Annotated in this window: 40 protein-coding genes, 8 tRNA genes and 1 riboswitch; of the genes, 23 read left to right on the top strand and 25 right to left on the bottom strand. The window is 71.5% G+C overall.

Features of this window, described 5'->3' with window-relative positions; translation table 11 throughout:
• Positions 1–464 precede the first annotated feature (464 nt).
• Complete coding sequence (locus tag IF04_RS0119250) at positions 465–1,025, bottom strand: MarR family winged helix-turn-helix transcriptional regulator (RefSeq protein WP_030258901.1); 561 nt, start codon at positions 1,023–1,025, stop codon at positions 465–467.
• 281 nt (positions 1,026–1,306) lie between these two features.
• Here IF04_RS0119250 and IF04_RS0119255 point away from each other — a divergent pair, with 281 nt between their 5' ends.
• Positions 1,307–2,593, top strand: a complete 1,287-nt coding sequence (locus tag IF04_RS0119255; RefSeq protein ID WP_051831379.1) for an MFS transporter — start codon at positions 1,307–1,309, stop codon at positions 2,591–2,593.
• A gap of 97 nt (positions 2,594–2,690) precedes the next feature.
• Here the strand turns inward: IF04_RS0119255 and IF04_RS0119260 are convergent, their stop codons facing one another.
• Both IF04_RS0119260 and IF04_RS0119265 read right to left on the bottom strand, forming a co-directional pair.
• Entirely contained in the window at positions 2,691–4,640 is a 1,950-nt protein-coding gene (locus IF04_RS0119260) for an ATP-binding SpoIIE family protein phosphatase (protein WP_030258906.1), read from the bottom strand.
• A gap of 408 nt (positions 4,641–5,048) precedes the next feature.
• Positions 5,049–6,404 carry an NAD(P)/FAD-dependent oxidoreductase gene (locus tag IF04_RS0119265; protein WP_030258910.1) on the bottom strand — a complete coding sequence of 452 codons (1,356 nt, stop codon included), beginning with the start codon at positions 6,402–6,404 and terminating at the stop codon, positions 5,049–5,051.
• A 444-nt stretch (positions 6,405–6,848) separates the two neighbouring features.
• Here IF04_RS0119265 and IF04_RS0119270 point away from each other — a divergent pair, with 444 nt between their 5' ends.
• Both IF04_RS0119270 and IF04_RS0119275 read left to right on the top strand, forming a co-directional pair.
• On the top strand, positions 6,849–7,661 hold the full coding sequence (locus tag IF04_RS0119270; RefSeq protein ID WP_030258913.1) for a TetR/AcrR family transcriptional regulator: 813 nt from the start codon (positions 6,849–6,851) through the stop codon (positions 7,659–7,661).
• A gap of 284 nt (positions 7,662–7,945) precedes the next feature.
• Positions 7,946–9,829, top strand: coding sequence for a sigma-70 family RNA polymerase sigma factor (locus tag IF04_RS0119275; RefSeq protein ID WP_078600492.1), 1,884 nt, complete (start codon positions 7,946–7,948; stop codon positions 9,827–9,829).
• Positions 9,830–9,909: 80 nt separating this feature from the next.
• Here IF04_RS0119275 and IF04_RS0119280 read toward each other — a convergent pair whose 3' ends face one another.
• Complete coding sequence (locus tag IF04_RS0119280) at positions 9,910–12,000, bottom strand: asparagine synthase-related protein (protein ID WP_030258920.1); 2,091 nt, start codon at positions 11,998–12,000, stop codon at positions 9,910–9,912.
• 788 nt (positions 12,001–12,788) lie between these two features.
• Between IF04_RS0119280 and IF04_RS0119285 the strand changes: the two genes are divergently transcribed.
• The 6 genes from IF04_RS0119285 (at position 12,789) to IF04_RS0119310 (ending at position 19,524) form a co-directional block, all read left to right on the top strand.
• Positions 12,789–14,390: an NsdA family TPR-like regulatory protein gene (locus IF04_RS0119285; RefSeq protein ID WP_030258923.1), complete on the top strand. Its 1,602-nt coding sequence runs from the start codon at positions 12,789–12,791 to the stop codon at positions 14,388–14,390.
• Between the two features lie 180 nt (positions 14,391–14,570).
• Positions 14,571–15,971, top strand: a complete 1,401-nt coding sequence (gene lhgO, locus IF04_RS0119290; protein WP_245654443.1) for an L-2-hydroxyglutarate oxidase — start codon at positions 14,571–14,573, stop codon at positions 15,969–15,971.
• 74 nt (positions 15,972–16,045) lie between these two features.
• Positions 16,046–16,909, top strand: coding sequence for a tRNA (guanosine(46)-N7)-methyltransferase TrmB (gene trmB, locus IF04_RS0119295; protein WP_030258930.1), 864 nt, complete (start codon positions 16,046–16,048; stop codon positions 16,907–16,909).
• Positions 16,910–17,133: 224 nt separating this feature from the next.
• Entirely contained in the window at positions 17,134–18,633 is a 1,500-nt protein-coding gene (locus IF04_RS0119300; RefSeq protein WP_281179667.1) for a PrsW family intramembrane metalloprotease, read from the top strand.
• Between the two features lie 25 nt (positions 18,634–18,658).
• Positions 18,659–19,093 carry a very short patch repair endonuclease gene (locus IF04_RS0119305; RefSeq protein WP_030258936.1) on the top strand — a complete coding sequence of 145 codons (435 nt, stop codon included), beginning with the start codon at positions 18,659–18,661 and terminating at the stop codon, positions 19,091–19,093.
• A gap of 131 nt (positions 19,094–19,224) precedes the next feature.
• The gene (locus tag IF04_RS0119310) at positions 19,225–19,524 is read left to right on the top strand and encodes a hypothetical protein (protein ID WP_030258940.1); all 300 of its coding nucleotides are present in this window, start codon (positions 19,225–19,227) and stop codon (positions 19,522–19,524) included.
• A gap of 118 nt (positions 19,525–19,642) precedes the next feature.
• Here IF04_RS0119310 and IF04_RS0119315 read toward each other — a convergent pair whose 3' ends face one another.
• From IF04_RS0119315 to IF04_RS0119330, 3 genes are all read right to left on the bottom strand, one after another.
• Positions 19,643–20,635: an aldo/keto reductase gene (locus tag IF04_RS0119315; protein WP_051831380.1), complete on the bottom strand. Its 993-nt coding sequence runs from the start codon at positions 20,633–20,635 to the stop codon at positions 19,643–19,645.
• Positions 20,636–20,765: 130 nt separating this feature from the next.
• Positions 20,766–21,197 carry a VOC family protein gene (locus tag IF04_RS0119320; protein WP_030258947.1) on the bottom strand — a complete coding sequence of 144 codons (432 nt, stop codon included), beginning with the start codon at positions 21,195–21,197 and terminating at the stop codon, positions 20,766–20,768.
• A gap of 351 nt (positions 21,198–21,548) precedes the next feature.
• A complete protein-coding gene (locus IF04_RS0119330; RefSeq protein WP_425428428.1) occupies positions 21,549–22,775 on the bottom strand; it encodes a M23 family metallopeptidase in 1,227 nt (408 codons plus the stop codon).
• Between the two features lie 11 nt (positions 22,776–22,786).
• Positions 22,787–22,929: riboswitch (cyclic di-AMP (ydaO/yuaA leader) on the bottom strand.
• A 275-nt stretch (positions 22,930–23,204) separates the two neighbouring features.
• On the opposite strand from IF04_RS0119330, the gene IF04_RS0119335 reads away from it, so the two are divergent.
• Positions 23,205–24,242 carry a DUF2332 domain-containing protein gene (locus IF04_RS0119335; protein ID WP_030258954.1) on the top strand — a complete coding sequence of 346 codons (1,038 nt, stop codon included), beginning with the start codon at positions 23,205–23,207 and terminating at the stop codon, positions 24,240–24,242.
• A gap of 69 nt (positions 24,243–24,311) precedes the next feature.
• On the opposite strand, the gene IF04_RS0119340 is transcribed toward IF04_RS0119335, so the two are convergent.
• From IF04_RS0119340 to IF04_RS0119360, 5 genes are all read right to left on the bottom strand, one after another.
• On the bottom strand, positions 24,312–25,448 hold the full coding sequence (locus IF04_RS0119340; RefSeq protein ID WP_030258956.1) for a PP2C family protein-serine/threonine phosphatase: 1,137 nt from the start codon (positions 25,446–25,448) through the stop codon (positions 24,312–24,314).
• A 379-nt stretch (positions 25,449–25,827) separates the two neighbouring features.
• A tRNA-Lys gene (locus IF04_RS0119345) sits at positions 25,828–25,900 on the bottom strand.
• 234 nt (positions 25,901–26,134) lie between these two features.
• Complete coding sequence (locus tag IF04_RS0119350; RefSeq protein WP_030258958.1) at positions 26,135–28,432, bottom strand: DEAD/DEAH box helicase; 2,298 nt, start codon at positions 28,430–28,432, stop codon at positions 26,135–26,137.
• Positions 28,433–28,724: 292 nt separating this feature from the next.
• On the bottom strand, positions 28,725–29,429 hold the full coding sequence (locus IF04_RS0119355; RefSeq protein ID WP_157847681.1) for a hypothetical protein: 705 nt from the start codon (positions 29,427–29,429) through the stop codon (positions 28,725–28,727).
• A gap of 172 nt (positions 29,430–29,601) precedes the next feature.
• Positions 29,602–29,952: a metallopeptidase family protein gene (locus IF04_RS0119360; protein ID WP_030258963.1), complete on the bottom strand. Its 351-nt coding sequence runs from the start codon at positions 29,950–29,952 to the stop codon at positions 29,602–29,604.
• Between the two features lie 248 nt (positions 29,953–30,200).
• Between IF04_RS0119360 and IF04_RS0119365 the strand changes: the two genes are divergently transcribed.
• From IF04_RS0119365 to IF04_RS0119380, 4 genes are all read left to right on the top strand, one after another.
• Entirely contained in the window at positions 30,201–31,817 is a 1,617-nt protein-coding gene (locus tag IF04_RS0119365) for a metallophosphoesterase family protein (protein WP_030258966.1), read from the top strand.
• A gap of 82 nt (positions 31,818–31,899) precedes the next feature.
• Positions 31,900–31,972: transfer RNA gene (locus IF04_RS0119370), tRNA-Glu, on the top strand.
• A gap of 38 nt (positions 31,973–32,010) precedes the next feature.
• Positions 32,011–32,085: transfer RNA gene (locus IF04_RS0119375), tRNA-Asp, on the top strand.
• 24 nt (positions 32,086–32,109) lie between these two features.
• Positions 32,110–32,183, top strand: a tRNA-Phe gene (locus tag IF04_RS0119380).
• A gap of 55 nt (positions 32,184–32,238) precedes the next feature.
• On the opposite strand, the gene IF04_RS0119385 is transcribed toward IF04_RS0119380, so the two are convergent.
• Entirely contained in the window at positions 32,239–33,309 is a 1,071-nt protein-coding gene (locus IF04_RS0119385; protein ID WP_030258969.1) for an ABC transporter permease, read from the bottom strand.
• A 166-nt stretch (positions 33,310–33,475) separates the two neighbouring features.
• Here IF04_RS0119385 and hrpA point away from each other — a divergent pair, with 166 nt between their 5' ends.
• From hrpA to IF04_RS39850, 3 genes are all read left to right on the top strand, one after another.
• Entirely contained in the window at positions 33,476–37,519 is a 4,044-nt protein-coding gene (hrpA, locus tag IF04_RS0119390) for an ATP-dependent RNA helicase HrpA (protein ID WP_030258973.1), read from the top strand.
• A 141-nt stretch (positions 37,520–37,660) separates the two neighbouring features.
• Positions 37,661–37,735: transfer RNA gene (locus tag IF04_RS0119395), tRNA-Asp, on the top strand.
• A 183-nt stretch (positions 37,736–37,918) separates the two neighbouring features.
• Positions 37,919–38,260 carry a DUF6274 family protein gene (locus tag IF04_RS39850; protein WP_078600494.1) on the top strand — a complete coding sequence of 114 codons (342 nt, stop codon included), beginning with the start codon at positions 37,919–37,921 and terminating at the stop codon, positions 38,258–38,260.
• A gap of 521 nt (positions 38,261–38,781) precedes the next feature.
• On the opposite strand, the gene bldC is transcribed toward IF04_RS39850, so the two are convergent.
• Both bldC and IF04_RS0119405 read right to left on the bottom strand, forming a co-directional pair.
• A complete protein-coding gene (gene bldC, locus IF04_RS0119400) occupies positions 38,782–38,988 on the bottom strand; it encodes a developmental transcriptional regulator BldC (RefSeq protein ID WP_003949541.1) in 207 nt (68 codons plus the stop codon).
• A gap of 626 nt (positions 38,989–39,614) precedes the next feature.
• A complete protein-coding gene (locus IF04_RS0119405; RefSeq protein WP_030258976.1) occupies positions 39,615–40,451 on the bottom strand; it encodes a DUF8083 family protein in 837 nt (278 codons plus the stop codon).
• Between the two features lie 273 nt (positions 40,452–40,724).
• Here IF04_RS0119405 and IF04_RS0119410 point away from each other — a divergent pair, with 273 nt between their 5' ends.
• Positions 40,725–41,867 carry a Leu/Phe/Val dehydrogenase gene (locus IF04_RS0119410; RefSeq protein WP_030258979.1) on the top strand — a complete coding sequence of 381 codons (1,143 nt, stop codon included), beginning with the start codon at positions 40,725–40,727 and terminating at the stop codon, positions 41,865–41,867.
• A 323-nt stretch (positions 41,868–42,190) separates the two neighbouring features.
• Entirely contained in the window at positions 42,191–42,448 is a 258-nt protein-coding gene (locus IF04_RS0119415; protein ID WP_030258983.1) for a DUF3073 domain-containing protein, read from the top strand.
• Between the two features lie 99 nt (positions 42,449–42,547).
• Here the strand turns inward: IF04_RS0119415 and purM are convergent, their stop codons facing one another.
• From purM to purS, 6 genes are all read right to left on the bottom strand, one after another.
• A complete protein-coding gene (gene purM / locus IF04_RS0119420) occupies positions 42,548–43,621 on the bottom strand; it encodes a phosphoribosylformylglycinamidine cyclo-ligase (RefSeq protein ID WP_030258987.1) in 1,074 nt (357 codons plus the stop codon).
• A 33-nt stretch (positions 43,622–43,654) separates the two neighbouring features.
• A complete protein-coding gene (gene purF, locus IF04_RS0119425) occupies positions 43,655–45,211 on the bottom strand; it encodes an amidophosphoribosyltransferase (RefSeq protein ID WP_030258990.1) in 1,557 nt (518 codons plus the stop codon).
• Between the two features lie 357 nt (positions 45,212–45,568).
• Positions 45,569–46,360 carry a maleylpyruvate isomerase family mycothiol-dependent enzyme gene (locus IF04_RS0119435; RefSeq protein WP_030258996.1) on the bottom strand — a complete coding sequence of 264 codons (792 nt, stop codon included), beginning with the start codon at positions 46,358–46,360 and terminating at the stop codon, positions 45,569–45,571.
• A gap of 79 nt (positions 46,361–46,439) precedes the next feature.
• Positions 46,440–48,689 (bottom strand): phosphoribosylformylglycinamidine synthase subunit PurL, encoded by a 2,250-nt coding sequence (gene purL / locus IF04_RS35840; protein WP_037959990.1) that lies wholly within the window; start codon positions 48,687–48,689, stop codon positions 46,440–46,442.
• A complete protein-coding gene (gene purQ / locus IF04_RS0119445) occupies positions 48,686–49,366 on the bottom strand; it encodes a phosphoribosylformylglycinamidine synthase subunit PurQ (RefSeq protein ID WP_030259000.1) in 681 nt (226 codons plus the stop codon). Before purQ ends, purL begins: the two co-directional genes overlap by 4 nt.
• Entirely contained in the window at positions 49,363–49,608 is a 246-nt protein-coding gene (gene purS, locus IF04_RS0119450; RefSeq protein WP_030259003.1) for a phosphoribosylformylglycinamidine synthase subunit PurS, read from the bottom strand. The genes purQ and purS overlap by 4 nt, the downstream gene beginning before the upstream one ends.
• Before the next feature lie 332 nt (positions 49,609–49,940).
• Between purS and IF04_RS0119455 the strand changes: the two genes are divergently transcribed.
• The 4 genes from IF04_RS0119455 (at position 49,941) to IF04_RS0119470 (ending at position 50,881) form a co-directional block, all read left to right on the top strand.
• Positions 49,941–50,261 (top strand): histone-like nucleoid-structuring protein Lsr2, encoded by a 321-nt coding sequence (locus IF04_RS0119455; RefSeq protein ID WP_030259007.1) that lies wholly within the window; start codon positions 49,941–49,943, stop codon positions 50,259–50,261.
• 118 nt (positions 50,262–50,379) lie between these two features.
• A tRNA-Gly gene (locus tag IF04_RS0119460) sits at positions 50,380–50,451 on the top strand.
• A 75-nt stretch (positions 50,452–50,526) separates the two neighbouring features.
• Positions 50,527–50,599, top strand: a tRNA-Gly gene (locus tag IF04_RS0119465).
• A gap of 209 nt (positions 50,600–50,808) precedes the next feature.
• A tRNA-Gly gene (locus IF04_RS0119470) sits at positions 50,809–50,881 on the top strand.
• Between the two features lie 61 nt (positions 50,882–50,942).
• Here the strand turns inward: IF04_RS0119470 and IF04_RS0119475 are convergent.
• The 4 genes from IF04_RS0119475 to purD form a co-directional block, all read right to left on the bottom strand.
• Positions 50,943–51,857 (bottom strand): phosphoribosylaminoimidazolesuccinocarboxamide synthase, encoded by a 915-nt coding sequence (locus IF04_RS0119475; protein ID WP_030259011.1) that lies wholly within the window; start codon positions 51,855–51,857, stop codon positions 50,943–50,945.
• A 162-nt stretch (positions 51,858–52,019) separates the two neighbouring features.
• Positions 52,020–53,498, bottom strand: a complete 1,479-nt coding sequence (locus IF04_RS0119480; RefSeq protein ID WP_030259014.1) for a N,N-dimethylformamidase beta subunit family domain-containing protein — start codon at positions 53,496–53,498, stop codon at positions 52,020–52,022.
• A gap of 359 nt (positions 53,499–53,857) precedes the next feature.
• On the bottom strand, positions 53,858–55,807 hold the full coding sequence (locus IF04_RS0119485; RefSeq protein WP_030259017.1) for a hypothetical protein: 1,950 nt from the start codon (positions 55,805–55,807) through the stop codon (positions 53,858–53,860).
• 391 nt (positions 55,808–56,198) lie between these two features.
• Positions 56,199–57,476: a phosphoribosylamine--glycine ligase gene (purD, locus tag IF04_RS0119490; protein WP_030259019.1), complete on the bottom strand. Its 1,278-nt coding sequence runs from the start codon at positions 57,474–57,476 to the stop codon at positions 56,199–56,201.
• Positions 57,477–57,671: the final 195 nt, after the last annotated feature.

A 57,671-nucleotide genomic window follows, 5' to 3' on the forward strand; every position in this document is an offset into this window, starting at 1 on the left:
CCGGTGCGTTTCGGCCTTTCGGCTTCTTCGCGGTTCCAACCTTACCAGATCCTTTTCAGTGATCCGGCCCCCTGTTGGAGCGGGGTTGCTTTCCGGTCCGGCCCTTTCAGGCTTTCCCTTTCGGCGGGTCCGACTCTATCAGATCCTTTTTCGTTTCCCGCTTCGTGAAGCGGTCTTTCGAATGAGGTTCCGATCCCTGTCGGGGCGGGTTTTCGCGCCTTCCGGCGTGTCCACTACTTTAGCGGTTTTCGCTGCCGGTTCATAATCGAGCCGGTTGGTTGAATTTCGGCATGCCGAAATTGTTCCCGAAGGAAGGCCGTGCAGTAGTGGTTTGCCGCCGGTGCGGCGTGAGTGGCTGCCGCAAAACCGTTACGGCTGTGTGGCAACTCGGAGAACACTACGGATCGGGGTGGGTCGTGTCAACCGACCCCTGGCCCCGTCCGGGGACGCCGTGACCGCCGGGGTCAGTCGAGGTCCGTGAGGCGGCCCTCCGCGTCGGGCTGGGCGTCCTCCACCCGGCGCAGCAGGCGCGTCAGTACGTCGCCGAGAAGCCCTCGTTCGCGTGAATCGAGGTCCTGTAGCAGGTCCTCTTCGAATACGGACGCGAGGCGCATGGCCTCCAGCCACTTCTCGCGGCCCTCGGTGGTGAGCTCGACGATGACACGGACGCGATTGTTCTCGTCGCGCTCGCGGTTGACGAGCCCCTCGCTCGCCATGCGGTCGATGCGGTGCGTCATGGCGGCCGGCGTGAGGCCCAGCCGCTTGGCGAGCTCGCCGGGGCCGAGGCGGTAGGGCGCTCCGGAGACGACGAGGGCCTTCAGTACTTCCCACTCGGCGTTGCTTATGCCCAGCGTGGCGGTCTGCCGGCCGTAGGCGACGTTCATCCGGCGGTTGAGGCGCTGCAGCGCGGAGACGACCTTCTCCACCTGGGGGTCGAGGTCCTGGAACTCGCGCTGGTAAGCCGCGATCTGTTCCTCGAGGCTCGGCTCGGCCGGGCGGGGGACCGCGTCTGAGGGCTCTGACATGCGGCGCAGTATGACACGTAACGCATTGGCGTTGAAGTCCTTGGTCATGTACTCTTTAGCTTCGAACTTTAGAGTTGAAGTCTTCAGCTTGAGACTGTCTGGTTTTGACCGGACACGTCGCAAAGCTCCTTATCTTCCTCTGGAGTCACAGTGCTGGGGGGGCACCAGGTCTGCTCCGGGGGTCGGGATTCCCGCGTGCGCCTCGCTCCGCCCTGCACACACGCGCAGCAATGCGCACGCAAGTACGTATCTGACGACCCTCTCGACCTAGGTAGGTGAGTGTGACCACCGCAATGGGCGCCGCGCTGCGCCGGATCCAGCTGGGCAACGCGCTGAGCGCGTTCGGCAACGGCTTCACGGTTCCGTATCTGTACGTCTACGTGGCGAAGGTGCGTGATCTTGGAGCGAGTACGGCAGGCATCGTGCTCGCGATGCTGGCCGCCGCCGCGCTCGTCGTCCTGCCCTTCACCGGTCGTGCCATCGACCGGCGGGGTCCGCTGCCGGTGGCCGTGGTGGGCACGCTCGCCGCCGCGCTCGGCTCGCTGGGCCTGGGCCTCTCCGACAGCGAGCCGATGGTCATCGCCTCGGCGGTGGCGCTCGGCGCGGGTATAGCGGTCATCCAGCCGGCGCTGGCGACGATGATCGTCTGGTGCTCGACGACCGTGACGCGGTCGCGCGCCTTCGCCACCCAGTTCTTCCTGAACAACCTGGGGCTGGGCATAGGCGGCCTCATCGGCGGCCTGCTCGTGAACGAGAACGACCCGGCGAGCTTTGTACGGCTTTTCGCCATCGAGGCCGTGATGTTCCTGGTGCTCGGCGCGGCCGTGGCGACCGTACGGCTGCCGAAGTCGCCCAAGGTCGAGGGTGAGGTGCCGGTCGAGGCGCGGGCCGAGGGCGCCTGGCGGGCGCTGCTCGCCGACCGGCGGATGATGTGGCTGTGCGCGCTCGGGTTCGTGCTGTTCTTCGCCTGCTACGGCCAGTTCGAGTCGGGCCTCGCCGCGTACGCCACCGAGGTCACCCACGTTCAGCCGTCGACGATGGGCATCGCGCTGGCCGCCAACACCGCCGCCATCGTGCTGGCGCAGTTCGTCGTGCTGAAGCTGGTCGAGCGGCGGCGCCGCAGCCGGGTCATCGCGGTCGTGGGGCTCATATGGACCGTGGCCTGGATCGCGGCGGGCCTGTCCGGTCTGGTGCACGGCGCGCAGGCGCTGGCCACGGGGCTGCTGATCTCCACGTACATGCTGTTCGGCGTGGGCGAGTCGCTGCTGTCGCCGACGGTGCAGCCGCTGGTGGCGGATCTGGCGCCGAGCCGGCTGATCGGTCAGTACAACTCGGTGTTCGCCCTGGTGAAGCAGCTGGCGCTGGCGGTCGGACCGGCCGTGGGCGCGCTGATGGTGGGGCACGGGGCGGCTGCCGCGTACATCGTGCTGCTGATCCTGTGCGCGCTCGGGGTCTCGGCGCTGGGGCTGCGGCTGGGCCGCTTGCTCACCGCGGCCCAGGACAACCCGCAGGCCGTGACCGCGCCGGCGGAGGCTCCGGTGCGCGAAGAGGTGGCCTGCGTGGCGTGAGCCGGGTGACCGGCCGAGGCCGGGTCCGTACATCCGTACGGGCCCGGCCTCTTTCTTGTACGCCGGGTCTCAGGCCTTCTTGTACGCGCGGCTCAGGTCAGCCACTCGGGGGCAGCGCGAACTCGCACCAGACCGCCTTGCCGCCGCCCGGTGTGCGGCGCGAGCCCCAGTTCGAGGCGATGGTGGCGATGATGGAGATGCCGCGGCCCGCCTCGTCGACCGGCTCGGCGCGGCGGCGGCGCGGCAGGTGGTCGTCGCCGTCGGTGACCTCGACGATCAGGCGGCGGTCCGTACGCCGCAGCCGCAGCCGCATGGGCGGCGTCCCGTGCTGGAGCGAGTTGGCAACCAGCTCGCTCGCGGCCAGGACGCCGAGGTCGTGCAGCTCCGGGGAGAAGCGCCAGGAGGCGAGCACACCGGAGGCGAAGGCGCGGGCACGCGGCGCCGCTTCCGTACCGCCGTGCAGTTCCAGTGCGGCGTTGTGGAAGAGCTCGGCCTCGGGGCCGGTGCGGTCCGGGTGCTGGAGGACCAGGACGGCGACGTCGTCGTCGTGGTCGTTGGAGATGCCGAGCGCGCGCAGCAGGCGGTCGCAGATGATGTCGGGCGCGCCGGTGGCGCCGGCGACGGCGTGCTCCAGTGCGGCGATGCCCTCGTCGATGTCCTTGTCGCGGCGCTCGACCAGACCGTCCGTATAGAGGACGGCGGTGGAGCCGGGTCCGAGCGTGACGCTGCCGGAGGTGTGCAGCCAGCCGCCGGTGCCGAGGGGCGGGCCGGTCGGTTCCTCCGCGCGGTGCACGGTGCCGTCCTGGTCGCGTACGAGGATGGGGAGGTGGCCCGCCGAGGCGTAGACCAGCCGGCCTTCGTTGGGGTCGTGCACGGCGTACACGCAGGTGGCGATCTGGCTCGCGTCGATCTCCGCGGCGAGGCCGTCCAGGAGCTGCAGGACCTCGTGCGGCGGGAGGTCGAGCCGGGCGTAGGCGCGGACGGCCGTACGGAGCTGGCCCATGACGGCGGCGGCGCGCACGCCGCGGCCCATCACGTCGCCGATGACCAGGGCGGTGCGCCCGGCGCCGAGGGTGATCACGTCGTACCAGTCGCCGCCGACCGCGGCGTCCGTGCCGCCGGGGTGGTAGATCGCGGCGACCCGGAGGTCGTCCGGCTGCTCCAGCTCCTGAGGGAGCAGGGAGCGCTGGAGGGTGACGGCGGCCTCGCGCTGGCGGCGTTCGGCGGCGCGCAGCCGCTCGGCGGCCTCGACCTGGTCGGTGACGTCGGCGGCGAAGACGAGGACGCCCTTGTGCGGCGCGACGCAGGCGATCTCGGGGTCCGGAGCCGGAGTGCTGGCGGCAGCGACCTCGATGGGCGTGCAGGTGAAGGTGTAATAGCCGTCGCGGCTGAGGTCGGAGCCGGCGCCGCCGGGGACCTTGCGCGCCTTGACCGTGCGCGGCTTGCGGCTGCGCAGTACCTGGTCCATCAGCGGCAGCAGCCCCAGTTCGGCCAGCTCCGGCAGGGCTTCCCGGGCGGTCCCTCCCGACGGGCGCTCACCGAAGACTTTGGCGTACGCGCCGTTGACGTACGCGATGCGGTGCTCGGGGCCGTAGACGACGGCGACCAGGGCGGGGATCGTGCCGAGGATCTCGTGGGCGGAGAGCACGTCGACGGTGGGCGGCTGCGCACCGGATGCGGTGACGGACGCTGTGCCCGAAGGAGGGATGTGCGCTTCGGGGCACTCGGCGCGTGCGGCGGGGACCGCACTTCCGGGGGCTGCGCTCCCGGGGGCCGCGCTTACGGAAGCTGCGCCCGGTGGCGCGCCCGTGGTGCCCGATGCGGTGCCTGCCGTGGTGGGCGCGGCTGGATCGGCCTCCGGCCGTTCCGCGTCGTCGACGGGCGGGGGTGCGGGGGCGCCGGAGGGCGCTGCGTGCTGCGCGGCTCCGGGGGCCGGGGATCTCCGCGGCGGCTTGGGGGAGGACGCGCCCGGCGCCGCACCGCGGTCGGACCGCGCGGCGCGGCGCTGTGTGCCGGGGAAACGGGCGCTCCAGCGAGTGAAGTTCACGGAGGTGTACCTCTTACTTCGCGTCGCGGCGCCGAGTCGGTCCGGCGGCCGGCAGGTACCTCCCGGCCGTTGGCTGGCGGAAGGTCGGGCGGGGGCGCGCCGAGCGCCCTCTGGCGTGATGCAGCAAACGTCCCAATTCCTCGCACTTGTCACTCTTTGCAGATACGAGCCCACCCATGGTCACACGTCCAGTGTGACCGACCGGACTGACATACGTCAGACGCCGGGGTGGCGGGTGGAGTTCCTGACCGCGTCCTTGACCGCCCGTTCGACTGAACGCAACGGTGAACGTATGACCGACAGGGGCATATGGTCCAGGGCTATGCCCGGCCGACACCGTATGTGCGGTGTCCCTGTTCCGCGCTCCGGGCCACCCGAAGGGGCGTCAACCCCGCGCCGGTACCGCCGTCAACTCGCCTCGTTGTGCCGTCCCGTGCCCGCCGCGAGTTCGAACTCGGCCCTCGGGTGCTCCAGGGAGCCGAGCGAGACGATCTCGCGTTTGAAGAAGGCGGCGAGCGTCCATTCGGCGAGCACGCGGGCCTTGCGGTTGAAGGTCGGGACGCGGCTGAGGTGGTAGGCGCGGTGCATGAACCACGCCGGATAGCCCTTCAGCTTCCGCCCGTACACGTGCGCCACACCCTTGTGCAGCCCCAGGGACGCGACCGAGCCGACGTACTTGTGGGCGTACTCCTCGACGGGCTCGCCCCGTATGGCCGCGGCGATGTTCTCCGCGAGCACCTTGGCCTGGCGGACGGCGTGCTGGGCGTTGGGCGCGCACTCCTTGCCCGGCTCGTCGGCGGTCACGTCCGGTACGGCGGCGGCGTCACCGGCGCCCCAGGCGTGCTCGACGCCCGCCACCTGGAGCGCGGCGGTGCACTTCAGGCGGCCGCGCTCATTGAGCGGGAGATCGGTCGCGGCCAGGATGGGATGCGGTTTGACGCCGGCCGTCCATACGAGGGTGCGGGTCGGGAAGCGTGACCCGTCGTCCAGTACGGCGACGCGGTTCTCGCACGTCTCCAGGCGCGTGTTCAGCCGCACATCGATATTGCGCCCGCGCAGCTCCCGTACCGCGTACTCGCCCATCTCCTCGCCGACCTCGGGCAGGATGCGGCCGGTCGCCTCGACGAGCAGCCACTTCATGTCCCCGGGACGGATGTTGTGGTAGTACCGCACCGCATAACGGGCCATGTCCTCCAGCTCGGCGAGCGCCTCGACGCCCGCGTAACCGCCGCCCACGAAGACGAACGTCAGTGCGGCGTCCCGGACCGCCGGGTCGCGGGTGGAGGAAGCGATGTCGAGTTGCTCCAGTACGTGGTTGCGCAGCCCGATGGCTTCCTCGACGGTCTTGAAGCCGATACCGAAATCGGCCAATCCCGGGACGGGCAGGGTGCGCGAGATCGAGCCGGGTGCCAGCACCAGCTCGTCGTACCGCGTCTCGACGGCGCCGGTGCCCTCCTCCTCGGTGGCCAGCGTCTTCACGGTGGCGGTGCGCTTGGCATGGTCGATGCCGGTCACCTCACCGATGACGACCTTGCACAGGGGCAGCACACGGCGCAGGGGGACGACGACGTGGCGGGGCGAGATGGAGCCGGCCGCCGCTTCCGGCAGGAACGGCTGGTAGGTCATGTACGGCTCCGGGTCGACCACCACGATCTCGACCGTGCCGCCCTGCAGTTCCTTCCTGAGCTTCCGCTGCAGGCGGAGGGCGGTGTACATGCCCACATAGCCGCCGCCGACCACGAGAATGCGCGCCGGGTGCTTCACAGAGGATCTCCTCGCGACGTCGCCCGTGGCCCGTGGAGTGCGTCCGGGGCCGTCGGTCCGGCCCCGGCGGAGCCACGATCAAGTGCACGTGTACCCGCTTCGGGACACAGCATTTCTCCATGACGCACCCCCGCCGTTTCTTTGTCCACAGAACAGGCGAAATACGGTCGGTGCCCCGAACCCCCCGTTGGAACCTCCCCTTCCGCCGGTGTGGAATGAGCACCGCAGGTCAGACGGGGGGTACGAGATGGCGGGAGTGTACGGAAACGGGATGGAACGGGCGCGTACTCCGTTCGAGGGGCGGACTGTACGGAACTGCCCCCTTCATTCTTGACCTGCGCTCAACTATGTTCGTACCTCGTCGGGGTGGAGCCAGTTGTCGGCTGCCCCGGCAGTCAGGGCGGGGAGTCTCCGGGGGGAGACGTCATTACCGGGGGATCATCTATGCACATGCAGAGTTCTCATTGGCCGGCGGCTGTGGCGTCCGTGCCGGGTGACCGGCCCGGCGGCGGGGGCGAGGCCGGCATGCCCGGCCGGACCACACCGCTCCGGGTGGACGCACAGCGCAACTTGGAACATGTTCTGCGAGCTGCCCGTGAAGTCTTCGGCGAGCTGGGATACGGCGCGCCCATGGAGGACGTGGCCCGCCGGGCCCGGGTCGGGGTGGGCACGGTCTACCGCCGCTTCCCGAGCAAGGACGTGCTGGTCCGCCGGATAGCGGAGGAGGAGACCGCGCGGCTCACGGACCAGGCGCGCACCGCACTCGGGCAGGAGGACGACCCGTGGTCGGCCCTCTCGCGCTTCCTGCGCACGTCCGTGGCGTCCGGGGCCGGACGCCTGCTGCCGCCGAGCATCCTTCGGGTGGGCAGCGGCGTGGACGGGGCCGACGGGCTCACGGGGGCGCGGGTGCCGCAGCAGCGGTCGCCCGAGCCGGCCGTCGCGCCCGGCGAACTGCGCATCGTCGCGCAGCGCACGGCGCCGGACGACGAGTCGGCCCAGCCGCACTCCAACGGGCAGTCCCCGGACGGGCCGACGGCGGACAGCGGGGGCGCCCAGGCGCTCCTGGACGTCGTCGGGCAGCTCGTGGAGCGGGCGCGCGAGGCCGGGGAGCTGCGCGCCGACGTCACGGTGTCGGACGTGCTGCTGGTGATAGCGACGGGCGCGCCCTCGCTTCCGGACGCGGCGCAGCAGCAGGCCGCCTCCGCGCGGCTGCTGGAGATCCTCCTGGAGGGTCTGCGGTCGCGGCCGGTGGCCTGACGACGGACGGCTTGCGGGGCCGGCGGGGGCAGTGGCCCCGGCCGGCCCTCTGCCTTGCCGGCCCTCTGCCTTGGGGTCCGCACACGCACGGCTGCTCTTGGGCCTTGCACGCGCGGCGTACCCCTAAGCCTGCAAGCATGCCCCGAAAGGACGATGACTAGAGCTGTTAGACGGTAAGTCAATCCGGACGAGTGATTGCGCCGCTCCCCCGTAAGGGTTCGGCCATCCTTGTGACACGCTTGCGCGATGTTCAGGTGCGGGAGCGTGGTCCGGGGGCCTCAGCGATGACATATGAGGGGCGTGACGAACGCGACGGCGGCGGCGTCGGCGCGGAATCCACCGCCTCCGGCAGCGGCAGCGCCCGGCCGGAAGCCGTGCCGCAGCAGCGTGTACCGAAGGGCAGCGGCGCCCACGCGGCCGGGCAGAGCCCGTCCGCAGCGGACCCCGGTGCGCCCGGCACACCCGGTACGCCCCCGTCCGATGCCGAGCTCGTCGCCCGTATGCGCGCCGGTGACGACGACAGCGCGTACGAGGAGCTGTACCGCCGGCACGCCGACGCCGTACGCCGCTACGCCCGCACCTGCTGCCGGGACGCGCACACCGCGGAGGACCTGACCGGCGAGGTCTTCGCGCGCACGCTGCAGGCGGTGCGCCACGGGGCCGGCCCGAAGACCGCGGTACGGGCGTACCTGCTCACCACCGTGCGCCGCGCGGCCGCCGACTGGGGCAAGACCGCCAAGCGCGAACACCTGGTCGAGGACTTCGCGGTCTTCGCGTCCTCGGCGGCCGGCTCCTCCATGGACGACGACACGCTCGACCTCGGGGCCGACGTGCGCGCCATGCACGAGGCCGAGCAGGACATGGCCGTCCAGGCGTTCCGCAGCCTCCCCGAGCGCTATCAGACGGTGCTGTGGCACACGACGGTCGAGGAGGAGTCCCCGAGCGAGGTCGCGCCGCTCCTCGGGCTGTCCGCCAACGCCACGGCCGTGCTCGCGCACCGGGCCCGTGAGGGCCTCAAGCAGGCGTACCTCCAGGCGCACGTCAGCCAGTCCCTGACGGCGGGCGGCGACTGCGCCCGGTACGCGGACCAGCTGGGCGCCTACGCGCGCGGCGGCCTCCGGGTGCGGGCCGAGCGCGGGCTGCGCAAGCACCTGGAGGAGTGCCCGCGCTGCCGGCTGGCGGCGCGCGAGGTCGCGGACGTCAACCAGCGCATCCGCGCGGTGCTGCCGGTCGCGGTCATCGGCTGGTTCGCCGCCGGGTACGCGCTCAAGGGCGCGGCCGCCGTCACCGGGATCGCCGGAGCGGGCGCTGCGGCCGGTGCCGGGGCCGCGGCGGCCGCCGGGGGCGCGGGGTCCTCCGCGGGGGCCGGAGCGGCCGCCGAAGGGCTCGGGACGCCCGCGAAGGTCGGTATCGGGGCCGGCCTCACGGTCGCCGCCGCCGGGCTGGCGCTGGCGCTGGCCGGTACGCAGGAGCCGCCGAAGCCGCAGGCAAAGCCGCCCGCCCCGGTCGCGTCGAGCCCGCTGCCCCGGAAGCCCGAGCCGTCGCCCACCCCGAAGCCGGCGCCCGAGCCCGCGCCGCCCGCTCCGAAGCCCGCGCCGCCGGCTCCGAAGCCGACCCCGACTCCCAAGCCGAAGCCCCCGCCGCCGAAGCCCGTATCCGAGCCGAAGCCGACCCCGAAGCCCACTCCGACGCCGACCCCGAAGCCACCGAAGCCGACGCCACCGCCGCCGGCCGACCCGTACCCCGTCAACACCCTGGCCTGGGACTTCACGGGCAACGGCAGCGACCCGGAGGTGCGCGCCACGGACAGCAGCTTCCTGTGGCAGCGCCAGGGGGGCGTCAGCATCGGAGGCAAGAAGTACGCCCACGGTGTGACGACGCACGCCCCGTCCTCGGTGACGATCGACCTCAACCGGGAGTGCACGGCCTTCGACGCCCTCGCGGGCGTGGACGACCTGGCCATGGGGCGCGGCGCGGTGCGCTTCTCGGTGTACGCGGACGGGGTACGGCAGTGGCGCTCCGGTGTGGTGCGGGGCGGCGACCAAGCCGTGCCGGTCCATGTCCCGCTGGCGGGCCGCAAGTCCATCCGGCTGGTCGCCGAGCCCCAGACGTCCGCTGACACCCTGACGTTCAGCGACTGGGCGGAGTCGCGGATCAGCTGCCGCTGAGCCGCTGAGGGGGCCGTGAGGCGCTTCTGGGGGCCTGCGAAGGCTTCTGGGAGCGGGGCGGCCCGGCGGCTTCGGCGGGGCTACAGCGCCAGGCGTTCGACGCCGGTCGAGACGGCGCGCTGGCGGGGTGCCGCCGTGCCCGTCCAGCAGGTGCCGCGCCGGGCGAGCAGCCGGCGCAGCCACAGCTCCGTGGAGACCAGCTCCGCCAGGCCGTCCAGGGGCAGCGGCGCGCCCTCGGCCGCGGCACGCAGCGCCTTGCGTACGACGCGGGCCTCCACCAGCCCCGCGTCGGCGAGCAGCGGCGCATCGAAGAGCCGCACGAGGTCCTCCATGGAGGCGCGCAGCCCGGCCCGTACCGCCGCGGCGTGCGTCACGTGCGAGGTCGCGCCCCAGCCCGGTGGCAGATCGCGGATGCCCGCCCCGGAGAGCACGGCGCGCAACACCGAGGCGCGTGCCCCCGGTTGCACCCTGAGCGTGTCCGGGAGCGCGCGGCAGGCGAGTACCACCTGGTTGTCCAGGAAGGGCGCGTGCAGCCGCTGGTTCCGTACCTCCGCGGCCTGTTCGAAGACGCGGTGGTCGGTGGCGTGCCGGGCGAGCGCCGCGCGTGCCCGGCGTTCTCCGGGGCGGCCGACGGCCGGGGACCGGAGTGCCGCGTCGCTCAGCCGAACCGATACTTCAGCGAGCGCTTCGCCCGTGAGCCAGCGCGCGGCAGGCCCGGGCCGGCACCACGTGAGGGCCGCCAGCGAGGCTTCCACGGCGCTGCCCGCCACCGTCTCGTCCGTGAACTCACGCCCCAGCAGCCGCGCGGCGGCCGCGGAGATCCCCGCCCCGTAGGGCGTGCGGGCCAGCTTCCGCGCGGCCCGGTAGACCGTGAACGGTATGAACACCGAGTGTGAGGCCGCGCCGTCGGCCTTCGCCAGCGCCGTAACCGGGCGCAGCAGGTGCCGGCGCCGCCGGTCGAGCAACAGGTCCGCCAGGCGCGCCGGATGGGCGTCCAGTACCTGCCGCGCGCCGTGCCCCACGAAGTGGTCGGCGCTCCCGGAGAGCAACCGCCTGCGGTGCCGTTCGGCGGCGACCATCGAGGGCCCCGGCTCGTCCGTCAGCGGCCCCTTCCCCAGGTCCGCGTATGGCAGCGCCTCCTCGCCCGCCGCGACCACCACGTGGTGCAGCCGCGGGTTGTCCGCGATGCTGCGGGCGCGTTCCAGCTCGGCCTCCCGGTACGGCTGCCCCCCGTTGCCGGCCCGGTCGTTGAAGGTCACCGCGAGCAGCCGCTCGCCCTGCCCGTTGAGCCGCCCCGGCTGCCCCGGCAGGCCGGCCGCGAGCAGCGCCAGCGTCCCGGACGCGCTGCCGCCGGACAGGTCGGCGCCGATGCCGGGCGCCGGTGCGCCGCGCGCGGCCCGTCGGTCCTCCGGGCCCATGCCGGGCACCGGACCGGGGTCCAGGCCGCCGGGAGCGCCCGGACCGCCGTGCGGGTCGGGCGCGTGCCGCGGGGCCGCCAGTCGGGCCCGTACGGCGTCCACAAGCGCCTCCCGCACGCCGTCCACGGCCTGTTCGGGTGCGAGCTGCGGCGCCGAGACGGCGAGCGAATGGGCCTGTTCGTACGAGGTGATCTCGCTGGAGCCGCCGCGCAGTACGAGGGCGTGGCCGGGCGGGACGCGCCGCACGCCCGTGTACGGCGTGCCGGTGCCGAGCGCCTCGGGGGCGTCCGGGCAGGCCAGCAGCGCCGCGAGGTGCCCCACGTCGAGGCTCGCCTCGATCAGGTCGGCGAGCGGCAGGGCGGCGGTCGCGTAGGCCGTGCCGCCCGCCCACCGGGTGTGGAACACCGGGCGGGCGCCCGCCAGATCGCCGGTGACCGTGAGCCGCCGACCCACCTGGGCGACGGCGGTGTAACTGCCGGGCCATGCCGTGAGATGGCGCAGCGCGCCGCCGCGCGCGGCGAGGAGGCCCACTCGCAACTGGTCGTCGGTCGCACCGCACACCCCGAAGACGGCGATCCGGGTCTCGGGGTCGGCCTTCACGATGCGCACTTCATCGGGGCGCCAGTCGCCGACCGCCCATAGAGGATCGGGTTCGCCCCAAAGGAGTTGGGCGCCCACGGGGAGCACCGTACGGCTGTCGTCGATGGGGTCCGGGCCCGTGGCGGTACTGCTCCACCCCACCAACCAGCGCATCGCGGCCTCCGCCCGTCTCCCCGTCGCTCCGTACGCCGGTCACGGGGCACTCGTCCGCCCCGTACGGCGCGTGGCACAGCAGTTGTACAGCAGTTGTGCGGACCACTCTGCCACGAGAGAGGCGGGTGGGAGGCGGCATGAGGACGGCGTGTACGCGGGGGCGCTCCCTGGTCCCGCGACACCGCTCCGTAGAGCCGCGCACACCCGCCTTCGAGGGCAGCGCACACCGCCTTCAGGAGCCGCGTACGCCGCTTCTCGGAGCCGCGCGCTGCCCGCGGCGGGAAAGTGACGGGTGACGGTATTCAGCCAAAGTCCGTTCCGTACCGATACGTTGCGGACGGAAGCGCTCTCGGCGCGGACCCGGCGCATTCAGGGGCGGTCAACGGGGCGCGCGAACCGGGCGACGGACCGTACGGACCGCCTGGCGGTCCCGTTCCGATGCGTTGCGTAAGTGATCGCGACAGTCCGGGAGGTGGGACTCACCCCCCGGACCGGACCGCCACCCGCGGGGAATGAGGTGGCGGTGTCCCCCAGCCCACTGGATCCAGTGCAGCGGGCCGACCCACGCAAGACCCATGGAAACGTGCCCGCCATGGAGCGGGCAGCGCGCACGGACGGGCGCACGGCAACACGTACCCGGAGCACATGCCCACGTGTGACCTCCCCTGCAGAGACGAATCTCGCCATCCGGGACACCGGCCCTTAACGGTCGGGATTCAGCGAACTACTCTGGGTGGACGCATGCCCCGGGGAGTACGGGGTGGCCGTCGCTTGGTCGAGGGGTGCGCATGTCCAGGGATACTCGCGGGCCGAACGAAAAACTCGGCACCGTTCTCGCCCTCGCGGGGATCAGTAACGCCGGGCTCGCCCGCCGGGTCAACGACCTCGGTGCGCAGCGTGGCCTGACGCTTCGCTACGACAAGACCTCGGTCGCCCGGTGGGTGTCGAAGGGCATGGTCCCGCAGGGTGCGGCGCCGCATTTGATTGCGGCTGCGATCGGCAGCAAGCTCGGCCGGCCGGTGCCGCTGCACGAAATCGGGCTGGCCGACGCCGACCCCGCGCCCGAAGTGGGCCTGGCGTTCCCGCGCGACGTGAGCGCGGCCGTACGGTCCGCGACCGAGCTGTACCGGCTGGATCTGGCCGGACGGCGGGCGGGCGGCGGCGGCATCTGGCAGAGCCTGGCCGGTTCCTTCTCCGTCAGCGCGTACGCCACTCCGGCCTCCCGCTGGCTCATATCCCCGGCCGACAGCTCGGTGGCGCGGGGTGTTCCGGAGGCGAGAACGGGGCGGGGCGGCCCGAAGGACACGGATACGGACGCGGGGCCCGAGGGCGGCCCTTCGGGGCCGGTCGCCGCGCCTGGTGGCGCGCCGACGGTCCCCGGGGTCATCGGTACCGCTGCCCCTTCGGGCAAGGACCCGGCCGGCAAGGACGACCCGAAGGACACGGCGGCCGCCGCCGGCGAGCCGCTGCCGCAGCACGTCGGCCACAGCGACGTCTCGAAGCTGCGCGAGGCGGCCGAGGACGCGCGCCGCTGGGACTCCAAGTACGGCGGCGGTGACTGGCGTTCCTCGATGGTGCCCGAGTGCCTCCGGGTGGACGCGGCGCCGTTACTCCTCGCCTCGTACAGCGACGAGGTGGGACGCGCGCTGTTCGGGGCGACGGCCGAACTGACCCGGCTGGCCGGCTGGATGGCGTTCGACACGGGCCAGCAGGAGGCGGCGCAGCGGTACTACATCCAGGCGCTGCGCCTCGCCCGCGCCGCAGCCGACGTACCTCTGGGCGGCTACGTCCTGGCTTCGATGTCGCTGCAGGCGACCTACCGCGGCTTCGCCGACGAGGGCGTCGACCTCGCCCAGGCCGCACTGGAGCGCAACCGGGGGCTGGCGACCGCCCGCACGATGAGCTTCTTCCGGCTGGTCGAGGCGCGCGCCCAGGCCAAGGCCGGCGAGGGCCGCGCCTGCGAGGTCGCCCTGAAGGCGTCCGAGGGTTGGCTCGAACGGTCCCGTGAGGGCGACCCCGACCCGTCCTGGCTGGACTTCTACTCGTACGAGCGGTTCGCGGCCGATGCCGCCGAGTGTTACCGCGACCTGAGACTTCCGCGCCAGGTACGGCGCTTCACGGAACAGGCCCTGTCCCGCCCGACCGAGGAATTCGTGCGCTCGCACGGCCTGCGGCTGGTGGTGTCGGCGGTGGCCGAGCTGGAATCGGGCAATCTGGACGCGGCCTGCGCGGCGGGCACCCGCGCGGTCGAGGTGGCCGGGCGGATCTCCTCCGCCCGCACGACCGAGTACGTACGCGATCTCCTGCACCGGCTGGAGCCGTACGGCGACGAGCCGCGCGTGGTGGAGCTGCGGGAGCGGGCGCGGCCGTTGCTGGTGGCGCCGGTTTAGCCGGTCGCCCGCCTTCCCGTCCCCCTCCCGGTGCGCTCTTTCGGGCGGCTCTTCCCGGTGCGCCACCCTGGTCACGGCCCGGGTGGAGAAGCCGGTGACGGACGGATGTCAGTGCCCCCCGTCATGATGGGTATGTCGGTCGTGACGTGACGTTGCTCGTGATGGGGAGGTGCTGCCGCGATGACGTTCGAGCAGGCGGAGGGGCGGCCCGCGGGGCAGGCCCCGGGTGAGGGCGCGGGGGCCGCGCGGCGTGCGGAAGCAGGTACGGCGGAGTCCGCGGAGTCCGCGGGCGGGCGCGGGGACGACGCGCGGACCGTCGGCGCCTCCCGGCCCGCCGGGGCCCCCGGCACGGCTGCCGGGACCCCCGGCTCGGCTCCCCGTTCCGACTGCGACGTCGTGATCATCGGCGCCGGCATCGTCGGCCTGTCGACGGCGTACGCGATCACCCGGGCAGCACCCGGCACCCGCGTCGTCGTGCTGGAGAAGGAGCCCGGCCCCGCCCGGCACCAGACGGGCCGGAACAGCGGCGTGATCCACAGCGGCATCTACTACCCACCCGGCTCCCTCAAGGCCCGCTTCGCGCTCGAAGGCTCGGCCGAGATGGTCAAGTTCTGCGCCGAGCACGACATCCCGCACGACATCACCGGCAAGCTGATCGTCGCCACCGACCGCGCCGAGCTGCCCCGCCTGCACTCCCTCATCCAGCGCGGCCGCGAGCACGGCATCCCCGTCCGCGAGCTGGGCCCCGCGCAGATCCTGGAGTACGAGCCCGAGGTGCGCGGCCTCGCGGCCATCCACGTCGGCACGACCGGCGTCGCCGACTTCGGCGCGGTCGCGGACCGGCTGGGCCGCCTCGCGACGGAGGCCGGCGCGCGCATCGAGTACGGCGCGGACGTCCGTACGATCGGCCGGCGCGGCGGCCGCGTCGCGGTGCGTACGGCCGGGGGCCGGGTCGTCCGTGCCCGCGCGCTGGTGAACTGCGCGGGACTGCACTGCGACCGCGTCGCCCGGCTGGCCGGCGACGCCCCCGGGATGCGCATCGTCCCATTCCGCGGTGAGTACTACTCCCTCTCCCCCGCGCGCGACTCCCTGGTCCGCGGCCTGGTCTACCCCGTCCCCGACCCGGCCTTCCCGTTCCTCGGCGTCCACCTCACCCGCGGCGTGCACGGCGAGGTCCATCTCGGACCGAACGCCGTCCCCGCCCTGGCTCGCGAGGGGTACGACTGGCGGACGGTCCGGCCCGCCGAGCTGGCCGGCACCCTGGCGTACCCGGGCGCCTGGCAGATAGCCCGCCGCCACTGGCGGTACGGCGCGGGGGAGCTGCACCGCTCCCTCTCCAAGCGCGCCTTCACGGACGCGGTCCGCCGCCTGCTCCCGGCGATCACGGCGGACGACCTCATCCCCGCCCCGGCCGGCGTGCGCGCCCAGGCGGTCCTCCCCGACGGCACCCTCGTCGACGACTTCCTCATCACGGAGGGCCCCCACACCATCCACGTCCTCAACGCCCCGTCCCCGGCGGCAACGGCATCCTTGCCCATCGGCCGCGAGATCGCGGACCGAGCCCTGCGGACCCTCGGGTAACCAATCCGCCGCCGCTGTGGGCAGCCGGACAGCCCCACCGGCCACCGCCCACCCGCCCGTAGAATCGACCCACTGTGTCCGAGAACCCCGCCACCCCAGCCGACGCCACCCCCGCCGCACCCGAGGGGCCCGCAGGCGCCTCCGCCGCTCCCCAGACGCACCCCGAGCAGCAGACGCCCCCCGTGCGTCAGACGCGCCACCGCGGCGAGCCGATGTTCCCCGACGGCACCGGACCGGCCGCCGACCCGGCGGGCTCGCACCACGAGCGCCGCATCCGCTCGTTCCAGCCCCGCCGCAGCCGCGTCTCCCTCAGCCAGGCCGACGCGCTCCGCCGCCTGTGGCCCAAGTGGGGCCTGGACATCGACGGCCTGTCCCGGATCGACCTGGACGAGCTCTTCGACGGCCTGCCCGTCGTCCTGGAGATCGGCTTCGGCATGGGCGAGGCGACGGCCCAGATGGCCGCCGCCGACCCGGACACCGGCATCCTCGCCTGCGACGTCCACACCCCCGGCCAGGGCAATCTCCTCGCCCTCGCCGAGCGCAATGGCCTGTCCAACATCCGGGTGGCCAACGGCGACGCGATCATCCTCCTCCGCGAGATGCTCGCGCCCGCCTCCTTGGCCGGTCTGCGCGTGTACTTCCCGGACCCGTGGCCGAAAAAGCGCCACCACAAGCGGCGCCTGATCCAGCCGGAGTTCCTCTCCCTGGTCACGACGCGACTCGCCCCGGGCGCGATCGTCCACTGCGCCACCGACTGGGAGCCGTACGCGGAGCAGATGCTCGAGGTACTGAGCGCCGAGCCGACCCTGGAGAACGTCCACCCGGACAGCGGCTACGCGCCCCGCCCCGACTTCCGCCCGCTCACCAAGTTCGAGGGCCAGGGCCTGGACAAGGGCCACGTCGTACACGACCTCCTCTTCCGCCGCCGCACGGACTGAGCCGACGGGGACGACGGGGACGAGGCCAACGGTCGCCGGAATCCGGGCCCCCGCCCCGTACAGCTCCCTCCGCTCCCCTCCCCTCCGCCCAACTCCGATCCGTACAGCTCCATCCACACACAAGTACGGCCAAAACTGGCCCGTACCGATCGCCCCGCCCATCGGCTCTCAGCCCCGGTGCACGACTCCGCGCGCCGCCGCGACCTCGTGGTTACTGTCGAAGAGTGCACCCGTCCAAGCCGTCACCGGACCGTCCCTCGGGCCCCCTGTACGGGCCCCCGAGCGGCCCACCGCCTCTGCCCCAGCCCCCCGACGGCACCACGACCGGCGGCACCCACCACCGAGGCGTACGCAAGCACGACAGAGGCGCACGCGAGCACCACCGAGGAGCCCGCAAGCACCCCCGAGGCGCACGCGAGCACCGCAGAGCCGCCCGCGACCAGCACCGAAGCATCCGCGAGCACCGAACCCCCCGCCGGGCGGCGCTCCGCATCGCTTCCCTCATCGCCCTCATAGCCCTGCTGACGCTCTCCGGCATAGCCATCCTGACCCTGGTCCGCCGCGAGACCGGCACGGAAGGGTTCCTGGTCGGTTTCGCCCTCGCCGTCTTCCCGGTACCGATCCTCGTCACGGCCTTCCGCTGGCTGGACCGCGTGGAGCCGGAACCCTGGCGCAACCTCGCCTTCGCCTTCGCCTGGGGCGCCTGCGCCGCGACCCTCGTCGCGATCACCGCCAACGGCTTCGCGACCCACTGGCTGAGTACGAACATCGCCAGCGTCTCCCCGACCGACGCCGAGACCTGGAGCAGTACGGTCGTCGCCCCGGTCGTCGAGGAGACGGCGAAGGCCGCCGCCGTCCTCCTGCTCTTCGTCTTCCGCCGCCGGCACATCGACGGCATCACGGACGGCATCGTCATCGCCGGCCTCACCGCCACCGGCTTCGCGTTCACCGAGAACGTTCTCTACCTCGGCAACGCCGTCGGCCGCGATCTCTCGCTCGGCTCGCTCAGCCCGCACTCACTGGCCGGCCTCGCCGACTCCCTCACCGCGGGCACCTTCTTCGTACGCGTCATCATGTCGCCGTTCGCGCACCCGCTCTTCACGGTCCTCACCGGCCTGTCCTTCGGCATAGCCGCGACCCGCTACCCCCACCACCGCGCGCTGCGTCTGGCGCTGCCCGCCCTCGGCCTCACGACGGCGATCCTGCTCCACTCCATATGGAACAGCGCCTCGTCCCTCGGCAGCTTCGGCTTCCTGGCGGTCTACGGGCTCTTCATGGTCCCGGTATTCGCCGCCCTCTCCTGCCTCGCCGTCTGGTCCCGCCGCCAGGAACTGCTCTCCCTGCGCACGTACCTGCCCCCGTACGCGGCCGCCGGCTGGCTCACCCCGACCGATCCGCTCACCCTCTCCTCCCTCAGGACGCGCGCCCTCGCCCGCTCGATAGCCCGCCGCACCCACGGCCCCGCCGCCGCCCGAGCCGTCACCGAGTACGCCGCCCTGGCCACCTCCCTCGCCTTCCTCCGCCGCCGCGCCCACCGCACGGGCCCCACCCCCGACTTCCACACCCGCGAACGCACCCTCCTCCACCACCTCTGGCAAACCAAACCCCTGGCCCACCCAGCCCTGACCCACGCCCACCGCACGAGGCGTCAGGCACCGTGTTCGCCTTCGACACAGGCGTACGTCGCGTCGGACGAGTCCCGCACGCCCGACGGCAACCGCTGACGCCCTTCGCGCGCTGTCCTGCACAATGGGCAGCGTGCCCGTCACGCCCTCGTCCCCCGGTGTATCGGCCCGCATGAGTCGCCAGGCCAGCAAGGACACCTCTGTCGAGATGGCCGTCCGCCGCCTGCTGTACGCCGCCGGTATCCGTTACCGCCTGCAACGACGCGTACCCGACCTGCCACGCCGCACGATCGACATCGCCTTCCCCGGCGCGAAGATCGCGGTCTTCCTCGACGGATGTTTCTGGCACGGCTGCCCCGAGCACGCCACCCACCCCAAGGCGAACGCCGAATGGTGGCGTCAGAAGCTCGACCGCAACATGGCACGCGACCTGGAGACGACCGAACACCTCACCGCCGCCGGCTGGACCGTCCTCCGCTTCTGGGAACACGAGGACCCCGCCGACGTGGCGCAGCGGGTAGCGGATTCGGTTTCGGCGGCGCGGCGCCGGCATCGGTGAGGCGTGGAGGCCTTTGTCCGCGCGCTGCGGCGGGGCGGGATGTCCCGGCCGTAAGGGTGCCTCCCCACCGGGACCGGAAAGCCGGGCGTAAGGTCATGGCCAGAGATGTCCCTGATGTGGAGGTTTTGGTGATGGCTGGGGTTCCGGCGGGTGTGGTGGCTGCTGGTGGGCTCGTGGGGGGCTATGGGGTGGCTCGGTGGACGAAGAAGCGGCCGTTGGGTGGGGTTGCGTTGGCGGCGGCTGGGGTTGTGGCGGCTCGGGAGTGGCGGCGGAAGGGTGGGAACGGTACGGCGGCGGCGTTGAGCGGGCTGTATGTCGCGGCGTTCGCCGGGTCGCATCCGCTGGCCAAGAAGGTGGGGTCCTGGCCGTCCGTGTTCGCGGTGGCCGGGGCCGTGGCGGTGGCTTCTTGGGTGGTCGTCGACCGGAAGTAGGTCGAATAAGTCGGAACGTCTGAAGGGCGGCTGCGCGTGCAGCCGCCCTTCATGCGTGCCAGTCATGCGTGCCAGGTCGCCCTGGAGGCTATGCCGACGCACGTTATGCCGACGCAGGTTATGCCGAGGCGTCCGTCAGGAGGGTGAGGTCCTCGTTGGTGAGGGGGAGGGTGCCGAGGGCCAGGAGGGCCGGGAGCTGGGCTACCGTGCGGGCGCTGGCGATCGGGGCCGTGACCGTGGGCTGCGCGGCGAGCCAGGCGAGGGCGACGGTGGCCTGTTCGGCGTTGTGGCGGGCCGCGACCTCGTCGAGGGCGGCCAGGACGCGGCGGCCGCGCTCGGTGGCGAGGTGCTCGGCGGCCTTGCCGGAGCGGGCGCTTTCCACGTCGGTGCCCGGGCGGTACTTGCCGGTCAGGAAGCCGGAGGCGAGGCCGTAGTACGGCATGGCACCCAGGCCGTGGCGGGCGGCGATGTCGCGCAGCGGGCCCTCGTACGTGTCGCGGGAGACGAGGTTGTAGTGCGGTTGGAGGGCGACGTACTTGGCCAGGCCCTCGCGTTCGGAGAATTCGAGTGATGCCTGGAGCCGCTCGGGCGAGATGTTGGAGGCGCCGATCTCGCGGACCTTGCCGGCCTTCACCAGGTCGTCGAGGGCGGAGATGATCTCGGAGACCTCGACGGACTCGTCGTCGTAGTGGGTGTAGTAGAGGTCGATGTGGTCCGTACGGAGGCGGGCCAGGGATTCGTCGGCGGCCGCCTTGATGTTGGCGGCGGACAGGCCCTTGCGGTCGGGGAGGGCGCCGACCTTCGTGGCGATGACGAGGTCGGAGCGGTTGCCGCGGGCGGTGTGCCAGTCGCCGATGATCGTCTCGGACTCGCCGCCCTTGTTGCCGGGGGCGAAGACGGAGTAGGCGTCGGCCGTGTCGATGAAGTTGCCGCCGGCCCCGGTGAACGCGTCCAGCACCTCGAAGGACGTCGCCACGTCGGCGGTCCAGCCGAAGACGTTGCCGCCGAGGGAGAGGGGGGAGACCGTGAGCGAGCCCAGGGTCTTGGAGGCGGTTACAGGGACGGGGCCGTGGCCGGGCGTGGGGGCGGAAGAAGCGGAAGAAGTGGACATGTGAGCGTCAGCGAGGGTGGGGCGGGGAGTTATTCCGGGAGGTGAGGGGGCATCACTCGGATGCCTGGCCAGGGGTGTTCATGAGAGGGGAGCCACCCTCCCCGCCGGCCGTTGACTTCGTCCGGAGGCCCTAACGGTCACTGAGCGGGGACGGGACCTCCTGGACCGTCCAGCCGTTGCCGTCGGGGTCCTTGAAGTACATGAAGGAGTTCCACGTCTCGCCGCGGCCTTCGGCCCAGCCCTCGGGGCCGAGATGCTGTACCGGGCTGACCTCCACCCCACGCCGTACCAGCTCCGCGTGGGCCGCTTCGATGTCCACGACGCACAGTTGCAGGCCCTGGAGCGTGCCCGGGGCCATGGCGGACTGGCCGGGGGCCGGGGGCAGGCCCTGGATGAGGGCGATCGAGCAGCGCGAACCGGGCGGGGTGAGCTGGATGATCCGTACCCCCTCGGCGACCTGCGAGTCCACGTCGGTCTTGAAGCCGCACTGCTCTTCGTAGAAGCGCTTCGCACGGTCCTGGTCGGTGACGGGGACGGGAACGATTTCGAGGGTCCACTCCACTGGGGCCGTCCTTGGCTCGGCGCGCCCTTCTCGGGGCGCGGTGGCAGGGGCTCGTTCATTCTGCGGGAGCGGGGTGGGCCGCGCTCGCCGGACGGCCGAAGATACGACCGGCGGCCCGATGGCCTCCCGCGGTGTGCGGGTGGCCATCAGGGCCGCCGTGGCGTGCGGGCCCGCGGTACGCGGAGCCCCGGCCGTCGGCCACCGCCTCTCCCCTCCTGATGTACGCCCGGTTCCCGTTCACGGCGGAACGGGCGTACGAGGCGGCGGCGACGGCGGACAAGTGCCCCGGACGGGCGGGCGGAAGCCCGTAGGGCGGAGGATGGCCCGAAGCCGAGCCTGAGGCGAATCCGGTCAGAGGGTCAGGCCATGGTTCCGCAGCCACGCCATCGGGTCGACCGGGGTGTCCGAGCCCGGGCGGACCTCCAGGTGGAGGTGCGGGCCCGTGACGTTGCCCGTGGCGCCGACCCGGCCGATGACGTCGCCGGTGTTCACCTTGCCCGAGGTCTTCACCATCGAGGAGAGGTGGCAGTACCAGAGCTCCGTGCCGTCGTCGAGGGTGACGACGATGCGGTAGCCGTACGAACCCGCCCAGCCGGCCTGCGTGATCGTGCCGCCGTGCACGGCCTTGGCCGGGGTGCCGGTCGGCGCTGCGAAGTCCAGGCCGGTGTGGTCGGCGGCCCAGCGGTCGCCGCCCTGACCGAAGGTGGCGGAGATGGTGAAGGAGGAGACCGGAAGGGTGTAGCTCTTGGCCAGTTCGGCGAGCTTTGCGGCCCGTTCGGCGGCCGCCTTCTTGCGCGCCTCTTCCTCGGCCTTTGCCTTGGCTTCTGCCGCGGCCTTCTTCTTCGCGCTCTCGGCCTGCTGCTGACGCTCGGCCGCGTCCGCCTCGGCCTGCTTCACCGCGGCCTGTTCGGCGGCCTCGCGGGCCTCCTGGTCGGCGGAGCTCTGCGCGCGTTCGGCCTGCTCCAGGATGCGGGCGCGGAGCGCCTCGCCGCCGCCCTGCGCGGACTCGCCGGCCGCCCCGGTGAACGGGCCACCCTGCGTGGCGTCCGCGCCCGTCCCGGAGGAGTCGTGGGACACCAGGCTGCCGATGCCCGGCAGGGTTTCCGCCGCGGGGAGCTTTTCGGATATGCGTTCGGCCGCGCTGCCCAGGTCGGGCATGGATATGGAGACCTGCGGCTTGCCCTGCGCGGAGGCCATGCCACCCGCGCCGACCGCCGCGATGACGCCGACGCCCAGGACCGTACTGCTGCGGGCGAGGCCGCCGCCGCGCTGCTTGGCCACACGGTGCCGGCCGCGTACCGGACGTACGGACTCCTCGGTGGGGTTCCACTGCTCCCAGGGACCGTCGGCCGCACCCGGGTCGCTCACGGCGGGGAAGCTGGGGAAGACGGCGGTGTCGGCGGGGCCCGGCTCGGCGTGCGTCCGGGGGGACTCGTACGAACCATGTGCCGCGTACACGTCGGGGGCGGCATACGCATCGGGCGCGGCGTACGTGTCGTGAGTGCCGTACGTGTCGTGGGTGCCGTACGCATCGGGGGCGGCGTAAGGCGGTGTGGGGGCAGGCTTGTTGGACGCCACGGGGGCGCACTCCTTTCCTTCCTTCTCGCCTACCGGGTTAGCTGACGGGTTCGGAGCAGGAAGGTCTCCTACGGGCGGCTCCGGAGGGAGTCGTCCGATTCACCCCAAGGTGGTGGTTCCCCGGTTCCCTGGGCAGGTGGTGCGGTGGTGAAGTGCGCTTTTGGGATTCGGCGTCGGCCGCGCGGTGCCGCCTCTTGCGACGGCTGGTCCGACCGCGCTGCGTTATCGGACAGTAATAGACGGGGCGGCCGGATTCCAAGCGTTCCCCGGAATCCGTACGCCCGCTGAGCTGGACTTATGCGGCCAGTCATGACCAAATGGGGGCGAGTTGACCGAGCATCGGAAACCCGGAGCGGACTGATCGTTTATCAGTTGTTATGCGGAGGGGTGCACAGTGATTACGTACAGTGAGAGCAGTAACGTCTGATCATGGTCGTCAACAGCGCGCAGGCAGTGGCTGATCGGTACGCGGAGTTCTCGTGGCAGCAGGCGCGGGGCGAGTCGGACGCCCATGAGGAGCTCACCGCCCGCATCAGCCAGGACCCGGAATTCTGCGACTTCCTCGGCGCCTCACTGCCGCCCGGCAACAAGCAGCAGCCCAATCTCCTGCTCGCCGCCGTCCGTTACCTCGACGGCCCGCACGCCGACCAGGGGCCCCGCGGCGACTTCGCGTACCGCACCTGGCGCGAGTGGACCATCCGGCACTGGGACGACGTACGCGACGTCATGATGCGCCGGCTCACGCAGACCAACGAGCCCGCGCGCTGCGCCACACTCCTGCCGCTCCTCGCCCGCCTCCCCCAGCCGCTCGCGCTGCTGGAGGTCGGTGCGTCGGCCGGGCTGTGCCTGCACCCGGACCGGTACCGCTACCGGTACGACGACGGCCCGGAGTTCGGCGCTCCGGACAGCCCGGTCGTCTTTCCCTGCCGTACGTCCCCGGGCACGCCCGTACCGACCGGGCTGCCGCGGATCGTCTGGCGGGCCGGGATCGACCTGAACCCGCTCGACGTGACCGACCCCGACGACGTGCGCTGGCTCCAGGCGCTGATCTGGCCCGGTTCGACACCCGATGCGGCGGAACGTCAGCAGCGCCAGCTGGGCGCCATCGAAGCCGTACGGCAGGCACCGCCCGCTCCGCTCGTACGCGGTGACCTCCTGGACGAGCTGCCCGCGCTGGCCGCCCAGGCGCCGCGCGACGCAACGCTGGTCGTCTTCCACACGGCCGTACTGACATATCTGCCGCTGGAGCGCCGCGAGGAGTTCGCCCGGGTCGTACGGTCGGTCCTGGTGGACCGGGCCGGGCACTGGGTCTCCAACGAGCACCACAGCGTGCTGCCGTGGCTGCCCGGGCCGCGCCCCGCCGACGCGCACCGGCTCACCCTCTCCGTCGACGGCCGCCCGGTCGCCCTCACGGGCCAGCACGGACAGAGCGTGCAGTGGCTGGAGGAGGGGCCGCAGGTGGGGTGACTCACCCCCGGTTGCCCCGGCCCGCCACGGGCTCCCAAGGGGCGCCCAGGGAACACCGCAGGGCGCGCCCTACCCCTCCGGTCTTCGTACCGCCAGCAGCGCCATGTCGTCCGCCGTCTCCCCTCCCGTGTGCCGCGCCACATCGTCGATCAGCGCGTCCAGCAGCTCATCGGGGCCGCTGAACGCCCGGCCGGCCAGCCGGACCGCCGGCTGGTAGAACACGCCCCCGGAGTCCCGCGCCTCGGTCACCCCGTCGGTGAACAGCAGCAGCATCGCGCCGGGCGGGAAATCGGCCTGGTCGGCCCGGTCCGGCCAGCCCGCGACCTCGCTCAGCCCGAGCGGCAGCGCCGGTATCCGCGGCTCCAGCTCGCGCAGCGTGCCGTCCGCGCACAGCAGCAGCGGCGCCGGATGGCCTCGGTTCAGCACCCGCAGTACCCCGCGCTCCTCGGACGGCACCTCGGCGAGCACCGCCGTGGTGAAGCCCTCGAACTGGTCCAGCCCCTCCCGCCGTCTCCCCTCGCGCTGCAGCGCCCGCTCCAGCCGTCCCGCCACCGCCTCCAGCGTGGCCTCCTGCTCCGCGGCCTCCCTGAAGGCCCCGATGACGATCACGGCGGCCTCCACCGCCTCCAGGCCCTTGCCCCGGACATCGCCGACGATGAGCCGCACGCCGTGCGGGGTGTCCTGCACGGCGTACAGATCGCCCCCGATACGGGCGTCCGCCTGCGCCGCTTCGTACCGCGCGGCGACGTCGAGCCCGCTGATGCGGTCCGGCGGCAGCGGCAGCACGGCCCGCTGGGCGACCTCCGCCACGTCGCGCACGGAGGCGAGCCGGGCGTCGGTCATCCGCACCGCCCGGTTGATCCCGAGCGCCAGGAAGGCGACGACCAGGACGGTCACCGCTTCGGTGTACGACTCATAGCCACCGGCCCGGCCGTGGACGGCGACCACGCCCAGCTCCGCCAGTACGGAGAGGACGCTGACCAGCGCTGTGTTCCGCAGCGAGTACAGCGGCGCGGCGACCAGGGGCGCCGCCGAGAAGAAGGGCGCGGCGGTGTACCGGGCCGGGGTCAGCAGGTCGAAGGCCAGACCGCCGATCAGGAGCATGGCGGGCAGCCAGCAGACCAGCCGGCGGCTGATCGGCGACAGCCCGTCCCGACGGGCCTGCCGCTCCCGGTCGCCCGGCACGCACGCTCCGCCTCGCCCCATCCGCTCCGGCCTCTTTCCCGCGCCGCTCTCCGTGCCGTACGCCGTCTCGCCCGCCGTCCCGGCCCCCGTACCGTGCGTCGTCTCGTCCACCGCTCCCGTCACCATCGCCGTACCGCCGTCCCAGGCTGTCCGCCATGGCACCGCATGGCGACTCTTCGAGGGCCGGACGGGTCACGGTCACACCCCCGAGCCCCGCCGGCTGCCTCTGAACACTTCTTCAACTCCTGACCGCCGCACAGGCGTTCCCCGCCGTCGGAAGATTCGCGGCGGAACGGTGTGCGCGGCTGCAGCGCGCGCCCCACCCGCAACAACAGGCGCCCCCACGCACGACAGCAGCGCCCCCACTCCCGGTTTCCCGGGGGTGGGGGCGCTGTATCGGTGGGCCATCAGGGGCTCGAACCCTGAACCAATGGATTAAAAGTCCACTGCTCTGCCAATTGAGCTAATGGCCCGCACCGAGCAGCATAGCCCGCGCTCGGACCACAACTGGAAGGCATTGGGGCTCGGCGGGGTCGGAGTGGCTCGGAGAGACCCGGTGCGAGGGCGCGGCGACCGGTACGAACGCGCCGGTGGGCCCGTCCTTGGAGGACGGGCCCACCGGTCTGTCAGCGGTGCGCAGACGCTTCAGCGCTGTGCGGACGCCTCAGTACTGCATGGACGTTTCCGCGGTGCGCGCTCCACCCTGATCAGCCGTTGCGCTTCCAGCGCGGCTTGTCGGCGCGGCGGTCGAAGGAGCGGCCACCGGCGTTGCCGCCGCGGTGGTCGTCCCGGCGGCCGTGCGGGCGGCGGTCGTTGTCACGGTCGCGGCCGAAGGACGACGGGCGGTCGTCACGGCGGTCACGGTTGAACGGGCGGTCGCCGCCACGGTGGTCGCGGCGCTCGAAGGAGCGGCCGCCACGGTCGTCACGGTTGAAGCCGCCGCGGTCACCACCGCGGTCGTTGCGGTCGAAGGAACGGCCGCCACGGTCGTCCCGACGGTCACGGTTGAAGCCGCCACGGTCGCCACCGCGGTCGTTACGGTCGTTGCGGTCGAACGAACGGCCACCGCGGTCGTCCCGACGGTCACGGTTGAAGCCACCACGGTCGCCACCGCGGTCGTTACGGTCGTTGCGGTCGAACGAACGGCCGCCACGGTCGTCCCGACGGTCACGGTTGAAACCGCCACGGTCGCCACCGCGGTCATTGCGGTCGTTGCGGTCGAACGAACGGCCACCGCGGTCATCCCGACGGTCACGGTTGAAGCCACCACGGTCGCCACCGCGGTCGTTACGGTCATCACGACGGTCGAAGGACCGGCCGCCACGGTCGTCCCGACGGTCACGGCGCTCGAAGTTGCCGCGCTCGTCGCGGTACGTGGAGCGGCGCGGCGCCTCGTCGGCCTCCGGAGTGCGCGCGGCCTGGGCCGGCAGCGACGCCTCGGTCTTCGCGGCGCTCTCCGCCTCGGCCGCGGCGTCCGCCTCGGCCTTGGCCTGCACCGCGGCCTCCGGGTCCTCGCCCCGCTCACGCGCGGCACGGGCGGTCAGCCGGTCCGCCTCCTCGCGCAGCTCGGCGGCGCGGCGCTGCAGCCGCTCCAGCTCGCGGGTCAGCTCGGCGACCTCGCGCTCGGCCTGCTTGGCGGAGTTCGCGGCCGACTCGGCCTGTACCTCGGTCAGCGACCGGGCACCGGTGATCCGGGCCACGTCCTCGTCGAACTGGCCGGCGCCGCCCACGATGTGGCGCGAGGCGTCCACGCCCGCGTCCTCCATCAGGCGGAAGATCTGCCGGCGCTGGTGCGGCAGGGCCAGGGAGACCACCGTGCCGGACTGGCCGGCGCGGGCCGTACGGCCGGAACGGTGCAGGTAGTCCTTGTGGTCGCCGGCCGGGTCCACGTTCAGGACCAGGTCGATGCCGTCGACGTGGATGCCGCGCGCGGCGACGTCGGTGGCGACCAGGACGTTGACGTAACCGTCCTTGAAGTCGGCGAGCGTACGAGTACGCGCACCCTGCGTCATGCCACCGTGCAGCGCGTCGGCGCGGACACCGGAGTCGCACAGCTGCTCGGCGACGCGGTCGGCGCCCAGCTGCGTACGGACGAAGATGATCGTGCGGCCCTTACGGGCGGCGATGGCGGCGGTGACCGGCGCCTTGTCCTTGGGCTTCACGACCAGCACGTGGTGGGTCATGGTCGTGACGTTGCCCTGAGCGCTGTCGACCTCGTGGCTGACCGGGTTGTTCAGGTAGCGCTTGACCAGCGTGCCGATCTCGTTCTCCATCGTGGCGGAGAAGAGCATCCGCTGGCCGCCGGCCGGCACCAGGTCGAGCAGCTCGGTGACCTCGGGCAGGAAGCCCAGGTCGGCCATCTGGTCGGCCTCGTCCAGGACCGCGACCTCGACCTTGTCCAGGGAGCAGGCGCCGCGGTTGATGATGTCGCGCAGCCGGCCCGGGGTGGCGACGAGGATGTCGACGCCGCGCTCCAGGGCGTAGATCTGGTTGCCCATGGACGTACCGCCGCAGACGACCTTGATCTTCAGGCCGAGGACGTCACCGTACGGCTGCAGCGCGTCGGCGACCTGCATGGCCAGCTCACGGGTCGGGGTGAGGATGACGCCGCGCGGGCGCTTCTTCTCGGTGAAGCCGCCGGACAGCTGGGTCAGCAGCGGGAGACCGAAGGAGAGGGTCTTACCGGAGCCGGTGCGGCCGCGGCCGAGGATGTCGCGGCCGGCGATGGCGTCCGGGATGGTCGCCGCCTGGATCGGGAACGGGGTGGTGACACCGTTCTGCGCCAGCTTGCGGACGATCTTCTCGTCCAGGCCCAGGTCCGCGAAGGTGATCCCCGGCTCTTCGGGGGCCTGCGGCTCGTCGGCGACGGCTTCGGTGGACTCGACGGCCTCGGCGGGCTCGACGGCGGCGATGGCCTGCTCGTCCTGGCGCACGGCCTGGTCGTCGGTGAGGAGGGCCTGCTCGTCGTGTGCGGGCATGGCGGACTGGTCAGTGGAAATGGACATGCGAAATGCGAAACCTTCCGGAGTCTCGGCACGCGCCCAAACTCCGTGTTGTTTCACAAAAGACCGCCTCTATGCGGTCAGCCACGGCAAGGAGAGAACGCGCCACGCGGCGCGCTTCGTCCTCTTCGGAGAAGAGGATCCGGTGGGCGCCGGGCAAATGGGATCAAACGATCTACCACCATACGCACCCGATCCCCCTGAAGGCAAATGCGCTACCGGGCGGCACCGGCCCGACACCGCCGCCCGTCCGCCGATAGTCCGGTTTCCGCCGGTCAACGACCGATCTCCGCCCCTACGACTCCGGAGGGCTCGACTGCGGGGTGCCCGACTGCGGGCCGGTCTGTGAAGGGCTGCTCGGGGGCGGGTCCTGGCTCGGCGTGGGCGTCGGGTCCGGCGCCGGGGTCGTCGGGGAGGGGGTGGGCGTCGGCTTCGGGGAGCCGGAGGGCCGGGGCGGGGCCGGGCGGGGCGGGCTGCCCTCCGTGGGGCTCTCCGACCCCGGACGTCCGCTGCCCGTCGTCCCGTCGCTCCCCGGAGCCGTCGGGGTGCGCTTCTCGTCCGCCGACGGGCCCGCGCCGTCCGAAGGCGCGGCGGGACGGCCGTCCTCCATCGGGCCCGAGGACCGGCCCATCCGGCGCGGCCCGCCACCGGGCGCTTCGGCCGATCCGCCGTCCGGCTGGGCGTCGCTGCCGTGCTCCCCGGCGGAGCGGCCGGACGGATTGGACTTCGGCGCGTCCTCGCTGACGCTCATGCAGCCGGTGAGCGAGACGGCGAAGGCGGAGGCCGCGGCGACCGCGGCGGCCGTACGGGCCAGGGAGCGGGCCGTACGCGCCGCCGTACGGGGCGAGACCGAGCCGTCGGCGGACGCGGGCGAGGAGGCGGAGGAGACGGAGGCGGAAGGGGCGGCGGAGGCAGGAGTGGCGAAGGGGGCGGACGGCAGCGGTGGGGCGGACGGCGCTACGGGCCGGGGCGGACGACTGACGGGGAGTGGGCGAGGCACGGGCGGGACCTCCGGATCCGGAGCGGACACGCGGGACAGGTGCACTGCCCAACTCCCGCCGCCCGCCGGAGGACACGCGCGGGACGCCGCCCGTCCTACGCGCGCGTCCGCCGTACTGGCCGTACCCGTAGGCGCGCGCCCGTCCGTCCCCCGTATCGGCGCGCCTGCAGCCTCACCCGTACCCGAGCGCGTGCAGCCGTTCGTCGTCGATGCCGAAGTGGTGGGCGATCTCGTGGACGACCGTGACCTCGGTCTCGGTGACCACGTCCTCGCGGGTGTCGCACATCCGGAGCGTCGGGCCCCGGTAGATGGTGATCCGGTCCGGCAGCACGCCCGCGTACCACTCGCCCCGCTCCGTCAGCGGCGTCCCTTCGTAGAGCCCGAGCAGGTCGGGGTCTTCCGCCGGGGGCTCGTCCTCGACGAACACGGCCACGTTGTCCATCAGGCGGGTCAGCTCCGGCGGAATCCGGTCCAGCGCTTCGCCGACCAGTTCCTCGAACTCCTCGCGCGTCATCTCCAGCACGCGCCCATTGTGGGTCACGGAGCCGCTCGGAGCGGCCGCCCTCGCGCCGGCCGCGTCCACCACATTCCCGCGCGCACTCCCGTACTGCGCTCCCGCCCGCACTCCGCTCCCGCCGTACTGCGCTGCCGCCCGCACTCCGGCACGCCACCGCCGCGTACGCCCCGGCACGCCCGCCCGTTCCGCATCGCCACCCCACGTATGCCCCAGCCTCCGGCATAACGGGCCCCGCATACGGGCATACGGGCACAATGGCCCGCACCGCGCCGTCCGGGGGGCCGCCCCCCGGCTCCTCCGTGCTCCGGCTGCTCCGCGCCGCGTACGACCGCGTCCGGAGCGCCCCAGCCGCCGTCCTGCGGCACTACCGCGCCCACCACCAGGCCCCCACCTTCACGCTGACGCACCCGCCGCACCCGTATGCCCGCGCCCTCGGACTGATCGTCGTGACCCTGCTCGGCGCCTGGCTCGGCCTGCTGATCGTCGGCAGCGTCCGCGCCCCCGTGGGGCCGGTGGACACGACGATGACGCTGCGTCCGTCCTTCAGCGGCGGCACGAAGATCGGCGTTTCCCCGCTCGGCGCGCTGGAGCTGCAGAGCCACCACGCCCCGATACGGCTCGACGTCGACGTGGACCAGCTGGACCCGGCACGCGCCCAGGCCCTGGTCGACCACCCCGAGCGGTTCTCCGGGCTGCAGGCCGAGGTCACCCGGGACGTCGAGCGCGGCACCGCCGACCTCGCCTTCCGCTCCTGCGTGGCCGTGGTCGCCGGCGCGACCGCGCTGGGCCTCGCGGTGTACCGGAGGCCGCGCCGCGCGCTCGCCGCCGGCGGCCTCGCCCTCGCCCTGCTCGCCGCCTCCGGCGGAGCCGCGTACGCCACCTGGAACCCCAAGTCCGTACTGGAACCGCGCTTCTCCGGGCTGCTGTCCTCCGCGCCCTCCGTGGTCGGCAACGCCCGCTCCATCGTGAGCGAGTTCGACGTGTACCAGAAGGAGCTGGCCCGCCTGGTCACCAACGTCACCAAGCTCTACGACGCGACGTCCACGCTGCCCGCGTACCAGCCGGACCCCACCACCGTCCGCGTCCTGCACGTCTCCGACATCCATCTGAACCCGGCCGCCTGGCAGATCATCAAGTCCCTGGTGAAGCAGTACGACATCGACGTGATCATCGACACCGGCGACACCATGGACCACGGCACGGCCGCCGAGAACCACTTCCTCGACCCGATCGGCACGCTCGGCGCCCCGTACGTCTGGGTGCGCGGCAACCACGACTCGATGACGACGCAGAAGTACCTCGCGCGGAGCAAGAAGCTGAAGAACGTGCAGGTCGTGGACGAGGGCACCTCCGTACGCGCCGGGGGCCTGCGCATCGCGGGCGTGGGCGATCCGCAGTTCACCCCGGACCGCTCGGTCGCCGCGTCCGGGGACGGCGCGGAGCGCGCCGCGGGCCGGCGGCTCGCCGAATCCCTGCGCACCCTCTCCCGCGCCCGCACCCCCGCCGACATCGCCCTCGCGCACAATCCGGTCGCCGCCGCCGAGACCGACGGCCTGGTCCCCCTCGTCCTCTCCGGCCACGTCCACCACCGCGACACCCGGACGCTGCCGCACGGCACCCGGCTGATGGTCGAGGGCTCCACGGGCGGCGGCGGGCTGCGCGCGGTCGAGGGCGCGACACCCGAACAGGTGCAGGCGTCGGTGCTCTATCTGGACCGGGAGACCCGGCGCCTCCAGGCCTGGGACGAGATCACACTCGGCGGGCTGGGCCTGTCGAAGGCCGAGGTCAGCCGTCACCTACCGGCCGACAACCGGCCCGGCGCCACCCCGTCACCCACCCCTTCGCGGACCTCACCGACCCCCCGTTCGTAAACCGTTTTGGCGAACCGTCCCCCCATCCCATATGCTTCTCACGTCCCCGACGGCGCCGACAAAGCGCCCAGGTGGGCCATCAGCCCTCATCGTCTAGTGGCCCAGGACGCCGCCCTTTCAAGGCGGTAGCACGGGTTCGAATCCCGTTGGGGGCACGCAACACCATGTGCGAGACTAGTGCTCGCACAAGCTTGGTCCTGTGGAGCAGTTTGGAGTGCTCGCCACCCTGTCAAGGTGGAGGCCGCGGGTTCAAATCCCGTCAGGACCGCTGAGGTTTCACGTGAAACCTCGTGGCTGGGTAGCTCAGTTGGTACGAGCGTCCGCCTGAAAAGCGGAAGGTCGCCGGTTCGACCCCGGCCCCAGCCACCGCACAAAACCCCGGGAAGTTTTTCCCGGGGTTTTTTCGTGCGCTCTTGGGGATTTACGCCGCGTGCCCCCGCCCCGTAGCCCGGCCGCCCGGGTGGCGGTGGCGCCAGGTCCAGAAGACCGTGCAGGAGAGCAGGGACCAGCCGGCCAGTACCAGGTACGGGAAGACGTGCTGGTGGCCGGGGAAGTAGACGGCCGTGTGCTGGGCGTTCACCGAGGCACCCGGGGGCAGCCACTGGCCGATGTGGCCGAGTACGGACGGCAGCAGCGGCCAGGAGACCGCGCCGCCGGACGAGGGGTTGCCCAGCAGCACCATCAGGCCCCAGGTCGGCACCATCGCCCAGCGCCCGATCAAGGTGTTGAACATCGTGAAGACCATGCCGGACGTGAACATCGTGAACGCCAGGATCAGCCAGGACTGTACGAACGGCAGCGTCAGCGCGCCCAGCAGCCAGTCCACCACCGCGGCGATGGTGAATCCGCCGAGCAGGCTGTAGGCGAGGGTGTACGCGATCCGCTCGGCCGGGTTGAGCGCGCGGGCGTGCACGCTCAGCTGGATGGCGCCGACGAAGCCGACGATCACCGCGGCGAGCGAGATGTAGAAGAGCGCCAGGCCGCGCGGGTCGCCCGGCTGTACCGGCTTGATGTCCTTGATCGCGACCGGGACACCGGTCTTCTTGCCCACCTGCGGCGCGGCCTGTTGGAGGAGCTGGGCCACCGAGGCGCCGGTCGCGCTGGAGAGATCCATCCGTACGCCGGACCCGTCCACGCTGATGACCGAGAACACCTTCTGCTCATCGACGGCCTCGCGGGCCTGCGCGTACGTCCGGTACTCGCGCAGCTCCAGCGAGGCGTTCAGGGCCTGCTCCATACCCTGGACGAACTTCTTGCCGCGCGCGTCGTCCGGCGGGCCGACCAGGGCAGTGGGGACGTGATGCGGGGTCGGATTGGCCATGGAGAAGGTGTACGAGCCGGCGAAGAGGCCGGCGGCGGTCGCCAGGATGAAGATCAGGACGGTCGCGGGCAGGAACGGTGACTTCTTGAAGGCCGTCCACTTCTCGGCCGCGGTCCGTGGCCTGCCGTGCGCGCCGTGGCCAGAGGACCCGGCGTCGTGATCATCGGACATGAGACCACGCTAAAACACCCATCGCGGACATTCTCTTCGGCCGGCGTCGGGCCGGTACCGGCACCTCCCCGAACGCCCGGATCCGGCCGCCCCCGACCGTCTCCGGCCCCTCCCGACCGCAATTCGTTCGCCAGTCGTTTCGGCGAGGTGAGATCCTGGATCGCGTATGTCCAGTCAGCCTGCCTCCGCCGCGGCCCAGGGCGCCACGCCCGAGGGCACTTCGCCCACCCTGTCCGCCCTGGGAGCGCAGCTCCCCGAGCTGATGCTGCGCGACCAGCAGCGGCTCGGCCGCCGGCTCGACGGCGCGCGCCGGATCCGCAAGCCCGAGGCCCGGGCCGCCGTGCTGGCCGAGATCGCCGAGAGCATCGCCGAAGCACAGCTGCGCGTCGAGCAGCGCCGGGCCGCCGTTCCGGAGATCACGTATCCCGAGCAGCTGCCGGTCAGCCAGAAGAAGGACGACATCCGTGAGGCGATACGTGACCACCAGGTCGTGATCGTCGCGGGCGAGACCGGCTCCGGCAAGACGACGCAGATTCCGAAGATCTGTCTGGAGCTGGGGCGGGGCGTCCAGGGCCTCATCGGGCACACCCAGCCGCGCCGGATCGCCGCCCGTACGGTCGCGGAGCGGGTCGCCGAGGAGCTGAAGACCCCGCTGGGCGAGGCGGTCGGCTGGAAGGTCCGGTTCACGGATCAGGTCGGCGGGGACACCCTCGTCAAGCTGATGACGGACGGCATTCTGCTCGCCGAGATCCAGACGGACCGCGAGCTGCGCCAGTACGACACGATCATCATCGACGAGGCGCACGAGCGCAGTCTCAACATCGACTTCCTGCTCGGCTACCTGGCGCAGCTGCTGCCGAAGCGGCCCGATCTGAAGGTCGTCATCACGTCGGCCACGATCGATCCCGAGCGGTTCTCGCGGCACTTCGGGGACGCGCCGATCGTCGAGGTCAGCGGGCGTACGTATCCGGTGGAGGTGCGGTACCGCCCGTTGCTGGAGGAGGGCGGCGACGACGCCGACCGGGACCAGGTCACCGCGATCTGCGACGCGGCCGACGAGCTGCAGGCCGAGGGCCCCGGCGACATCCTGGTCTTCCTCTCCGGCGAGCGGGAGATCCGGGACACGGCGGACGCGCTGACCAAACGCCTGAACCGGGGCGGTGCGATCGCGCAGAACACCGAGGTACTGCCGCTGTACGCGCGTCTGTCGCACGCCGAGCAGCACCGCGTCTTCCAGCGCCATTCGGGCCGGAGGATCGTTCTGGCGACGAACGTCGCGGAGACCTCGCTGACGGTCCCCGGCATCCGGTACGTCATCGACACCGGCATGGCGCGGATCTCGCGGTACAGCTACCGCACGAAGGTGCAGCGGCTGCCGATCGAGCCGATCTCGCAGGCCAGCGCCAACCAGCGCAAGGGCCGCTGCGGCCGGCTCAGCGACGGCATCTGCATCCGGCTGTACTCGGAGGAGGACTTCGAGTCCCGGCCGGAGTTCACGGACGCGGAGATTCTCCGGACGAATCTGGCGTCGGTCATTCTGCAGATGACCGCGGCCGGGCTCGGGGACATCGAGAAGTTCCCGTTCATCGATCCGCCGGACCGCCGGAACATCAAGGACGGTGTGCAGCTCCTGGAGGAGCTCGGCGCGATCGACCCGAAGCAGAAGGACCCGAAGAAACGGCTCACCCAGATGGGCCGGAAGCTCTCGCAGCTCCCGGTGGACCCGCGGCTCGCGCGGATGGTCCTGGAGGCCGACCGCAACGGCTGCGTACGCGAAGTCATGGTCATCGCCGCGGGACTGTCCATCCAGGACCCGCGCGAGCGGCCCGCCGACAAGCAGCAGCAGGCCGACCAGCAGCACGCCCGCTTCAAGGACGAGACCAGCGACTTCCTGGCGTATCTGAATCTCTGGCGGTATGTCAGGGAGCAGCAGAAGGCGCTCTCTTCGTCGGCGTTCCGCCGGATGTGCCGCAATGAGTTCCTGAACTACCTGCGGATACGCGAGTGGCAGGACATCTATACGCAGCTGCGTACGGTCGCCAAGACGATGGGCATCCATCTCGCGGAGCAGGACGCGGCCCCGGATCACATCCACACGTCGCTGCTTGCTGGTTTGCTCTCGCATATCGGGCTGAAGGATACGGACGCCAAGAACGAGTATCTGGGCGCCCGCAGCGCCAAGTTCGCGGTCTTCCCCGGCTCGGCGCTCTTCAAGAAGCCGCCGCGCTGGATCATGTCGGCGGAGCTGGTCGAAACGTCCCGCCTGTGGGCGCGGGTGAACGCGAAGATCGAGCCGGAGTGGGTCGAGCCGCTCGCGCAGCACCTGGTGAAGCGGACGTACAGCGAGCCGCACTGGGAACAGAAGATGGCCGCGGTGATGGCGTACGAGCGGGTCACGCTCTACGGCGTACCGATCGTGGCTCAGCGCAAGGTCAACTACGGCCGGATCGACCCGGAGACCTCGCGCGACCTGTTCATCCGTAACGCCCTGGTCGAGGGCGACTGGCGGACCCACCACCAGTTCTTCCACGACAACCGCAAGCTGCTGGGCGAGGTCGAGGAGCTGGAGCACCGGGCCCGGCGCCGCGACATCCTCGTGGACGACGAGACGCTCTTCGACTTCTACGACCAGCGCATCCCCGAACACGTCGTATCCGGGGCGCACTTCGACTCGTGGTGGAAGAAGAAGCACAAGGAGGAGCCCCAACTCCTCAACTTTGAGCACTCGATGCTCATCAACGAAACCGCCGAGGCCGTCACCAAGGACGACTACCCGGACTCCTGGCGGCAGGGGAAGCTGAAGTTCAGGGTCACGTACCAGTTCGAGCCGGGCGCCGACGCGGACGGCGTGACCGTCCACATCCCGCTCCAGGTGCTCAACCAGGTCACGGCCGAGGGCTTCGACTGGCAGATCCCGGGTCTGCGCGAGCAGGTGGTCACCGAGCTGATCCGGTCCCTGCCGAAGCCGATCCGGCGCAACTACGTGCCGGCGCCGAACTTCGCGGCCCGCTTCCTGGACACGACCGTGCCGCTGCAGGGCCCGCTGACCGCCTCGCTGGCGGCCGGGCTGCAGCGGATGGTCGGCGTGCCCGTCGACGCGGCTGATTTTGACTGGTCCAAGGTGCCGGACCACTTGAAGATCACCTTCCGCGTGGTGGACGAGCGGCGGCGCAAGCTCGCCGAGGCCAAGGACCTCGAAGCGCTGCGGCTGAAGCTCAAGCCCAAGACCCGGGCGGCGATCTCCAAGGCGTTCGAGCAGGCCGCCCAGAAGCAGGCGGCGCAGAAGCAGGGCGGGCAGCCCGGCAAGGGCGGCGCGGACGCGGGCCCGGCGGGGCCGGAGCAGCGCACGGGCCTGACCTCCTGGACCATCGGCACGCTGCCGCACACCTTCGAGACGCGGCGCGCGGGCCAGCCCCTGAAGGCGTACCCGGCGCTCGTCGACGAGGGCACCTCGGTGGCCGTACGACTCTTCGACACCGAGGCGGAACAGCGGAGCGCGATGTGGGCCGGCACCCGCCGCCTCATCCTGCTCAACATCCAGTCGAACCCGGCCAAGTTCGCGCAGAGCAAGCTCACCAATCAGCAGAAGCTCGCGCTCTCCAGTAATCCGCATGGCTCGATTCAGTCGCTCTTCGACGACTGCGTGACCGCCGCGGCGGACCGGCTGATCGCCGCGCACGGCGGCCCGGCCTGGGACGAGGAGGGGTTCAAGAAGCTCTTCGACGCGGTGCGGGCCGACCTGGTCGACGCCACGATGAAGACGGTGCAGCAGGTCCGCGAGGTACTGGCGGCCTGGCAGGCGTGCGAGCGGCGGCTGAAGGACACCACCTCGCCGGTGCTGCTGGACTCGGTCGCGGACGTCCGGGATCAGCTGGCGCGGCTCATCAAGCCGGGCTTCGTCACCGAGCACGGCGCCAAGCGGCTGCCGGACCTGATGCGGTACCTCGTCGCCGCCGACCGCCGGCTCCAGCAGATGCCCACCAACGCCGAGCGGGACCGCTCCCGGATGGCGAAGGTGAAGGAGATGCAGGATGAATTCGCCTGGCTGCTGGAACAGTTCCCGGCGGGGCGGCCGGTGCCGCAGCAGGCGCGGGAGATCCGCTGGATGATCGAGGAGCTGCGGGTGAGCTACTTCGCGCACGCGCTGGGCACCGCGTATCCGATCTCCGACAAGCGGATCGTGAAGGCGGTGGACGCGGCCGCTCCCTAGGCGGCGCAGGGCCTTTCCGGTGTGCGCTGGGTCACCGCCGGGCGCCGACCAGGGCCTTCCCCGGCAGCGAGTTCGACCGCACCCCCTGACCTGCTGTAGAGTCTTGCTTCGCAGCCACCGCGCAAGCGGAGGAAGCAGCAAGGTCCTGTGGAGCAGTTTGGAGTGCTCGCCACCCTGTCAAGGTGGAGGCCGCGGGTTCAAATCCCGTCAGGACCGCAGCAGAAAGGGCCCGCATCCGATCAGGATGCGGGCCCTTTCGTCGTACTCAGGGCCGCTCGGCTCGTGCTTGGCGGCCGGTTTTCGGCCCCCGCCCCGCCGCCGACGCCCAGCCCGACTCCTTGACTGCGCCACCCGCCGCCGGTACTCACGAAGCACGGGCGGGGTGCGGAGGTGCGGGCGATGACGGCAACGGGGAGACACGAGACCGGCGCACTGCTCCGTGCGCATCTGTCCGCCGCCGCGGGCTTCCGGCACGCGACCCGGCTCTGCCCGGTGTGCCGACGGCTCCTGCGGCTGGCGCTCGAGCACGCTCCGGAGGACCCGGCGACCAAGATCGTCTCTGCGGGCGCACCAGCGGCCGCGACGCGCACCGGACGCTCTTCGGCGCCCGGGGACGCCTCTGCGGCCCGTACGCGGCGCGTGACGGCTTCTTCGCGGCCACCGATGCCGCGGCCGGCCCCCCGCGTCGTCATTTCCGCGCCCGCGATCTTCAGCGAGGACGAAAGTCCGCTCCCGAGGTGACCAATGACGCCTCCCTCATCGCCCGTGCGGTGAGAGGCTGTTGAGGAGCGGGTTGACCGCTGTGCACTACCGCAGCGGCCGCCAATGGGACAACCACTGACGGCTGTGACGGGTGTCACCGTACGAGTTTTGGGATCAGGGGAACTTACGCCCTGCCTACAGGCAGTCAATTTAATATGTGCAATTGCACCGCCCATCCCGGTGCCCCCTCGGCCGTACCGCTGGGTACAGGGCCGCAGTTCCGGGACCCCCGTGGGCGGTGACCATCAGCGACGCCCCGGTCCGCGCACACAGCGTCAGCGACACGCCCGGCCGACGGGGGCGGGCGAGCGGCCCAAGGGCACATGAGCGCACAAAAAAGATCGCGCTGGACCCGGCGGAGTCCAGCGCGATCGATGACGTACCCATGTGGCGCAGGTGCGGCGCCTGTTGGGGCAGGCGCCTCGTCATATGGAGCTTTGTGGTGCTCTATGGGCATGTCGCGGGTTGGGGGACCCGGAAATGCCCGGTCATGCGTGTTTTCAGGCCTCGCTGCGCTGCTGGGGGATGCCCGCCAGCAGTGCGCGGACCTCAGCCTCGCGGTAGCGCCGATGTCCACCGAGAGTCCGGATGGACGTGAGCTTGCCTGCCTTGGCCCAACGGGTCACCGTCTTGGGGTCGACACGAAACATCGTGGCAACCTCGGCAGGGGTCAGCAGCGGCTCGGCGTCAGGGGTGCGAGCGGTCATGAGCGGCCTCCTCGGGAGAACCGAACCATCACGGTTCTTTCCTCTAAATTCTGCACCTTGACCCGCGTTGCCCGAAATGGCGGACGCGGGCCGAGTCGGTTATAGGACGAACGGCTTGTCCTCGGCACTACAACTACACCATCTGTCCAGCCGCGTCGGCCAAACCGATGGAATTGCCCTCTCAGGTGTTCAACCTCGACGGAAGCCGATGGACCGTGCCATAGCGGACAGTCACGCCCCTGTGACGATCAGTCACAACGTGACCAGGCGTCACCAGCCCCACCAAGGAGTGCAATACCGATCTATCCGCCCTTAGTTGGACGGAAGGAGCCCCAGTCAGGCTCCTTGTCCTATTTTGGCACGAGGGTGGTAGTTGGTGGCAAGGCCCGAAGTCAGTGCTTTAGGTCACTGTTGTGCGAAAAGACCGGATCGGGACCTACGTCCCCTACATCCGAACCACCGCACCGTGATCACACAGCACCGCACAGAAAAACCTCAACCACCGCACAGGGATCGCCTGCAGCCCACCACCTGTAGGCACGCGCCGGTACGCCCGCCGGGGGCGCACAACGGAGGCGCGCGTCATCGCGACACGTGCCTCCGAAAATGATCACCCAAGCCCGCGGTCAGCTCGCGTACTGCCGCTCCCGGACCGCACGCCAGCGGTCCGACAGCTTCTCGTACGCCGCGCCGGCGCGCTCCCCGTCCCCCTCGCGCAGCGCCGTGAGCCCCTCCGCCACTTCCGCGGCGGAATGGTCCTCGGCAAGCTGCCCCTCGGGGACGGCGTGCACCAGCCCCCCGTAGTCCAGCTCCACGAGGGCGCGCGGGTGGAATTCCTCCAGCCAGCGCCCCACATCTACCAGGCCGTCGATCAGGGGGCCCTCTTCGAGCGCGTCCTTGAGGGTGCGCAGGCCGCGCGCGACCCGGCGTCTGGCCTCCACCATCGGCGTGCGGTAACGCAGTACGAGCCCTTGGTCACTCTTCGTGTACTCACGCTCCGCGTCGTTGAAGAGCACGAACCAGCGCACCGGTACGTGCCAGGTCGCCGTGCGGATCCAGGGGCGCGCGTCAGGGTTCAGATCCAGCCACCGCTCATAGTCGGCGGCGGCCTGCCGGCGGACGACCGGGGGCAGGGCGGCGTCCAGTACCGGCGCCGGCAGCAGCTCGGGCAGCTCCTCCAGCGCCTGCCAGCCCCGCAGCCGCGTCCGCCAGGGGCACACGCACGTCACGCCGTCCACGACGGCGACGAACGCGTCGGCGCTCTCGTGCACGGGGACCGCCACGGGCGGGGTCGCCAGCAGATCCGCCAGCGAGCGCCGCAGCTCGTCCTGGGCGGTGGGCGCGTCGTCCCGCTTGGCGTACTGCGCCCAGTGGGCGCGCTCCGGCTCGGGGAACGCTGCCAGCGGTTCGTAGACCCGTAGATACGCCGCATACGGGACCATCACCGACGACGCCAAGGCCACGCCCGCTCCATTCTTCAGTCGGTCCCTCTCCGCAGGACCGCAAGGAAGTCCGCCGCAGAGGAGTCTGCCAAGGGGGAGCAGACCACCGGGAGTTGCCCCCGGCGAGCGGCCCGGCATGCGCAAATCGTCCCATGCCCATCCCCCACTAGGGGGTGATCCTCCGCACTGTGCCGATCAACGGGCGTCGAAGGTCATACGCTTCCCCCGACCGGCCCTCCCCCCGCTTCCCCTGCCACAAGCGGGGGGAACGACCCGAGGGCGTCCACCGCGACTATGGGAGTCACCACAGTGACCGACGTACGTCCTTCCCCCGAGCACTCCGTGCCGGGGATCTCCGCAGGCACCAATGACGGTGTCCTGCACACCCTGTTCCGGACCGATCAGGGCGGCCATGAGCAGGTCGTGCTCTGCCAGGACCGCGCCAGCGGTCTCAAGGCCGTGATCGCGATCCACAGCACCGCGCTCGGCCCGGCCCTGGGCGGCACCCGCTTCCACGCGTACGCCTCCGAGGAGGAGGCCGTGCTGGACGCACTGAACCTCTCGCGCGGCATGTCGTACAAGAACGCGCTCGCGGGCCTGGAGCACGGCGGCGGCAAGGCCGTGATCATCGGCGATCCCGATGTGGTCAAGACCGAAGAGCTGCTGCTCGCTTATGGCCGCTGTGTGGCCTCCCTCGGTGGCCGTTACGTCACGGCCTGTGACGTCGGCACGTACGTCGCGGACATGGACGTCGTCGCCCGGACGAACCGCTGGACCACCGGCCGCTCGCCCGAGAACGGCGGCGCCGGCGACTCCTCCGTCCTCACCGCGTACGGCGTCTTCCAGGGGATGCGCGCCGCCGCGCAGCACCAGTGGGGCGACCCCAGCCTGCGCGACAAGAAGGTGGGCATCGCGGGCGTCGGCAAGGTCGGCCGCCACCTCGTCGAGCACCTGCTCGAAGACGGGGCAGAGGTGGTCATCACGGACGTACGGGCCGAATCGGTGGAGCGAATTCTGGCCACGCACCCGCAGGTCCGCGCGGCCGTCGACACCGAGGCGCTCATCCGTACCGAGGGCCTCGACGTGTACGCGCCGTGCGCGCTGGGCGGCGCGCTCAACGATGAATCCGTACCGGTTCTGACCGCGAAGGTGGTCTGCGGCGCGGCCAACAACCAGCTCGCGCACCCGGGCGTGGAGAAGGATCTCGCCGACCGCGGAATCCTTTACGCGCCCGACTATGTGGTCAATGCGGGCGGTGTCATCCAGGTGGCGGACGAGCTGCACGGGTTTGATTTCGACCGGTGCAAGATCAAGGCCGGGAAGATCTTCGACACCACGCTTTCAATATTCGCGAATGCGAAGGCGGATGGCATCCCGCCGGCCGCGGCGGCGGACCGGCTGGCCGAACTCCGGATGGCGGAGGCACGCTCCGCGTGACCGTCGCCACGCCCCGCGGCCGCCGTCGGTGACCGTGGGGTTCCTACAGTGACACGCTCGGTGGGCGGTGAAGGAGACATCCCTCACCACCCACCGGCGGGTCGCCGGACGTGACACGTTAAAATCGCAGCTGACCAGCGGGTACGGGGCGTCCCGCGAGTCATGCCGGGCGGCCGGTGGTGCGGGCGACGTACCGTATGGCCGCGGAAGCAGGTACCGTTAAAGCCCTACGGGCCGGACTCTCCGTCGAGAGTCCGCTCTGAATCATGAACGCGTGTCAAGACTCTGGGGCCGTCGAGCCCCGTCGTTGAGGGGGTCGAGCCATGGGGCGCGGCCGGGCCAAGGCCAAGCAGACGAAGGTCGCCCGCCAGCTGAAGTACAACAGCGGTGGGACTGATCTCTCACGCCTGGCCGAAGAGCTGGGTGCATCGCCGCAACAGCCGGCACAGCAGCCGCCGAACGGTGAGCCGTTCGAGGATGACGAGGACGACGACCCGTACGCACGGTACGCCGACCTGTACAACAACGATGACGATGAGGAGGACGAGGGCAACTCGTCCGACCACCGTCGTCGTGCCTGACGCCGCCGCGCGCTCAAGGCAACAGCAGCATCACGGACCCGGTCCGGGGCATCGCCCGGACCGGGTTCTGTGCTGCCCTGCTGCCGTGCGGGGCCTGCGTCAGCCTGCGTAATCACCGGTCAGGGCCACGGCCTCGGCCTGGTCGCCGCGCTCGACGATCTCGCCGCTGACCCAGGCGGTAACGCCCCGGTCCGCGAGAGTGGTGAGCGCCGCGTCCACCGACTCCTGGGGCACGACGGCCATCATGCCGACGCCCATGTTCAGGGTCTTCTCCAGCTCCAGGCGCTCGACCGAGCCGGCCGTGCCGACCAGGTCGAAGATCGCGCCGGGGGTCCAGGTGGAGCGGTCGACGGTGGCGTGCAGTCCGTCCGGGATCACCCGCGCGAGGTTGGCCGCGAGGCCGCCGCCGGTGATGTGCGAGAAGGCGTGCACGTCGGTGGTGCGGGTGAGCGCCAGACAGTCCAGCGAGTAGATCTTGGTGGGCTCCAGCAGCTCCTCGCCGAGGGTGCGGCCGAACTCGGCGACCTCCCGGTCCAGGCCCATGCCGGCGCGGTCGAAGAGCACGTGGCGAACGAGCGAGTACCCGTTCGAGTGAAGACCGGAGGACTCCATGGCGATCACCACGTCACCCTTACGGATACGATCCGCGCCCAGCACGCGGTCGGCCTCGACCACGCCCGTACCGGCCCCGGCGACGTCGAAGTCGTCCTCGCCCAGCAGGCCCGGGTGCTCGGCGGTCTCGCCGCCGACCAGCGCGCAGCCGGCCAGCACACAGCCCTCGGCGATGCCCTTCACGATCGAGGCGACGCGCTCGGGGAAGACCTTGCCGACGCAGATGTAGTCGGTCATGAACAGCGGCTCGGCGCCGCAGACGACCAGGTCGTCCACGACCATGCCGACCAGGTCGTGGCCGATCGTGTCGTACACGCCCATCTTGCGGGCGATGTCGACCTTGGTGCCCACGCCGTCGGTCGCGGAGGCGAGCAGCGGGCGCTCGTACCGCTTGAGCGCGGAGGCGTCGAAGAGGCCGGCGAAGCCGCCGAGGCCGCCGACGACCTCGGGGCGGGTGGCCTTCTTGACCCACTTCTTCATGAGGTCGACGGCGCGGTCGCCCGCTTCGATGTCGACGCCCGCGCTCGCGTAGCTGGCACCGGCAGGAGATTCAGCAGACATGGCTGAGAGCTTTCGTGTCGTCTTGCAGGGGTTCTACGGGCGACGCAGCGCGTCGGCGCCGCCGACCCCGGCGGTGAGCGTCTGCACACCGTCCACGTCGGACGACGTCCGGCCCTCGGTCTCCGACTCCAGCAGGTGCTTGCCGAGCAGCTCCGGGTCGGGCAGCTCCATCGGGTACTCGCCGTCGAAGCAGGCGCGGCACAGGTTGGGCTTGGCGATCGTGGTCGCCTCGACCATGGCGTCGATGGAGATGTACGAGAGCGAGTCGGCACCCAGGGACTTGCCGATCTCCTCGACCGAGAGACCGTTGGCGATCAGCTCGGCGCGGGTGGCGAAGTCGATGCCGAAGAAGCACGGCCACTTGATCGGCGGGGAGGAGATCCGGACGTGGACCTCGGCGGCGCCGGCCTCGCGGAGCATCCGTACCAGCGCGCGCTGGGTGTTGCCGCGGACGATCGAGTCGTCGACGACCACCAGGCGCTTGCCGCGGATGACTTCCTTCAGCGGGTTGAGCTTCAGGCGGATGCCCAGCTGGCGGATGGTCTGCGAGGGCTGGATGAAGGTCCGGCCGACGTAGGAGTTCTTGACCAGGCCGGAGCCGAACGGGATACCGCTGGCCTCGGCATAGCCGACCGCAGCCGGCGTGCCGGACTCGGGCGTCGCTATCACCAGGTCCGCGTCGGCGGGCGCCTCGGCAGCCAGCCTGCGGCCCATCTCCACGCGGGAGAGGTACACGTTCCGGCCCGCGATGTCCGTGTCGGGACGGGCGAGGTAGACGTACTCGAAGACGCAGCCCTTGGGGCGGGCCTCGGCGAAGCGGGTGGCGCGCAGGCCGTCCTCGTCGATGGCGACCATCTCACCGGGCTCGATCTCCCGGATGAAGCTGGCGCCGCAGATGTCCAGCGCCGCGGTCTCGGAGGCGACCACCCAGCCGCGCTCCAGGCGGCCGAGGACCAGCGGGCGGATGCCCTGCGGGTCACGGGCGGCGTACAGGGTGTGCTCGTCCATGAAGCACAGCGAGAAGGCGCCCTTGACCTTCGGGAGGACGCGCGGGGCGGCCTCCTCGACGGTCAGCGGCTTGCCGTCCTCGTCGACCTGGCCGGCCAGCAGCGCCGTCACCAGGTCGGTGTCGTTGGTGGCCGCGACCTGCGTCGCCCGGCCGCCCTCGCGGGGCAGCTCGGCGACCAGCTCGGCCAGCTCGGCGGTGTTCACCAGATTGCCGTTGTGGCCCAGCGCGATCGAGCCGTGCGCGGTGGCACGGAAAGTCGGCTGGGCGTTCTCCCACACGGACGCACCGGTGGTGGAGTAGCGGGCATGGCCCACGGCGATGTGGCCCTGGAGGGAGCCCAGGGAGGTCTCGTCGAAGACCTGGGAAACGAGCCCCATGTCCTTGAAGACCAGGATCTGTGAGCCGTTGCTCACTGCGATGCCCGCAGACTCCTGTCCGCGGTGCTGCAGCGCGTACAGCCCGAAATAAGTGAGTTTGGCGACCTCTTCTCCCGGGGCCCAGACACCAAAGACGCCGCAGGCGTCCTGGGGACCCTTCTCACCAGGGAGCAGGTCGTGGTTGAGTCGTCCGTCACCACGCACATCAATGAGTCTAGGGCAGGTACGGGATTCATCCGAACCGGGGATGGCCGTGAACCTGCACGATGTGCTTGACGTGAACACACGGTCAGCGCTCGAATTCGAGACGGCTTCGAGACAGCGCAGCCCCCATAGCTCCTGGTGCGGCGCCGTCATGTCGGCCTTTGCGGTGAACGCCGCGGCGACCGGGGCGATCACCGGCTGCTTATCCGCAGCTCACATCTGGTGAGAAGCGTCACTTCCGCGCCATTGCCGGACCGGCCGGACGACGAGTCCCCCTTTAGTGGGCTTTCTGCGCCGAGACCGTGACTCGTGCGCCACGTCTTTCCCGTCAGCAAATGCCGGGCTCCCAGGAACCTCTCAGGACAGCACCGGAAGGTACTCCCCCAGATCGGCCCGTTCGCCGCTCGCGCTGACCGCCGCGTCCGCCAGTGCGTCGGCCCAGGACGTACGCCCCGTCGCCAGCCGCAGCCAGGTCAGCGGGTCGGTCTCCACGACGTTCGGCGGGGTGCCGCGGGTGTGCCGGGGCCCCGCCACGCACTGCACGACCGCGAAGGGCGGTACCCGTACCTCCACGGAGCCCCCCGGCGCCTTCTCCGCCAGCGCGTCGGCGAGCAGCCGGGTCGCGGCGGCCAGCGCCTGCCGGTCGTACGGGATCTCCGTACCGGTCGCCGCGGCCAGGTCGTCGGTGTGCACGACCAGCTCGACGCAGCGGGTCACCAGGAACTCGTCCAGCCGCATCACGCCGGTCCTGACCGGCAGCAGCCGGTCGTCGGCGGCGCCGGACACCAGCGTGGTGTACCGCTCGGCGGTCCGGTCCAGCAGCGCGACCGGGTCCTGCTCGGCCGCCGTCTTCCGCACGTACTCGTCGATCCCGTCGGCGTGCGGCGCCGTGGCGAACGGCCACTCGGCGAGCGTCATCTCCTGCCGCGCCGGCACCGGCCGCTCCAGGCCGGCCGCCACATGCTCCAGCGCCATGGAGAAGTGCACGACGAGCTCCCGTACGGTCCACTCCCCCAGCCGCGTCGGCCGCGCGAACTCCTCGGTACCGAAGGCCCGCACGGCCTCACGTACATGGGCGAACTGCGCCGTCACCGCGGCCCGGGTCTTGGCGGGGTCGTACTTGCGAGGACGCTTCTTGGCCGGTGGCATGAGCGCGAGCCTAACGCCAACGGGCGGTGGCCCCACCGGATTTCTCCGGCGGGGACACCGCCCGTGACAAGGAAAGCGATCAGCCGAAGATGCCCGGGATCGTCTCCTCGTGCGCCGTGCGCAGCTCGCTCAGCGGGATGCTGAACTGGCCCTGCACGTCGAGGACATCGCCGTCGACGACGCCGATGCGGGTCACCGGGAGGCCGCGCGCACCGCACATGTCGGTGAAGCGGAGCTCCTCGCTGCGCGGTACCGAGACGACCGCGCGGCCCGCGGACTCGGAGAACAGCGTGACGAAGGGGTCCTGGCCGTCGGGGATGACGACCCGGGCGCCCTTGCCGCCCTTGAGGCAGGACTCCACCAGGGCCTGGACCAGTCCGCCGTCGGACAGGTCGTGCGCCGCGTCGATCATGCCGTCGCGGGAGGCGGAGATCAGGATCTCGGCGAGCAGCCGCTCGCGCTCCAGGTCCACCTCCGGCGGCAGGCCGCCCAGGTGGTCGTGGATCACCTGGGCCCAGGCCGAGCCGCTCAGCTCGTCGCGGGTGTCGCCGAGCAGGTAGAGGAGCTGGCCCTCTTCCGCGAAGGCGACCGGCGTACGGCGGGCCACGTCGTCGATCACGCCGAGGACGGCGACGACCGGCGTCGGGTGGATAGCGGCCTCGCCCGTCTGGTTGTAGAGCGAGACGTTGCCGCCGGTGACCGGCGTGCCCAGCTGCTGGCAGCCGTCCGCGAGGCCGCGGATGGCCTCGGCGAACTGCCACATGACGGCCGGGTCCTCGGGCGAACCGAAGTTCAGGCAGTCCGAGACGGCGAGCGGCTTGGCGCCGGTCGCGGCCACGTTCCGGTACGACTCGGCGAGCGCGAGCTGTGCACCGTGGTACGGGTCCAGCTTCGCGAAGCGGCCGTTGCCGTCGGTGGCGAGCGCCACGCCCAGCCCGGACTCGGCGTCGATGCGGATCATCCCGGAGTCCTCCGGGCTGGCCAGCACGGTGTTGCCCTGTACGAAGTGGTCGTACTGGGAGGTGATCCAGGACTTGGACGCCTGGTTCGGCGAGCCGACCAGCTTGAGGACCTGCTCGCGCAGCTCGTCGCCGTTGGCCGGGCGGGCCAGCTTGGCGGCGTCGTCGGCCTGCAGGGTGTCCTGCCACTCGGGGCGGGCGTACGGACGCTCGTACACCGGGCCCTCGTGGGCCACCGTGCGCGGGTCGACGTCGACGATCTTCTCGCCGTGCCAGAAGATCTCCAGCCGGTCGCCGTCGGTGACCTCACCGATGACGGTGGCGGTGACGTCCCACTTCTCGCAGATCTCCAGGAAGCGGTCGACCTTCTCGGGCTCGACGACCGCGCACATGCGCTCCTGCGACTCGCTCATGAGGATTTCCTCGGGCGAGAGCGTGGAGTCGCGCAGCGGTACGTCGTCGAGCTCGACGCGCATGCCGCCGGAGCCGTTCGAGGCCAGCTCGGAGGTGGCGCAGGACAGGCCGGCCGCGCCGAGGTCCTGGATGCCGACGACCAGCTTCTCGGCGAACGCCTCCAGGGTGCACTCGATGAGGAGCTTCTCCTGGAAGGGGTCGCCGACCTGGACGGCCGGGCGCTTCGACGGCTTGGAGTCGTCGAAGGTCTCGGAGGCCAGGATCGACGCGCCGCCGATGCCGTCGCCGCCGGTCCGGGCGCCGTACAGGATGACCTTGTTGCCCGCGCCGGACGCCTTGGCGAGGTGGATGTCCTCGTGCCGCATGACGCCGATGGCGCCGGCGTTGACCAGCGGGTTGCCCTGGTAGCAGGAGTCGAAGACGACCTCGCCGCCGATGTTGGGCAGGCCCAGGCAGTTGCCGTAGCCGCCGATGCCCGCGACGACGCCCGGGAGGACGCGCTTGGTGTCGGGGTGGTCGGCGGCGCCGAAGCGCAGCGGGTCGACCACGGCGACCGGGCGGGCGCCCATCGCGATGATGTCGCGGACGATGCCGCCGACACCGGTCGCGGCGCCCTGGTACGGCTCGACGTACGAGGGGTGGTTGTGCGACTCGACCTTGAAGGTGACCGCGTAACCGTTGCCGACGTCCACGACGCCCGCGTTCTCGCCGATGCCGACGAGCAGCGCGTCGGTCTCCGGGGCCTTCTCGCCGAACTGCCGGAGGTGGACCTTGCTGCTCTTGTAGGAGCAGTGCTCGGACCACATGACGGAGTACATCGCGAGCTCGGCGCCGGTGGGACGGCGGCCGAGGATCTCGCGGACCCGCTCGTACTCCTCCTGCTTCAGGCCCAGTTCGGCCCAGGGCTGGTCGACGTCGGGCGTCCCGGCGGCGTGCTTGACCGTGTCCAGCGTCATGCGTTGACCAACTTCTTCAGGATCGAGGTGAAGAATCCGAGGCCGTCGGTACGTCCCGTACCGATCAGCGGCTCGACGGCGTGCTCGGGGTGCGGCATGAGGCCGACGACATTGCCGGCCGCATTGGTGATGCCGGCGATGTCCCGCAGCGAGCCATTGGGGTTGACGTCCAGGTACCGGAAGGCGACGCGGCCCTCGGCCTCCAGCTCGTCGAGGGTGCGCTCATCGGCGACGTAGCGGCCGTCGATGTTCTTCAGCGGGATGTTGATCTCCTGGCCGGCGGTGTAGTCCGCCGTCCACGCCGTCCCGGCGTTCTCCACCCGCAGCTTCTGATCGCGGCAGATGAAGTGGAGGTGGTTGTTGCGCAGCATCGCACCGGGGAGGAGGTGCGTCTCCGTGAGGACCTGGAAGCCGTTGCAGATGCCGAGGACCGGCATGCCCGCCTTGGCCTGCTCGATCACGGTGTCCATGACCGGCGAGAAGCGGGAGATGGCACCGGCGCGCAGGTAGTCGCCGTAGGAGAAGCCGCCGGGCAGCACCACGGCGTCGACCTGCTTGAGGTCCTTGTCCTTGTGCCACAGCGGCACGGCCTCGGCCCCCGCGAGCCGGACGGCGCGCTGGGTGTCGCGGTCGTCCAGCGTTCCGGGGAAGGTGATGACTCCGATACGAGCGGTCATGAGTCGACCCGCACGACGAAGTCTTCGATGACGGTGTTGGCGAGGAAGGTCTCGGCCATCTCACGGATGCGGGCGAGGGCGGGCTCGTCGACCGGGCCCTCCACCTCAAGTTCGAAACGCTTGCCCTGACGTACGTCGGAGATGCCCTCGAAGCCCAGACGCGGCAGTGCACGCTGCACCGCCTGTCCCTGCGGGTCGAGGATCTCGGGCTTGAGCATGACGTCGACTACGACGCGTGCCACTGGCACTCCCGGTTTTGTGTGGTGCGGCTGGGTTTATCCGGGGACACCCCGGACCCCGACTCGGTTCCTTCACAGTACCTTGCCGAAAAATCTACGCGCATAGATCTGTACTCGGCCGATCACGTACCGGTATCGCCGGTTGTGAACACCCGGGAAAAATCCTCGAAAAGATCGGCAGTCCCGATTGCGCGATGACACGCTGAGGAAATTAACTGGGCTTCACAATGCATTGCTCATCGCTGTACAAATGAAAAAGCATTGATCCCAGACATCCGGATCTGTGGCATCTCCCCATGTCAGCACGGAGATGCCACGCGAAAGGACCGATATCCGTGGCGCAGCGCGTAGTAGTCACGCTCTCCGATGACATCGACGGCGGAGAAGCCGCAGAGACGGTCGCCTTCGGATTGGACGGGAAGACGTACGAGATCGACGTCAATCCCGCCAATGCGAAGAAACTGCGCGAGGTGCTCGCTCCGTACGTCGAGGCCGGCCGCAAGCGCGCGAGGTCGGGCAAGGCATACCGCCACACCCCGGTCGCGGCAGACCCCGCCGCCGTGCGGGCCTGGGCCCGCTCGCACCACATGGACGTGCCCCCGCGGGGCCGCATCCCGAAGAAGGTCTACGAGGCGTTCGAGGCCGCCAACAGCTGAGTCCGGTGCCGGCCGGCCGCCCCTGCCGGCAGCGGACTTGCGCTGTACCCCCCTTGATCAGCTAAAGTCTGGAGCACGCCGAGGGGCGAGGCCGACAGGCCGGGCCCCGAGGAGTCACGCGGGTGTAGCTCAGTAGTAGAGCGCCCCCTTTCCAAGGGGGAGGCGCAGTGTGCGATCCCTGTCACCCGCTCTGACAGTCTCGACCAGTCCTCTGGATCAGGTAGAGTAGCTGTCGCGCCGCTCGGTGAGAGCCGGACGGATGCATGCGGACGTAGCTCAGTTGGTAGAGCGCAACCTTGCCAAGGTTGAGGTCGCGAGTTCGAGCCTCGTCGTCCGCTCAGGGAAAGAAGGCCCCGGTCATCGCGACCGGGGCCTTCTGCTTTTCCCGCCTGCATGATCTTCCTGGTCCAGGAAGAGATCGGGAACGTACGGGGAAATTGATCTGTGTCCGTGGCCACATTCCGTTCCCGTCGCCCGCCGGACGGCACGAGCACCCCGCGCGGTTGGCTATAGTGGTTCTCGCACCGCGCGCTTCGGCGCCGGGCAGGCGGACGTAGCTCAGTTGGTAGAGCGCAACCTTGCCAAGGTTGAGGTCGCGAGTTCGAGCCTCGTCGTCCGCTCCGTAAGGGAAAGGCCCCGGTCATCGCGACCGGGGCCTTTTCTCGTGTGCGGGCTTACCGCTCAGGACCACTTGTGGCCGGTGAGCCGCTCGTACGCCTCGATGTACTTCGCCCGGGTCTGCTCCACGATCTCCGCCGGCAGCGGGGGCGGCGGCTGCTCGCTCGTGCGGTCCCAGCCGGAGGCCGGCGAGGTCAGCCAGTCCCGGACGAACTGCTTGTCGAAGGACGGCTGGGCGCGGCCCGGCTGCCACTGATCGGCCGGCCAGAAGCGCGAGGAGTCCGGCGTCAGCACCTCGTCGGCGAGGGTCAGCGTCCGTGTGCCGTCCTCGTCCGTCGCGTAACCGAACTCGAACTTGGTGTCCGCCAGGATGATCCCGCGCTCGCGGGCGATGTCCCGGGCCCGGCTGTACACCGCGAGGGTCGCCTGGCGCAGCTGTGCCGCGGTCTCCGCGCCGGCCTGGCGTGCGACCTCTTCGTACGAGACGTTCTCGTCGTGCTCGCCGACCTCGGCCTTGGTGGCCGGGGTGAAGATCGGCGCGGGCAGCTCGGAGCCGTCCTCCAGGCCCTCGGGGAGCGCGAGGCCGCAGACCGTACGGGACTCCTGGTACTCCTTCAGGCCCGAGCCGGTGAGGTAGCCGCGGGCCACGCACTCGACCGGGACCATCTGGAGGGACTTGCAGACCAGGGTGCGGCCCGCCCAGTCGGCGGGGGCGCCGGCCGGGACCTCGGTGGAGAGCACGTGGTTGGGCGCCAGATCGGCGAGCTGGTCGAACCACCACAGCGAGAGCTGGGTGAGGACCCGGCCCTTGTCGGGGATCTCGGTGGGCAGCACCCAGTCGTACGCGGAAGTGCGGTCGCTGGCGACCATGATCAGGTCGCCGTCGGTGTTCTCGTAGAGGTCGCGCACCTTGCCGGTGTGGAGATGGACCAGGCCCGGCACCTCCACGGGTTCGGGCTTTTCAACGAATCCGGACACGCTGCCTCCGCGTAGGTTGATCCAGGAGTCGTTCCGATTCTCGCGCATGCGGGCGCCCGGCAGCGCTTCAGGGTGGGCCGACGCGGCGCACGGCAGGCGCCGCACGCCCTCCGACGCCTCGTGGTGGGTGCTCGACGGCAGGGCGCGGCGCGCCCCCGAATCTCAGTCGCGTTTGCAGATGCGGTCGAGAAGATTGGCGGTGGCCCGCTGGATTCTCTCGTCGATGTGGCCCGGCCGGTCCAGCGCGGGCGACCAGGCGAAGGTGCCTGAGGCGAAGACCAGGGCGCCGCTCGGAGCCCGGTACAGGGACGTCTCCTGGTGCCGCCGGACGCCGTCCCCGTCGCGGTACGGGGAGTGGGCCAGCAGCACCCGGCTGACGTGTTCGGGCAGGCTCGTGCGCGGGAAGTACCGGTCGGCCTCCCCAGCGACCAGACCCGGCAGCTCGTCCCCTTCGTGCGCGCCGGTGGCCTCCCACAGCCAGTGCTCGCCGTTGCGGACGACCAGCGGCGCGGGCTCGGGCACCTGGCCCGCGTACTGGATGCCCATCAGCTGCTGCTCGGGGTGGCCCAGCTCGCGCCAGAGCGCCGGGCGCCCGGGCCCCTGGCGCTTGCGGCAGGTCAGCAGGGAGTCCGGCCCCGAGGGTGACGGGGACAGCTCCACCTGCCAGTACATGGTGTTGGCGGAGAGGAAGACCAGGGACGTGCCGGTGTCGCGGGCACGCTCGGCCGTCCGGCGCATGGGGACCGACCAGTACTCGTCGTGCCCGGGGAAGACCAGGCCGCGGTAGCGCGTCGGATCGACGCGCCCCGCGTGCAGATCACGCGCGTCGGCGTACGCGAGGTCGTAGCCGTACCGTTCCGCCCAGCGGATGAAGTCGTACGCGTGGCCGACGTGCAGCGGCAGGCCCGCGCCCGCGAACGGGCGGTCGAAGGAGATCGTGACGGCCGCGTCCGCCTCGCCCAGCAGCGCGCCGTCCTCGTCCCACGCGTGGTACAGGCTGGCGCCCGTCCGGCCGTCCTCGGGGTAGAGGTTGTACGCCTGCCACGTGATGTCCGGGAGCAGCAGGAGCAGGTCGGCGGGGCGGTCGTCGCGGACGGTGAAGGGGAGGTGGCTGCGGTAGCCGTCCTGGGTGGTCAGCACGGCGACGTACGCGCCGACGTTCCAGTACTCGGGGATCTGCAGCCGCCAGGAGAGCCACCAGTGGTGGCAGGAGACCGTGCGGTCGGCGGTGAGCGGGGGCGGCTGGACGATGCCGGAGAGCCGGGGGCTGGTGGTGATCTTGGAGGCGCCGGCCGCCGCGTAGTGGCCGATGCGGTACACGTCGATGCTGAACGGCTGCGGCGGGTCGACGGTGATCCGGAAGTCGATGGCCTCGCCGGGGGCCACGGCGCCGGTCGCGGCGAAGCCCTTGATCTGGCGGTGCACGTCGTCGGCGGTGCGCGGGCCCGCGCAGGAGCGGGGCAGCGGGACGGTCGCCTCTCTCTGGGCGAGGACCGGATCGACGTACCAGGGGACGACCCGGCCGGAGTCGAAGTAGTTCTCGCTGCCGCGCAGCCAAGGAAGTGGACCCTGGCCGAACGGGTCCGTCACGGCATGCGCGAACGCCCCGGACTCCCAGCGCCGGATCTGCTGTGTGCCCACGCTCCCACTCCCCTCCCTCGCCCCACCGGTCGGTACGCCGTCGGGTTCCTGCATCCGCGAGTTCGTTCGTACGAGAAGCGGCGAGTACCCCCAGCACATCACATTACGCACTTGGACCGTCACCCTTCGTCGTGAATTTACGGGCGGAAACGACCGAAAGGTGAACTGCGGCAGAACATCCAGCCGGAGTTATCGGACAGATTGGGCGCCCGATCCGGCGGAGACGAACGGGGCATGAGCTGCGCACATCATGGCGACGTGCGGATGTGCGGCGCCGCCTCCCCGGTGGGGGCGGTGGCCGGGATACGACGGTCCGGGTGTCGGGTCCTGTGCGGGCGGAGGCGGCGGGGCAGCCTTCGTCAGACGAGCCGTACGGGCTTGTCCGGGCGTACGCCCAGCTCGCCGAGCCAGTCGCGGAGCGGCTCGGCGTCGCCGTCCTCCACCAGGCTGCGGACCGAGTGGCCGACATCGGTCCGGCGGGCACCACCGACCAGCAGCGCGGGCCCGTCCAGCCAGTCCAGCCCCGGAGCGGCGCCCGCGGTGTCCACGGCGGCGCAGCAGACCATCGCCGTGACGTGGTCGGCCAGCAGCTCACGGCCCGAGCGGGGCGCCTGCAGCGGGAACAGCGGGACGCCGCCGTCGACCAGCCCGTCGCCCCACGGCACACCGGGGCCCGTCGTCCCGGCGGCCTCGGCCCCGGCCGTACGGGCGGCGGCCCGGCGGTCGGCGGTGGCCCGCTCCTCCCGCTCCAGCTCGGTCACCAGGCGCGCGGCGATCAGCTCGCTCGACCCGGAGTCCCGCGCCAGTCGCTCGATGATCCGGGCCAGCGTGGGCCCGGCTACGGGGGACTCGGCACCGGTCCCGGGGGATACGGAATCGGGCCTCGGGGGGACCGTACCGGCGAGCCGCACCCGGCCGGCGAGGGGCTCGCCCATGGGGTCCGTGGTGCCCGCGGACTCCTGCACGCCGACCGGCTCCCTCGTGCTCGCCGGTTCCGGCCGGTCCACGGGATCCGTGGTGCCCAACGGCTCCTTCGGCCGTCCCGGCTCTGCCGCTCCATCGTCCTCGCTCGCACTGTCCGGGGACGCGAGCGCGGGGAGGTCGTCCAGTACACGGTGCAGGCGGGCGGCCTCCAGCCGCCACTTGCGGTCGACGACCTCCTCCGGATAGCGGTCCCAGGCCACCGGCGACCAGTCGGGGCCGCTCTCGGCGGGGCCGCCGTGGAAGAGCCGCGCGGCCAACAGGGAGGCGGCGCGGTCGATGGCGCCGGGCTCCTCCAGCAGGTCACAGGCCGGGCGCTCGCCCAGCCGGGAGGCGAAGCCCTCGGCGAGACGGTCGCGGCGGGAGAGCTCGGTGAGCGCCGAGACCACGCCGGCGTCCAGCCGGGCGGGCCAGCGGCCCATCCGCCAGGCGGGCAGCGCGACCCGGGTGAGCAGCCGGTCCCAGCCCGCGTACGCCAGCCCCACCTGCTCCTGCGCGACGATCCGCAGGCCGTAGTCCACGCCCTGGGCGCGCTCGGAAGCCGCGGCCGCGACGCCGCGCTCCATCTGCGCGGCGTGCTCGCCGCAGCCGCGCAGCAGCAGCCGCGCCACCCGGCCCACGAAGCGCAGCGGTATGCCGCGCAGCGTGCCCCGGGCGCGGGCGGCGACCGCCACGGCGGCGTCCAGGCCGCGGACGAAGCGGCGCGCTGCCGCTATGTCGGGGTGCGCCGAGGGGCCCGTACCGGCGACGACCGGAGCCAGCAGGGCGCGCAGCTCGCCGACCCGCATCCACCACAGGAAGGGGGAGCCGATGACCAGGACGGGCGCCGGCACCTGCCGGTCCGCCCCGGCCGCGGCGCCCCGGGACGCGGGCGCGGCACGGCCGGACGCCGGGCCGCCGCCGGGCGGCGCGTGCGCCCGGTGCGTACGGTCCTCCAGCCAGCTGTCGCAGTCCGGGGTGAGCGCTATCGCGGAGGGCGCGGGGACCTCCAGCCGGTCGGCGAGATCGCGCACCAGCCGGTACAGATCGGGCGCGGACTCCTCGGCGACCGGGACGGTGGGACTGAGCGCGGGCCTGGCCCGGGCGACCACCGCGGCGACCAGCGCCGCCAGCAGCAGCACCGCCACCGCGAACCCCGCCACGATCCAGCGGGCGAGGGCCCAGCCCCCGGAATCCCAGGAGCCGAGCCCACCGGTCGCTGCCCCGGCGAAGAGCACCACGGCCAGCGCGGCCGGCAGCACGGCCGCGCCCAGCGCCGCGCCGCGGATCCGCAGCACCGCGAGCGCCCGGGCGCGCGCTGCCTGTTCGCCTGCCTCCGGACCTGCCACGAGCCTGTACACCCCCTGCTGTCCTGCTTGAACGGGACGGAGAGACGGGACGGAAGAGACCGGGCAACGTGCCCGCGGACGCTTGCGACCGACGGCGCGCTGCTCACTCCCCACCACTCTGGCACCGGCCACTGACATCGCAATGCCGGTGAGCCACTTGCCGGACGTCTCGGGGCAGCCGGCCCGGGAACCGGAAAGGCCACCGGAACGGGCACCACAGGACGCTTGCGCGGAACCCTAGTTGGGGCACCGTCGCACGTCAGCCGTTAACCGGTTTGGTCACTCGATGGAATGGCTTTGGGTAAAGCAAGGAACCGGCCACGTGAGCGGCCGGTTCCTCGGACAGGGGGCCGGCATCTCGAACAGAGGCGGCCCGGGGGCAGTACGACGCTCAGCCGGCCTGCTCCGCGGCCTTGGCGTCCGCGGCGGCCTTGGCGGCGATGTCCGTCCGGTGGTGGGACCCCTCCAGGGAGATCCGGCCGACGGCGGTGTACGCGCGGTCCCTGGCGGTGGCCAGGTCGGATCCTGTGGCGGTGACGGACAGCACCCGGCCACCGGCGCTGAGCACCTGGCCGTCGGCGTCGTTCCGGGTACCGGCGTGCAGGACGTACGCCTCCGGGGCGTCCTGACCGGCCACCGCGTCCAGGCCGGTGATCGGGTCGCCCGTGCGCGGCGCGTCCGGATAGTTGTGCGAGGCGATGACGACCGTGACGGCCGCGCCGTCGCTCCAGCGCAGCGGCGGGAGGGCGGCGAGGTTGCCGGTCGCCGAGGCCATCAGCAGGCCCGCGAGCGGGGTCTTCAGACGGGCGAGTACGACCTGGGTCTCCGGGTCGCCGAAGCGCGCGTTGAACTCGATCACGCGGACGCCGCGCGAGGTGATCGCCAAGCCGGCGTACAGCAGTCCGGAGAACGGCGTCCCGCGGCGCCGCAGCTCGTCCACGGTCGGCTGCAGCACGGACTGCACGACCTCGTCGACCAGCTTCGGATCGGCCCACGGCAGCGGGCTGTACGCACCCATGCCGCCGGTGTTCGGGCCCGCGTCGCCGTCGAGGGCGCGCTTGAAGTCCTGGGCGGGCTGGAGCGGCACGACGGTCTCGCCGTCGGTGATCGCGAAGAGCGAGACCTCGGGGCCGTCGAGGAACTCCTCGATCACCACGCGGTCGCAGGCCAGGGCGTGCGCCCGGGCCGTCTCGACGTCGTCCGTGACGACGACGCCCTTGCCGGCCGCGAGGCCGTCGTCCTTGACCACGTACGGGGCACCGAACGCGTCCAGGGCCTCGTCGATCTCGGCGGGGGTGGTGCACACGTAGCTGCGGGCCGTCGGCACGCCGGCGGCCGCCATGACGTCCTTGGCGAACGCCTTGGAGCCCTCCAGCTGCGCGGCCTCCGCAGAGGGGCCGAAGACCGGGATGCCGCGGGCGCGCACGGCGTCGGCGACACCGGCCACCAGCGGCGCCTCCGGGCCGACGACGACCAGCTCCGCCTGCAGGCTCACGGCCAGCTCCGCCACGGCCGCGCCGTCGAGGGCGTCCACCGGGTGGAGCTCGGCCACCTCGGCGATGCCGGCGTTGCCGGGAGCGCAGTGCAGCGCGGTGACGTCGGGGTCGAGGGACAGAGAGCGGCACAGGGCATGTTCGCGGGCGCCGCCGCCGATGACGAGGACCTTCACAGGAGCAGGGTAGTCGCCCTTTGGGCAGAGAGACGAAGCGGGCCGTGGCCGCCATTTGGACGGAGGCACGAAGCGGCCGGGCGGTGCGCCCCATCGAGGGGTCGGCGCAGGTGACCGAGCGGCGCGAAAACGTCCCAGCGGCTTCGCCATCCTGTGTACCTAGGTGGGGGCCATGGGGTGTAGCAACTCTTTCGA

This window comes from Streptomyces violens (genome assembly GCF_000717745.1).
In the GTDB taxonomy this organism is placed as follows: domain Bacteria; phylum Actinomycetota; class Actinomycetes; order Streptomycetales; family Streptomycetaceae; genus Streptomyces; species Streptomyces violens.

What these genes read in the sequence shown, in the direction of transcription:
- IF04_RS0119305 (WP_030258936.1), top strand. Translation starts at nt 18,659, where the DNA reads ATGGGCAGCGTGCCCGTCACGCCCTCGTCCCCCGGTGTATCGGCCCGC.
- IF04_RS0119270 (WP_030258913.1), top strand. Translation starts at nt 6,849, where the DNA reads ATGCACATGCAGAGTTCTCATTGGCCGGCGGCTGTGGCGTCCGTGCCG.
- IF04_RS0119410 (WP_030258979.1), top strand. Translation starts at nt 40,725, where the DNA reads ATGGGAGTCACCACAGTGACCGACGTACGTCCTTCCCCCGAGCACTCC.
- purQ (WP_030259000.1), bottom strand. Translation starts at nt 49,366, where the DNA reads ATGACCGCTCGTATCGGAGTCATCACCTTCCCCGGAACGCTGGACGAC.
- IF04_RS39850 (WP_078600494.1), top strand. Translation starts at nt 37,919, where the DNA reads ATGACGGCAACGGGGAGACACGAGACCGGCGCACTGCTCCGTGCGCAT.
- IF04_RS0119335 (WP_030258954.1), top strand. Translation starts at nt 23,205, where the DNA reads ATGGTCGTCAACAGCGCGCAGGCAGTGGCTGATCGGTACGCGGAGTTC.
- IF04_RS0119435 (WP_030258996.1), bottom strand. Translation starts at nt 46,360, where the DNA reads ATGCCACCGGCCAAGAAGCGTCCTCGCAAGTACGACCCCGCCAAGACC.
- IF04_RS0119350 (WP_030258958.1), bottom strand. Translation starts at nt 28,432, where the DNA reads ATGTCCATTTCCACTGACCAGTCCGCCATGCCCGCACACGACGAGCAG.
- purL (WP_037959990.1), bottom strand. Translation starts at nt 48,689, where the DNA reads ATGACGCTGGACACGGTCAAGCACGCCGCCGGGACGCCCGACGTCGAC.
- IF04_RS0119310 (WP_030258940.1), top strand. Translation starts at nt 19,225, where the DNA reads ATGGCTGGGGTTCCGGCGGGTGTGGTGGCTGCTGGTGGGCTCGTGGGG.
- IF04_RS0119285 (WP_030258923.1), top strand. Translation starts at nt 12,789, where the DNA reads ATGTCCAGGGATACTCGCGGGCCGAACGAAAAACTCGGCACCGTTCTC.
- purM (WP_030258987.1), bottom strand. Translation starts at nt 43,621, where the DNA reads ATGTCTGCTGAATCTCCTGCCGGTGCCAGCTACGCGAGCGCGGGCGTC.
- IF04_RS0119315 (WP_051831380.1), bottom strand. Translation starts at nt 20,635, where the DNA reads ATGTCCACTTCTTCCGCTTCTTCCGCCCCCACGCCCGGCCACGGCCCC.
- IF04_RS0119275 (WP_078600492.1), top strand. Translation starts at nt 7,946, where the DNA reads ATGACATATGAGGGGCGTGACGAACGCGACGGCGGCGGCGTCGGCGCG.
- IF04_RS0119385 (WP_030258969.1), bottom strand. Translation starts at nt 33,309, where the DNA reads ATGTCCGATGATCACGACGCCGGGTCCTCTGGCCACGGCGCGCACGGC.
- lhgO (WP_245654443.1), top strand. Translation starts at nt 14,571, where the DNA reads ATGACGTTCGAGCAGGCGGAGGGGCGGCCCGCGGGGCAGGCCCCGGGT.
- hrpA (WP_030258973.1), top strand. Translation starts at nt 33,476, where the DNA reads ATGTCCAGTCAGCCTGCCTCCGCCGCGGCCCAGGGCGCCACGCCCGAG.
- IF04_RS0119415 (WP_030258983.1), top strand. Translation starts at nt 42,191, where the DNA reads ATGGGGCGCGGCCGGGCCAAGGCCAAGCAGACGAAGGTCGCCCGCCAG.
- bldC (WP_003949541.1), bottom strand. Translation starts at nt 38,988, where the DNA reads ATGACCGCTCGCACCCCTGACGCCGAGCCGCTGCTGACCCCTGCCGAG.
- IF04_RS0119280 (WP_030258920.1), bottom strand. Translation starts at nt 12,000, where the DNA reads ATGCGCTGGTTGGTGGGGTGGAGCAGTACCGCCACGGGCCCGGACCCC.
- IF04_RS0119340 (WP_030258956.1), bottom strand. Translation starts at nt 25,448, where the DNA reads ATGGGGCGAGGCGGAGCGTGCGTGCCGGGCGACCGGGAGCGGCAGGCC.
- IF04_RS0119365 (WP_030258966.1), top strand. Translation starts at nt 30,201, where the DNA reads ATGGCCCGCACCGCGCCGTCCGGGGGGCCGCCCCCCGGCTCCTCCGTG.
- IF04_RS0119250 (WP_030258901.1), bottom strand. Translation starts at nt 1,025, where the DNA reads ATGTCAGAGCCCTCAGACGCGGTCCCCCGCCCGGCCGAGCCGAGCCTC.